Genomic DNA, 56565 nt, shown 5'->3' with positions numbered 1-56565 from the left:
GCTGCCGGCGGTTCAGCCAAGTTCGGCGAGAACGGCCGGCAATGCCGCTTCCAGCTGCTCCATATCGCCGGACGGTCCGGTGGAAATGCGGATGCAGCGATCGAGCGGGGCGATGCCCGGCATGCGGATGAAGACGCCGCGCTTGCCGAGGGCTTCAACGATGGCACGGGCATAGGCGCCATCGCGGCCGCAATCAACCGCGACGAAATTGGTTGCCGAGGGCAGGGCCTCAAACCCGTTTGCGGTGGCGATCCGCCCGATCTCGTCGCGCGATTCGCGGATCCTGCCGATCACGGCCTGCAAATAGGGTTGATCGGCAAGGGCGGCAAGTGCTGCAACAATGCTCAGGCGCGGCATGCCGAAGTGATTGCGGATCTTGTCGAACATGGCGATTGTTTCCGGCGCGCCCATGGCGTAGCCAACGCGTGCGCCGGCCAGGCCATAGGCCTTGGAAAATGTGCGGAAACGAAGCACATTCGGCAGATCGATCAGGCTGTCGCTGTCCGGGAAGGCGGTGAGCGGTCCGCACTCGCAATAGGCCTCGTCCAGGACCAGAAGGCAGGTTTCCGGCAGAGTGCGGGCAAATTCCAGCACATCCGTCGCTTCCCACCAGCTCCCCATCGGATTGTCGGGATTGGCGAAATAGACCATGGTCGCATCTTCGCGGATGGCGGTTTCAAGCAGGCCGGGCAGGTTCTCACGGTCACCATCATAGGCGACGCCAATACGCTCACCGCCGAAACCGTCGACATGGTAGGAGAAGGTCGGATAGCCACCCTTTGAGGTGACGACTTTGGTGCCCTTTTCCACCACCAGCCGGACCGTCAGGCCGAGAAGGCTGTCGACCCCTTCGCCGATGGCGATGTTCTTTGGCGACAGGCCGTGATGCGTGGCGATCGCCTGCTTCAGCGCAAAATGTTCCGGATCCGCATACATCCAGACCGAGCCAGCCTGTTCCTGCATGGCGCGGATCACCGAGGGGGCAGGTCCGAAGCCACTTTCATTGGCGCCAATGCGTGCCTGCATCGGCCTGCCATAGATGCGTTCCAGTGCCTCCGGCCCGACAAAGGGAACGGTTGACGGCAATGCGTTAATCAGCGGGGTGAAACGGCCAAAGGTCGACATGGGCAGGCTTCCAGAATGCTTCTCAGAAAAAGTGCCCCAACATAGGCGGAAATAGCGTCCTGACAAGTGCATTGATCCGGCGATGATGCGCCTGCCGCCCGGGGTCAGAAGGAAATGCATCAATGCACAAAAGAAAACGGCGCCGCAGGGAGGGGCGCCGTTTACTCGTAGGTCATTTCACGTGAGCTTGTCTGCATGTCCGCAAGGTCTTGCCCGCTGGGCGTCTTCTCGCCGACATGCCTGTCGTAAGGCTCATGCAGTCTCAGCGCGGCATTGTCGCCGTGCTGTGCGCAGATCAGCGGAATGCCCGTGAGGCTACGCGGTCGATATCGGAGCTCGTCAGGCCGATATCCTTCAGTTCGTAATCGCTCAGCCGACGCAGCTGGGAACGGGTGCGGCGATAGCTGAGCCATGCGCCAGTCAGTCGAAAGGGGTTCATTGAGTGTTTCCTCGATTTTTCTTGGCTTGTTGCCTTGGCCGTTCATATAGTCGGTATTTTACAAAGATGGTGTGCAAAGCTTGTGCAACTGCCATGCATTTATGCGAAGTGTCGACTATTTCGTAGGCAATCGAGGGTGAATGGCTGAAATTGAGGCTGTTATCGCGCCCGTTTTGGGCTTTCAGCGCCAAAAGGTCCGGCAGAAAGAATTGAAAGGGCTCAGAAGCAGGCCTTGCGGGCAACGGCACGAATATTTGCCGGTGCGATGCCGACATCCGACAGCTTTCTTTCGCTCAGCTGGCTGATCTGCGATACGGCCTGGCGATATTTGAGCCAGTTGTTGAACGAGCGAATCATCATCATGGCGACACCTCTTGCTTTCGTCACCGGCGCATCCCGCGCCCTACCTTTTTGATGGTTTGAATATACGCCTGTCGCGCCGTGAGCGGCAGCGCGCGTTGCTCCTGTCGCCTATGCGTTGAATGCACGGCTTGGGCCGAAGCCTGCCCGGAAAGCGGTCATCAACGCATCTTTGGATGGGGGGGCTGAGAAAAGAAGGAGAGTTCTGCTTTCCCGGCCGGAATCGGCGCATACCGGCAAAAAAATAACGCTCACCGGGGGAGGAGGATCCGGTGAGCGTCATTTGGTGTGGCTGACGACTGGGAGGAGGAGTGTCGTCAACCTGATCGAAGCGCGTTGGGAGGAGGAGTACGCGTCTTCGAAACTTTGTCATCCCGCGAGGCGGGTTTGCGAGGATCTCAGGTCCAAACCGCTTTGGCTTGTAAGGTCTCCGTCGCTTCGTTGATTTTGTTATACCGAGGAATGTGGCAGAATTGGAGTGCCATCTGAACATGGAAGATATGCATTTTGCGCATGCCAATATTGTGAGGTTATAAAAGTGGCTTAAAACTGGCCAAATGACGGGCAATCTGATGTGCAGATTTCCACTGGCATGCTGTTATTTCCCTGATTTTTGTAGGGCTTTACCCGGCCTTGCATGCCTGTCTCACCGCTTGCAACGGCGTGGCAACTGCCCTATGAAGGGCGACCTTGCGCGTGTGGCGGAATTGGTAGACGCAGCAGGTTTAGGTCCTGCCGCCGAGAGGTGTGGGGGTTCGAGTCCCTTCACGCGCACCATGTATATCTGCATTTATCTGCGCCTTGCCGCCTGCCAGACCCGGGGCATGCGCCGGGCATTTCCCATCCCTGCAGCTGCAAAATGCCCTGGCTTCGAACTGAGTGCCATAGCCGCTTGCAGCCCGGTGGCCGTAATCGCCTTTTCAGCGTGGAGGAAGGCCTGGTGGGTGGCCGTGCGCTTGCCCCTGGTGACAATGCATTTTGGGCCTCGGTGCTTGCGGGTGGCCACGAAGCATCGGCTGTTATCGGGTCAGAAAAACATCCTGGCGTTCGGGGGGCTTTGCCGTCAATATTGACGAGATCGCCGCGCCGGAGCTGAGCGGAAAGAGCGATTTCCAGAGGTTCTCCCGGCGCAAGGTGAAGCGCAGGGCGTTCAACAGTTTCATCGGTGTCGTTGGCGACAAGCCGAGCTATTACCCTCAGGATGCAACGAAATTTTATGGTTTTTGGCTGGCGCGCATTGCGCCGGAGACCGGCCGGGCGACGCACACGGCGTCCTCAGAAAACCGCGATATCGGAAGCCTGCGAAAGCTTTCTGGCGATTGCCTCTCCGATGCCCTTGCTGCTTTTGGTCACCAGCACGGTCTTCTCGTGCAGTTGCGGTTCCACCCTGAGCACGCCATGTTGATTGCGAGATGCAGACGATTGGACGAGATGATGGACCAAGCAAGTACGCCCCTGAATGGGCCTGTCACGGCAGAGCATCGGGCCGCCTGCCTGGGGCCGGATGGCGCGGCCGAACATGTGATCCGCGTGATCAGGATGATCCAGGGCCGCTGGAAGCTCCCCATTCTGCTCCGTCTGTTTGCGGATCCAGCCATGCGATCATCGCAGCTCTTGCGCGACATTCCGGGCATTTCGCAGAAAATGCTGACTCAGCATCTTCGGGAACTGGAAGCGGACCACCTCATCGAAAGGATCGATTTCGAGGAAAAACCGCTGCGCGTCGAATATCGATTGTCGAGGGAAGGGCGAAAGCTGATGCCCTTCATTTTCGAAGCCGCTCGCTTTTCGGTGGGCCATCCGCAGTGACCTGTCTCAGTTCATGGCCATAAGTTTATCGAGAGTGTGGCCGGGGGCGCTGCAAATCGGACGGCAGCGGGTGCGATGGTCTGACACTGGGCAAGCACGGTCAGCCCCGGTTCCGCCGGCATGGATGCAAGCGTTTGAAAGGTCTCGTCTACGCGCCGTTACACCGGCCCGGGGCAGATGGCCTGAAACGCGGCATGGTCGGCTTCCCGGACCACACACGTCCTTCACAAAGGCTGCGTCATGCGGAAGGCCGCAAAGGGGCCGTTTAGGATCTTCCGATATTGGCGGTAGAAGGATGACACCAAAGAGCCTTTCGCCGTAACCGGTGTTCGGCCTGAACCGGCCGTCCAGTCTTACCGCAATCCCGCCACTCCGTTTGACCGCAATCGCTCCGCGCGGGTTCGGTCTTCAGCCGGCGCGCCACCGAAAGTCTCTTCCGCTGCGAGATACCCTGATCGCGAAAATTGCCTGAAAGGTGCCCCCCGAACAGGACCGCATCGTTGTCGGCCGCTCGCTTGAGTACCAGCAGTCGCGACAGACGCGCCTGTTCGGCGTCGGCGTCGAACACCGAATTGACATCCGGCCGAAGGACTAAGTGGGTTTGCGGTCCGCCGGCAGCGGCGACACATAGGGCTTTCCGCCTGTCTTCTCGCGCCATTCGTTGCGGGCTCTTTCCAAAAGGGCGGGATCCGTTGCCGCTTGCAGCCCGGTGGCCGCAATCGCCTTGGCCGCGTGAACGAAGGCCTTGTGGGCGGCCGCGCTCTTGCCCTGGGCGACAACCTGCCAGGTATGCGGGTTCGTTCCGATTGCCCAGGCCGGTGCCCAGCATTGTGCCGTTGGCGTCACCCAGCTGACATCGCCGACATCGGTTGAGCCAGCGCGGAAATGCGACTGTCCCTCGAAGGCCCTGAGCCCGCGATGCAGCGCCTGGCTGCTGTCGACCGGCTGGTTTGCCAGCGCATCGCCCCTGATCTGATACAGCCTGATACTGCTATCGATCGCTTCCTGCGAAAAGGTTGACTGGATCTTCTCGGCAAAGGCCTGATCCGCCTCATCGAATGGCACGGGGCCGAGCGTCACCAGATTCTCATGCATGGCGGTTTCGAGCGCGATGTTCGGCAACAGGCTGTTGGTGGCGGTGTCGACGTCGATGTCAACGGTGGTTTCGCTCATCATGGCGGCACCTTCGGCAACCTTCTTCACCCGTTCGCCGAGCCGCATGGCGCCTGCCATATCCGGGGCGCGAACCAGATAGCGCGCCGCCGCCCGGGCCTGCACCACATTTGCGGCAACGCCACCGGTATCGGTGATGGCATAGTGGATGCGGTTATCGGAGGGCATGTGTTCACGCAGGAAATTCACGCCGATATTCATCAGTTCAAGGCCATCCAGCGCTGAGCGTCCGAGATGGGCGGCGTTGGAGGCATGGGCGGCGACGCCCGAGAAACGCACATGATATTCGATGATCGCCAGATTGTTGGTGGAGCGTACGCCGTTGAACGGCGCGGGATGCCAGGTCAGTGCCAGATCGACATCATCGAAGGCGCCGTCGCGAACCATGAAGGTCTTGCCTGCGCCGCCTTCTTCGCCCGGGCAGCCGTAATAGCGCACCGTGGCCGGGATCTGCTTCTGCTCGAGATAGCGGGACAGCGCGATGGCGGCGAGCAGCGAGCCGCTGCCAAGCAGGTTGTGGCCGCAGCCATGTCCGCTTTCACCCTCCCGGATGGCTTCGGCCCGGGCGATGCCGGGAACCTGGCTCATGCCGGCCAGGGCGTCAAACTCGCCCATGATGGCGATCACCGGTCCGCCCTGACCGCGCTCGCCGATGAAGGCTGTCGCAATCCCTGCGACGTTGCGGCGAAGCGAGAAGCCGGCGCGTTCGAGCATGGCGATCTGCAGGGCCGCGGAGGCCTGTTCCTCGAATTTCAGTTCGGCCAGATCAAAGACCTTGTCTGAAAGGGCGATGAAATCGCCCTTGAGTTCTTCAATCAGGCTTGCGAGTTCAAGCACCTCTTGCTGTGCCATGCGAAAATTCCTTGTCAGGCGGCAAACGAAAACGCCCGCGCGCGAAACGCGCGGTGCAGGATTTGAGATGAAACAGATGAGGCCGCGCCCCGGGGAAGGGCGCGGCGGGGCGCTTCAGGGAAGCGAAACTTCCCAGACACGGGCATTGCCCTGCCAGACGGGGTCGCCTTCAAGACCGGCCGTCGCTGCCCAGATGTCAACCATGTCGTACATGAACAGACCCGGCATGTCCTCGAGCATCAATGTTTGGAATTCGTCGAAGATGGCCTGCCGTTTTGCCTGATCGGTTTCACGATAGGCGGCATCCAGAAGGGCGATTGCCTTCGGATTGTCCCACATCAGCGAACTGTTCTTGTCCTTGTCGCCGACGTAGAAGCTCATCATCAGCGCCGGGTCCAGACGCGGCGAGACCGACTGTGAAATCACCTGGTAATTGCCCGAGCGGCGGCGCTCGACCTGGGTGGCATAGTCGAGGACCTCGATCTCGACGTTGAGCCCGACCTGCTGCATCATCGCCTGGGCAATGATCGCTGCCGGATAGCTTGGAACATTGCCGCGCTTGTTGGCGATGATGCTGATCTTCTCGCCGTTGTAGCCGGCCTGCTTCAGCAGGGCTTTTGCGGCTTCCGGATCATAGGGCAGGCATTTCTGCTGCGTTTCGCTGTAATAGATCGAATTGCTGGCGACCATGGAGCAATTGGCCTTGCCCGTGCCGTTCGAGGCGGCAGCGACCAGCTGCGGCAGATCGAGCGCCATGGCCATGGCGCGGCGCACTTCCGGCTTTGAAAGCACGGGATCGCGGGTCTGCATGTAGAAGAGGTTCTTGCCGTTATTGGCAGCCACAATCAGCTTTGCATCCTTGGAATCCTTGAATTCCGGCACCAGATCGGGCGAGATTTCGGCCAGATCGAGCGCGCCGGACTGGATTCCGGCCTTGACCGTGGAGGCATCGGGCACGACCATGAATTTCACACCGTCGACCAGCGCGTCCTTGGCGCCGACCATGCCGTCGGGCTTGCCATCATTGGGCGGAGAGACATAGGCATCGTTCTTCAGCAGATGAACATATTCGCCCTTCTTCCACGCATCCCATTTGAACGGGCCGGTTCCGATCGGTGCAATGAAGCTGCCGTCGGCGGCAACCGATTTCGGCGAGATGATGCCGGTGAAGCCGCATTCCGGGCGGGCCATCAAACCGAGGAAAACGGCGGACGGTTCGGCAAGCGTCATTGACACCGTCTCGTCATCGATCTTTTCGACATCCGTCAGCTTGACCACCCGGCTGCCATCGAAATCGGGCAGGCAGGTCCATTTGGTGGCCGGATCCATGTAACGCTTCATGTTCCAGATCACGTCGTCGGCGGTGAGCTTGTCACCATTGTGAAAGACGACGTCGTCACGCAGATCGAAGGTGTAGGTCAGTCCGTCATCGGACATCGAAACCGACTTGGCCAGAAGCGGCTTGACGGCGCCGTTGTCGGTGTAGCCGACGAGACCTTCCAGCACATGCATCATGATCGTGTCGGTATTGCCGTCACGGTTGACGCCCGGGACATTGGATCTGAGATCGGAGCTCTGTGCCACGATGATGTCGCGCGCCATGGCCACCTGGCCAAGTGCTACCAGCATGGTGCTGGCAAGAATGAGTTTCTTCATGTCTGTTCCCTTGTGCTTGTTGTCATGCGGTTTTCAGAGGCCTGTAAAGCAGGCGCGGGCGAGTTTTCCGATGGTTTCCAGCGCCACCGTGTAGCCGGGCAAGCCATCGGCCATTTCCATCGGCACGTTGTCGGTATAGGCGGCAAGAATGAAGAGCGGGGCGCCATCGCGGTAGACGATGCCAGCGTCCATGCGACCGCGCTTGCCACGGCCGCCCTTGCTGGCAATCATTGTTCCGAAGGGCAGGCGCGAGTGGATGCCATAGCGCAGCACCTGGCCCTTCAGCGTTTTCAGGGCAAAGGCGGCAAGCGGCGTGGAGACCTTCAGCCGCGCGGCGGCGGCAGCATCGGTCTGCGCGGCAAGGATCGTGTCCAGCAGCATCACCTGATCCTCGGCCGTTGTGGTCGTCACCGTGTCGAGCGGGTGATCGTGCGGCAGAGCCAGCGGCGGAATGAGGAACCGGTGATGCGTGCCCGCCATGCCGATCTCGGCGCAGTAATCTGCGACTTCGCGCAGCGACAGGCGCTCGAAGACCATGCGGGTGCAGACATTGTCCGACAGGACGATCATGCCGGTGACGGCATCGCGAAGCGACAGGCGGATGCCCGGTGTCAGGTGCCGGAAAATGCCGCTCGCCACCTCTTCGGCAAGCCGGGCCTCATAGACGATCTCTTCATCAAGATCGAGCCGGCCGGCTTCGACGGCGGCCAGAACCGCCATCATGATCGAGATCTTGCGGGTCGAGGCGGAGGGGGTTTCAATGTCAGCCTGCCGCTCAATGGTTTCACCGGTCAGCATGTTCTTGACCTTGAAACGGATATCAAAGGTTTCCTGGGCGCAGATTTCGGCCAGCGCATCGCTGGTTGCCATCGTTCTGGCGGTGTTGATCATTCTTCGTTCTCCAGCCGCCACTTCAGCGCCACGCCACCGCTCTCGTTGTAATCGAGGGCAGGAATGGCGCGGAGCAGCCGGCGGGTATAGGCATGTTGCGGATTGTCGAAAATGGCGTCGCGCGGCCCTTCCTCCACGATCCGGCCCTCGCTCATCACGATCACCCGGTCGGCGATCTGTTCGACGACGGAAAGATCATGCGAGATGAACAGGCAGGAAAAGCCGTGCCGTTTCTGCAGTTCGGCGAAGAGATCGAGAACCTGCGACCTGACGGTCACGTCCAGCGCCGAAACGGGTTCGTCGGCGATCAGCAATTTCGGCTTGCGGACAACGGCGCGGGCAATCGCGACCCGCTGGCGCTGACCGCCGGACAGTTCATGCGGCAGCCGGCCGGCAAATTCATCGTCGAGCCCCACTTCCGCAAGGGCGGCAAGCGCGCGCGCCTTTCGGACGGCGCGTGACAGCCCGGCAATGCCGCGCAGCGCCTCGGCGACGAGATCGAGGATCGTCATGCGCGGATCAAGTGAGGAAAACGGATCCTGAAACACCATCTGGCAATTCTGGCGGTAGTTCTTCCAGTTGGCTTCACGCGGCTTGCCGTTGAAGACGATCGTGCCGTCCGTCTGATCGACCAGCCCGGCAATGGTGCGGCCAAGGGTCGTCTTTCCCGAACCCGAACCGCCAACCAGTGCCACGACTTCGCCCGGATGAATTTCCACCGAGACGCCGTTGAGTGCGCGTTTGGCCTGACCTTTGCGGAAAAGACCGCCCGCGGCGCCGTAATCCACCACCAGATCGTTGACCTGCAAGAGCGGGCCTTGATGCGGATCGAAGACCCGGTTTTCGCCGCGCAGCGGCAATGATGACAGTAGTTTGCGCGTATAGGCGTGTTCGGGGCGGGTCAGAATATCATCGGTCGCGCCACTTTCGACGACGACGCCCTTTTCCATCACCGCGATCCGGCTGGTGTAGCGCGCCACCATCGGCAGGTCGTGGCTGATCAGCAGCACGGCGGTGTTTTCGGCCCGTGTCAGCTCCACCATCAATTCCATCACGTCGCGCTGGATCACGGCGTCAAGAGCCGTGGTCGGCTCGTCGGCGATCAGCAATCTGGGCTTCAGCAACATGACCGAGGCCAGCATGATGCGCTGACGCATGCCGCCGGAAAACTCGTGCGGATAGGCGGTGAGCGCGCGCTCCGGTGCGGCAATGCCGACACGCGTCAGCATGGCCAGAATGGCCGCGCGGCGGTCTGCAGCTGATTGCCTTGTGTGCAGCTTCAGGCCTTCCTCGAGCTGCCGTCCGATGGTCATGGACGGGTTGAGCGAGGTCATCGGCTCCTGAAACACCATGCCGATCGATGCACCACGCAGTCGGCGAAGGTCACGCAGCGGCATGGTCAGCGTGTCCGTTCCCGCAAACAGCGTCTCGCCCGTCGCAACCTCGATCCCTGCCGGCAGCAGGCCGGTCAGCGCCCGGGTCGCCAGGGTTTTGCCCGAGCCGCTTTCGCCGACAATGCCGAAGATCTCGCCGCGCTTCAGCGTGAAACTGACCTGATTGACCAGGGCCTTGCCGTCACCGCGCACCAGTGTCAGGTCGCGCACATCAAGAAGGATGTCGTCCATCAGCTGATCCCCCTCATGCGCGGGTCGAGCCTGTCGCGCAATGCGTCACCCAGAAGATTGATGCCCAGCAGTGTCAGGGCGATGCAAAGGCCGGGGAAAATGCCGAGCCAGACGGCCTGCTCGATGAACGGGCGGCCAGCGGCCAGCATGTTGCCCCAGGTAGGGGCTGGCGGCGGCACGCCGAGGCCGAGGAAGGACAGCGCGCTTTCGGACAGAATGGCCCAGCCGAACATGGTTGTCGCCAGTACCGACATCGGCGCCAGGCAATTGGGCAGGACATGGCGCAGGACCGTGTAGATCTCGGAATTGCCCATCAGCTTGGAGGCTTCGATGAATTCGCGCTCGCGCAGGGTCAGAACAACACCGCGCACCAGCCGCGCCATGGATGGCGTGTAGGCAATGCCGAGCGCGAAGATGATGCCATACTGGTTGGCGCCGAACACGGCCAGCAGGCCGAGCGCCAGAAGAATGCCCGGAAAGGCCAGCAGCGCATTGTTGACAGCCATGATCAGACCATCGGTCACGCCGCGGGCATAACCGCTGACAAGCCCGATCAGTGTGCCGGCGATAACGGTGAGCGAGACGGTCAGCGTGCCGATCCAGACGCTGGCACCGGCGCCGACCATGATCCGGCTCAAGACATCACGGCCGAATTCGTCGGTTCCCATCCAGTGCGCGGCGCTTGGCGGCGCAAGCCGGGTCACGAAATCCAGCTGCAGCGGATTATAGGGGGTCCAGAATACGCCGAGAAGCGCCGTTGCCAGAAGCACGGCAATGATGAAGCCGCCAATGATGGCATTGTAGGAAAGATGTCTCATTTTGCCGTCACCCGCGGGTCAAAGATCGGATAGAGCAGATCGACGATCAGGTTGACCGCAACATAGGAAAGCGCGACGAACAGCAGGCAGCCCTGGATCACCGGATAATCCCGCTGGAAAATGCTGTCGACCATCAGCCGTCCGAGGCCGGGAATCGAGAACACCGTCTCGATGACGGCTATGCCGCCGAGCAGATTGCCGAGCACCAGGCCGATCATCGTCCAGGTGGGGCCGAATGCGTTCTTGAAGGCATGACGCCAGAGCACGGCCATTTCCGAAAGCCCTTTGGCGCGGGCGTGGGTGATGTAGTCAAGACGCAGCACCTCCAGCGTCGATGCGCGCGACATGCGCAGCAAGACGCCCATCTCGTGCATGACAAGCGTCGCCACCGGCATGATGATGTAGATCAGCCCCTCGAGAAAGTTCTGCCGCATCGAGACATAGCCAAGCACCGGGAGCCATCCGAGTTTCAAACCGAACAGCAACAGCAGCAGCAGGCCGAGCCAGAAGGTCGGGATGGACAGCAGCAGGGTCGCGGTGCCGACAAAGGCAAGGTCGGTCAGGGAGTTCTGCTTCCAGGCGGCGATCACACCCGCGGGAACCGCAAAGACCGCTGCGAGAATGACCGCGATCAGCACGATCTCGCCGCTGATGACAAAGCGCGAGGCGACCAGCGGCAGCACGGGTTCGTCGTTGACGATCGATCTGCCGAGATCGCCGGACAGCGCATTCTTCGCCCAGATGACGAATTGCTGCGGCATCGGCTTGTCGAGGCCGAGATCTGCCTGAAGTTCGGCAATCTGCTGCGGATCGGCCATGTCTCCGAGCATCAGTGCCGCCGGATCGCCCGGGATCAGGCGGATCAGCGCGAACACTGCAATCGATACAATGATGACCGTCGGAACCGCCATGAGCAGGCGGTTCAGAAAGAATCTGAGCATTTATACCCCTCTTGCAACGGCACCTCTTTGGTGAGGTTTGGTTTCCGTTTGCCTGATTTTGAAAAGATTATGACGATAGGAATTTGATGCCGCAATATTATGAAAAAATTCATAGATATATGCGGCCGTGACGCTGGATAACGGTCCTGGCAGGGGACGGTTGTGTTTTTCAGATAATCATTCCAAACGATTGAATATAAACATTTTTCATGAATTCTGGAAGGATCAGTTTCCGCCCTGCGAGCGGATAATCTGCCGTTTCAGTGCCTCGCGGAGACCATTGGCAGCCAGAGAAAGCGGCATGCCCACGGCCGTCGCAATGCCGAATTCCTGCTTCAGGCTCGGCTGAAACGGGCGCTGCACGATCGGCAGGTGACGATAGAGATTGGCGTAGAAACTGCTGGCGATGGCAATGCCGAGCCCTTCGGCGACATAGGCGCAGGCGGAGGAATTGGAATGGGTCTCGATATGGACATCGGGGCGCACGGCGGCTGCGGAAAAGATCCGGTCGAGAATCCCCCTATGCTCGCGCTGCCGTCCGAGCATGACGAGCGGTTCACCGCGCAGATCATCGGGCGTGATGCGTTCATATCCGGCCAGACGATGTGCTTGCGGAATGACACAGACGCTTTCGCCGCGGGCGACGATTTCAAGCCCGATGCCCGGCGAGATTTCGCCTTCGTGCCGAAGAAAGCCGAAATCGATCGCCCGCTGCTCGATCATGCGCTGAATGGTTGTCGTGGTTTCGAAAAAGGTCTCGACCCGAACGCCCGGAAATTCACGCGCATAATCCTTCAGCATCAGCGGGGCGAAGTTCTCCCACATGCTGTTGGGTAGACCGATCCGGACGAACTCCGTCTGCGAGGTTCCCGTGCGGATATCTTCCGCGAGCTGGGAAAAGCGTTCGACGTTCAGAAGCACCGTTCGCGCCTCGGCCTCCAGTGTCCGTGCTTCCGGGGTGGGCAGAAGCCGGCCTTTCTCCCGCAAGAACAGGGTGAGCTGCAATTCGTCTTCCAGCTGCTGCACGATGCGGCTCACGCCGGACTGGCTGAGGCCGGTATTCTTCGCTGCCGCAATGGTCGAACCGGTGGAAAGTACCGCTCGGAACACTTCCAGCTGTTTGATGTTCATTGTCGTTTCCCGTTTGCATGCGCCGCGCGACCACTGGTCCGGCAAGAGCGGGTCCTGCGATACCAGATCGGTGTTTCGGCCGCCTGGGGCGGATCGCCGATGCGCGGGGCAGGCGTGATTCTTGAGACCGCCAGGGTGCAGGCGCTGACGCTGACAATGGCCGAGATCTGCCGCATTGGCCACCCCCGATGATGCCGGTGGGGGTGGCGGTCGCAGGTCCCGGCGGCGCGTTTCCGACCGGTGGCGAAAGCCTGTCGGTGCCCTTGTCGGGGTCGATTAAAAAAGTCAAAGGGAAACCCTATTGCCATTTAAAGGGAAAACGAGTATCCCTTTTGTCGTCGTCAACATAAAACCAAGGGGAACGACCTATGACCCGCTCCAAAACCACAGCCTTTCTGAGTGCCGCGCTCTGCGGTGTCGCCTTTGCCTGCCTGGCAGAGACTGCCGCAGCACAATCGCTTGAGGTGACGCCGAAGATGGCCGCCGAAACGGGATGGACAGAGATGCTGCCGTCCGATGTCAAGGAAAAGGGCACGCTTGCAGCGGCCACCACGGATGGCAATGCGCCATGGTCTTTCGTCGATGAGGCGACCGGCAAAGCTGTCGGCGTGGACGTCGATGTCATGAACGAGGCGGCAAAGCGTCTCGGCCTCACCATTGACTGGAGTGTTATTCAGTTCACGGCCGGCATTCCCGGTGTTCAGTCGGGCCGCTACGATTTCTATGTCAGTGCCATGGCGGACACCAAGGCCCGCGAAGAGGTTGTGAACTTCATCGACTATTCGCAGGAAGGTTCCGGCGTCATCGTCAAGAAGGGCAACCCTCTGGATATCAAGACGATGGAGGATCTCTGCGGCAAGAAGGTCGCAATCGTCACCGGATCGCTGTTTCCTGCCATCATCGATGATCTGAACAAGAAGTGCGAAATGCCTGTCGCTTTGACGGAGACGGCTGATCAGTCCGGTCCGTATCTGGCCGTTGCCAGCGGCCAGGCCGATGCGACCATGAACACCTATGGTGTCTCGAACTACACGCTTCACACCGCGACCGAAGGTATCCAGACCCAGCTTGAACTGTCACCTGTTCCACGCTTTGCCCCCGCCAATCAGGGCATTGCCTTTGCCAAGGACAAGACGGACATGATGGCGGCGCTTGCCGGAGCCATGCAGGCGATGGCCGAAGACGGCAGCTACCAGAAGATCATGGACAAGTGGAGCGTCGGCGACGGCGGGCTTGATCCGATCACGCTGAATGATGCGCTGTTCTGATCGGCGGGCATGTTCGCATGACACATGAGATCATATCTCATCCCACACTGGACGCCGGCCTGCGCATTCATCGCAGGTCGGGGCCTCTGATCCGCAACATCGTCTTCGCCCTGATTGCCGTTGCCGTCGTATGTGTTGCGGCCTGGATCGTCCTTGGCAGTGGCCAGATCCGCTGGAATGTGGTGGCCGACTATTTGTTTTCGGACGTGGTTCTGAAGGGCGTTCGCACGACCCTGGTCCTGACCGTCGTGTCCTTCGTCGGTTCGCTCGTCCTCGGCACTTTGCTGGCCGCCATGCGGATCTCGCGCAATCCGGTGCTTGAGGCGATTGCCTCGGTCTATATCTGGTTCTTCCGCGGGACGCCGCTGCTGGTGCAGATCGTTTTCTGGTTCAATCTCGGGCTCTTCCTGCCCAAGATCGAGATCGCCGGTCACGCGATTGCCACCAACAGTCTGATCAATCCGACGACGGCGGCGCTGCTTGGCCTGTTTCTGAATGTCTCGGCCTTCATGTGCGAGATCATTCGTGGCGGCCTGATCTCTGTCGATCCGGGACAGACCGAGGCCGCGCTTTCGATCGGCATGACGCCGGGGCATGCGCTGATGAAGATCGTCCTGCCGCAGGCCGTTCGGGTGATTATTCCAACGGCGGGAAATCTCGCCATCGACCTCTTGAAGTCAACCTCGCTCGTCTATGTCATCGGCACGCGGGAAATCCTCGGAACGACGCAAAGCATCGCCGCTCAGACCTTCTATGTGATCGAAATGCTGATGGTGGCTTCCATCTGGTACCTGATCCTCGTGTCGATCGCCTCACTCGGTCAGGCCTGGCTGGAGAAGCGTCTGGCGCGCAGTGCCAGCACGAAGCGCCGGACCGTGACGACAGAGAAATAGGAGATGAACATGGTTCACGATATGCCCGCTTCCGGGCCGGCGGACGATGTCATCCGCATTCACGACCTGAAGAAAAATTACGGTCATCTCGAAGTGCTCAAGGGCATTGACCTGACGGTCAAGCGCGCTCAGGCGGCCTTTGTCATCGGCCCGTCCGGCTCCGGCAAGAGCACGCTTCTTCGCTGCGTCAACAGCCTCGAAAGCTATGAGGGCGGTCAGCTCTGGGTCGAGGATTATCTCGTCGGCGCGGAACGGCGTGGCAACCGATTCGTCGAGGCCCATCCGAAAACCACGGCCCGCCGGCGCGGCAGCATCGGCATGGTGTTCCAGCGCTTCAATCTGTTTCCCAACATGACTGCGCTTGAAAATGTCACCGCCGGCCTGCGCATGGTCTTGAAGATGAATCGCGACGAGGCGTTTGAACGCGGCAAGCTGCTGCTGGACCGCGTCGGTCTTGCCAATCGCGCCGATGCCTTTCCGGCGCAATTGTCCGGTGGTCAGCAGCAGCGCGTGGCCATCGCCCGGGCGATTGCTGCCAATCCTTCACTTGTCCTGTTCGACGAGCCGACGTCGGCCCTCGATCCGGAACTTGTTGGTGAGGTTCTGGCCGTGATGCGGGATCTGATCCGCGACGGCATGACCATGATGGTCGTTACCCACGAAATCACCTTCGCCGAGGAAGTCGGCGACATGCTCTATTTCATTGATCACGGCCGTGTTGCCGAAGCCGGTTTGCCATCGGACGTGATCCGCAATTCCAAGCATCCGCGCACGGCAGAATTCCTGTCGCGGATCCGTCAGTAAAGAAGATTGCCGATGCCCAGCCCCTATATTTACGTCAACGCCGAATTGCCGAAGCGTTTCACGCCGCCGAAGATCGAGAAGAAGACGGTCGCAAATGCCGAAGCGCTCAATGCCCTGCTGCTTGGCAATGATATCATCGTCACGGCAGCCAGTAACGGCACGACGCAGGAGCGTATCCTGTCGATCTTCGAAGATCCGGAGGTGCTGTTTGGCGATCCGTCCTTCATTCCGGCCAATCGCGCGGCCTGGCTGAAGAAGATCAGCCACTTTGTCGAAGCCGGCAAGCCGCTCGAATTCGTGTCGATGGCCTTTCCCTACAAGTCGCCCAATCCGCTGAAGACGGACCGCAAGGCGCCCGATCTCGGAGAGGCTCTGATGCTGCGCCGGTTCCAGGCGGTCCTTGACGCCGTTGGCGCTGTCTACGCGCCGGGCGCCCGCCTGACGATCCTTGAGGAAGGCATTCTCGGCCGCTGCCAGGGCGTGCCGCCTGAGGATATTGCCGCCTATCGCGCCGGCATTGCCGCGAGTGTCGCTGTAGCCGGTGTCGATCCGCAGCGGGTGACGTTTCACAGCCTGGATACGATGGTCAGCGATATTCCCAATTTTGAGGCGCGCTGGATCCATGAGCAGGAGCGCCTGCGCGAGCTGCATGCCCAGGGCGAGGCCGGGATCGTCGATGCCTATGCGACGACGGTGAAGGCGTCGCGCACATCGGTTCCGACACAGGATTACGAGCCGGAGCTTTTGGCCGCCGCCTATGATCCGGATCAGACGGAATCGGCGCTGCGTTATGTCCGGGACTATATCGAGAAGGTTGCGCACCGGCAGGTCTTTGCCTATCGCGCCATCATCAATCTCAGGGATTCGACGGGCTATCTGCATAATCTCAGACCCAACGCACTGAAGCTGACTGTCTCGCCGAAACCCGAAAATCTGGCGGTGACGCCGGTCAATACCTGGTCGAAGATCCTGCCTTATCATGGTGTGCCGGTGCTCGGCGCCGACGGGCGATGGACGATCCGCTATCTCGGCGGCATGGAGAACATGGTTCTGGAAGCGCTTCATCTTGACGGCGAAGCCGATCCGGCGCCGATCGGCTATCGGGTGCTTGGATGACGGTGGATTTCTGTGTGGATATTGGTGGCACCAAGATCCAGTACTGTCTCATTGACGAAGATAATCATGTCCTGCCGCTCGGACGCACGCCAACGGCGCTGATGCGGCGCGGCACCAAGGCTTTTGCTGCAGATCTGGCGTCGCTGATCGAAGCTGTCTGTCCGCCGGGTGTCGCAAGGGTCGGGGTTTCCCTCAACGGAATTCTCGACCGGGGTCATGTGGTCTATTCCTCGCTGATGGGCGGCCTTGTCGACTTTCCGCTGCAGGCCTATCTGGCCGAGCGACTGAAGAAGACAGTTCACGCCGATGATGATCTTCATGCCATGGGTATCGCCGAAGCGCGTCTCGTTGAGGCATCGCGCGACAGGCCTGTGGCATTGCTCAACATTGGTACGGGAATCGGGATCGGCTTTTACGATGGGGCGGTGCTGCGTGGCAGCTATGCCGCAGGCCTGATTTCCGAGCAGCCGGTCTATGTCGAGGAGCTGGGCGAGTACCGCTCGCTGGATCGCACGGTGTGCGGACGCGGCATGCGGGAAATATACGAAAAACTTTGTGAAGATCGTGCGGAAGCCGTAACAATCTTTGCGCGTGCGCGGCTAGGAGAGGCGGCAGCACAGAAAACGGTGCGCATCTTTGCGCGCTATCTCGGGGAAACCATGCAGATGATCTCGCGATTCTACCATCCGGAGAGAATTGCCATCAACGGTTCGATCAAGCATGCGGCGGCGGATTTTCTCGGCCCGGCAAGCGATGTCTACCATGATGGCCTTTCAAAGCCGTTTGTCGCCGAGATCGCGATTTCACCACTCGATCATGCCGCAGAGCGCGGTGTGATCCTGGGGCTTAAGGAGAGGGAAGAGGCGTTTTGATGCGACCCAGTCAGTCGGGAGCCAAACCGTTCGGAAAAGACAGTTCCGGCGCGTTTAAGCCCATCACCGTACACCGGACATTCCAGACCATCATCGAGCGCATTGTCGATGCCATCGATGCTGAAGGTCTGGTGCAGGGCGATCGCCTGCCGAATGAAAAGGACATGGCCGAGAAGCTGCAGGTCTCGCGGCCGACGCTGCGCCAGGCGCTGCGGGTTCTCGAAAATTCCGGCGTGCTGCTGATCCGTCCGGGGCAGGCCGGCGGCATTTTCGTTGCCTCGGAAATGATCCCTGCGGAAGTGCTGGGACAGAAGATTGCACTGGAGGCCGATCACGTTGCCGAACTGATCACGGCGCGGCGGATGATCGAGCCGATCGTCTATCATATGGCCGCGGAAAATGCCTCCGATCGCGAGCTGGACCAGATCGCCGATACGATCGTGCTGATGCAGAAGCATATTGATCAGCCGAATATCGTGCTGCAGGCCGATGGCATGTTTCACCGCCGTATCGCCCATGCAACGGGCAATCAGGTGCTGCGGCGGACGATGAACGGTATCTATCGCGAGCTCAATCCGCTTCGCGGCGCGCTCAGTCAGACCGAGGATCGGGCGCAGCATATGATCGAAGTGCATACACGGCAGCTGCAGGCGATCCGGCAGAAGGACCATTTCCTCATCGACCGTTTTCTCGAGGAGACCTTCGTCGACCTCGAAATCGAATTCAACGTGACCTTTCCCTTCGGCGTTCGCTATGCGCCGAGGGAAGAGCGGAGCTGAGGCTTCGCCAGAGCATAATCCGGCCGCAATGAAATGAGGGTCGATAAGATTATGCTCGAAACAACATCCAGATAGGGCGCCGATCTGAACCATTGGGAGCAAAAGGCGCTTTAGCCCGACACTGAAGGACAAGCCTTCACGCAATTCAGCCGGCGGTGATGCCGCTGGCTGAAAAGGACCGGTCGTGTCTTTTCGGCGACCAGGAATGACCACAGAAAGGAAGAAAAATGGAACATCTGAAATATGGAGAGCTGGAAGTTCTGGTCGGTGCCAGCGATCAGGAACAGGGCGAAGCCGCAGCCGAAGCGCTGGCCACCACCATCAAGGCCGAACTCGCCAAGAAGGACGAGATCTGCATCATCATGGCGCTCGGCGCTGCCCAGCCGCAATTCTTCACCGCCATCAAGGCGCGCAATGATATCGAATGGAGCAAGATCACCGTTCTGCATGTCGATACCTATATGGGTGTCCATGAAAGCCAGGAGGAAAGCGGTGCATCCCGCATGCGCAAGCATCTGCTGAATGAGGTGAAGCCGAAGGCTTTCTACCCGATGAACGGTGCCGCTGAATCCCTGGAAGACGAACTCGCCCGCTACACGAAGATCTACAACGATCATCAGCCTGTGCTCTGCGTTGTCGGCATCGGCGAAAGCGGCCATCTGGCCTTCAATGATCCGCCGGCCGATTTCGACACCAAGGATGTGATCCGCGTTGTCGCTCTTGATCCGACGACCCGTGGTCAGGTCTTCAAGAACGGTATCTTCAAGACCATGGATGCCGTTCCGAAATATGGCCTGTCATTGACCATGCACGCCCTGCTGAAGCCGGGCCGCGTGCTGGCACTAGTGCATGAAAAGGACAAGGCGCCCGTGATCAAGACGGCGCTTGAAGGCCCGGTCACATTCATGTGCCCGGCTTCGCTGCTGAAGAAGACGCCGCAGGCAACGCTCTACCTCAATCAGGATGCGGCTTCGCTCCTCGATCGCTGAGACCTCTTCGGCTCCCGCCGGAGCCTGGAATAAAGATGAAAGCGCAGGCTGTTCGGCCTGCGCTTTCATCGCATTGAAGCACCCCGGACGGTGATTTGCCCGACGCAGGCGGGAGAGGGATGCGCCGCGTGCCTTGCTCCAGCATATCGGGAGACGACCGCTTTGCCGGTGTCGCACGTCCGGAGACCGTCTTCGAATTTTTAACAGATAAACTTGCAAGTTTACCTGTTAAATTATATCGTGCCCTTCATGGCAAATTCCATCGAGAATGAAACGTCCGCCGAAGCCGCAGTCACCGATCTGTCATTGGCGATTGGTCAGCTTCTGCGCCGCTTGCGCTCTGCCACCAATCCGGATGGGCTGAGCTGGTCACAGACCAGCGTGCTGGCGCGCCTTGACCGAGCGGGCGCCATGACGACGGCCGATCTGGCGCGTGCCGAAGCGGTGAAGCCGCAGTCCATGGGCATGACACTGAGCGAGCTGGAGCGCGAAGGGCTTGTTGCGCGACGCCCGCATCCGCGCGACCGCCGACAGGTTCTGTTCGTGCTGACCCCAAAGGGAGCGGACGCCCGCGACAGGAGAAGCGCTGCGAAGCAGCAATGGCTTCTGGAGGCGATGGCCGCATTTTCGGACGACGAAAGGCAATTGCTGGTGGCGGCAACGCGGCTGATCCGGCGATTGGGGGATGCGTCCTCGCCGCAATGACCCCGGGCGATCCCCGTAACGCAGCGGCGGGCAGCCCGGCATCGCCCCTCATTTTCTGAAAGGACTTTATCGTGTCCATATCGCCCCTCGACAGGGACTGCGGTCTCATCGTCATTGATCTTCAAAAAGGCATCGTGTCGATGCCAACGGTTCATCCGATCAGCGCTGTGGTGGACAATGTCGTGGCGTTGGTGACAGCCTTTCGCACACTTGATTTGCCCGTCGTGCTGGTCAATGTGGCCGGCGGCCCGTCAGGCCGGACAGAGCTGCCGCGCCCCTTGCGGGAGGTGCCGGACGACTGGGCAGAGCTGATCCCGGACCTGAACCGACAGGCCGGGGATCACCTGGTGACAAAGATGACGCCCGGCGCGTTCACCCACACCGATCTTGAAGCCCATCTGCGATCTGCCGGCGTGACGCAGGTTGTGATCGCTGGTGTTTCCACGAGCAACGGCGTCGAAATGACCGCGCGTCAGGCCCACGAACTCGGCTTCCATGTGGCGCTGGCAACGGATGCCATGACCGACATGCGCGAGGATGCGCACAGATGGAGTACCGAACGGGTTTTTCCCCGGATCGGAGAAACAGCTACAACGCAGGACATTCTCGATTGTCTTGAAACGAGGAGCGCATGCGCATGAGCTGGCTTCACGATTTATCCTATCTTGTCGGCGGCATGTTCCTCGCAAACGCCATTCCTCATTTCGTCTCGGGCATGATGGGGCGTTCCTTCCAGAGCCCATTTGCCAGGCCGCATGGCGAGGGCCTGTCATCCTCGACAGTCAATGTGCTGTGGGGCTGTGCGAATATCATCCTCGCCTATGTGTTTCTGGTTCTGGTGGGAGATTTCGATATCCGCGCCGTCGACCAGGCCTCGTCGGCCGGTATCGGCGTGTTGCTGATCGCCATGTTCTCCGCCCGCGCCTTCGGACGCTTCAATGGCGGCAATGCCCCTCAGGATCATTGAGCGGATGTCAGTTCCGCCAACATCGGGAAACGGCCTTTCCCAACAGTGTCATCAGCAAGACCGGCTCGACCGGTCTGTCTGGAAAATCGCCGCTGTCGCGCTTTTCGGTGGCCTGCTTGCACAGCTCGACGCGACCATTGTCAATGTCTCGCTATCGACGCTCGCCACAGAGCTCCATTCAACCCTTCAAACCATCCAGTGGGTTATGAGCGGCTATCTTCTGGCGCTGGCGCTGGCCCTGCCGCTGAGCGGATGGCTGGTTGGCCGGATCGGCGCAAAGCGGCTCTATCTCTGGTGCTTTGCAAGCTTCACGCTGCTGTCGGCCGTCTGCGGGCTCGCCTGGTCGGCGCACACACTGATCGCATTTCGGCTCCTTCAGGGGGTCAGCGGTGGCCTGCTCGCGCCCATGGCGCAGATGATGATCGCAAGGGCCGCCGGCCGGCAGATGGCGCGGGTTGCGGGCTATATGGCGCTTCCGGTTCTGCTTGCGCCGGTGCTCGGGCCGGTCATTGCCGGCACGATCCTGCAATATGCCTCGTGGCGCTGGCTGTTCCTGATCAATCTTCCCATCGGGGTTCTCGCGCTGGTGCTGGCGATCCTGTTTCTGCCAGACGAGCGGGACGCGGTGACCGCGAAAAGATTGGACTGGGTCGGTCTGGCGCTGCTTTCTCCCGGCCTGGGCCTGTTTCTCTATGGCGCCGACAAGATCGGCGAGAGCATGGGGCGGGTCCTTTTCGTTGCCGGCATCGTGATGATGGTCGCCTTTCTTGCGGATGCCAGACGCAAGCGCGGCGATGCGCTGATCGACCTCCGGCTGTTCAGGCGCAGGGCCTTTTCGATCGGTGCCCTCACACAGTTCCTGTCGAATGGGGCGCAGTTCGCCGGCCAGTTCCTGATCCCGGCCTTTCTCATCGGTGCCTGCGGCCGCAGCTCGGCCGAAATGGGCTGGATGCTCGCGCCGATGGGGGGCGGGATGCTGGTCACCTATTCGTTGATGGGGAAGCTGACCGACCGGTTTGGCCTTCGGCAAGTCGCGGCCGGCGGTGCCTTGCTGACGCTGCTGGCGACGATACCGTTTGTCTATATGGCATTCCATGGTCTTGATCTGGTCATGCTTGAACTGGCACTGTTTCTGCGGGGCATGGGGATGAGCGCGATCGGATTGCCGACGATGACGGCAGCCTACATGTCCGTCTCGAAACCGGACCTTCCGATGGCCACGACCTCCATGAACATCGTCCAGCGGCTGGGCGGTCCGACCTTCACCACACTTTGCGCGAGCTTTCTTGCCCTAAATCTCGACGGGCATGCGCCGCACCCGTCGGTATCGACCCCTTACGCTCTGGCGTTTCTGGCCCTTTGCCTCATCCACGTCCTGACACTTCTGGCTTCGGTCGGGCTGCCGGGCAGACATGCCGGTGTTTCCAGCGATCGGCAGGACTAGCGCATCGGCGCTAAAATCGGAATCGATTTTCGAAAAACAATTTGTAGATTCAATAAGATAGAGCGCCAATGGTCGCGCCATCGCAGACTGGTTTTCAGAAGGACTGTTCGATGCAGCTGCGCAGATCAGTTTCATTCCAGCAGTGATTGCGCTCGGAGATCCATTCCTGCTGCACGCTGCGCAGTTCGTCTTCAGCCTGGCGCGCGCCATCATCAAGCGATTGCACGACATGCATGGCTGCGTCATAGCGCGCCGCCAGACGCTGATCCAGCGTGGCAAGTACCGGATCAGCGCAGATCATCGGGCCTTCATTGTTGCCGCAATCAAGGCCCGTGGCCTGACGGGCGGCAACATGCACCGGAAGCGGTGCGACAAGCGCCAGAAGAAAGGCGAGTTTGAGCATCGCGCGGATCCTTTTTGTTGAGGCTATGGCGTCGAAAGCAGCGCAACCTCCACCAGAGCGGTATGGGCACTGGAGCCCTGGCCGAGGCGCGATGTGCCGACGTCCATGGTCAGGACATTGGGGTTGCCGTCGGGGTCCAGATTGTCGGACGGATCGCCATACCAGGCGCCGGTCGGCAGTGCGATCACCTGCGGATGGATATCATCGGAGACGAGTGCCCGGGCCCGGCAGGCGCCGCGTGCGTTGAAGACGCGCACCAGATCGTGGTTCTTGATGCCGCGCATGTCGGCGTCCTGCGGGTGGATGATCAGCGTTGCCGGCCGCGCGCCAGCCCGGTCGGCCAGAGCGCATTCCAGCTGGCTGTGCAGCTTGTCGCCCGGCTGTGGCGAGACCAGATGGAGCGGGGCTTGCGCTGTTGCCGCGCCCAGCCATTCCGATGGCGGCAGCCAGACCGGATGGCCAGGGCAGTCATCATAGCCGAAACCATCGATCCGCTCCGAAAAGATCTCGATCCGGCCCGATGGTGTGCCAAGCGGGGCCGCTTCCGGGTCTTCGCGGAAAGGCGCAAAAAGCGTGCGGTTGGGGCCATCGTCTTTGATCGGCAGATGCACCCAGTTGCAGGCGCGCAGACCATCGAGATCCGGCAGGACGATATCCTGCCCGGCGGCAAGGCTGCGAAATTCCTCATAAAGAAATTCAATCCATTCCCCGGCACTCTTGCCGCCAGTGAAGGTGTCGCCGGCATTCAGCCGTTCGGCCAGACCTGTGAAAATGTCGTAGTCATCGCGCGCCTCTGCCACCGGCGGGATCAGCTTCGGCATGTGGAACAGATAATCATCGAGATTGGAGCGGCCGATATCCTCGCGCTCATAGGGCGTGGTCGCCGGGAAGACGATGTCGGCGCGCTTGGCGGTTGCCGTCCACCATGGCTCGTTGACGATGATGGTTTCAGGGCGCTGCCAGGCGTCATGCAGGGCGTTGAGATCCTGATGGTGGTGATAGGGATTGCCGCCGGCCCAGTAGATCAGGCGGATATCGGGATAGGGCTCGCGCCTGCCGTTGAAATCATAATGCGCGCCGGGATGGCGCAGCATGTCGCCGACGCGGGCGACAGGAATGACCTTCTTCACCGGATTTTCGAACTGGGAAAATGTCATGCCGCGCATGCCGATCAGCGATTTGCCGACGCCGCCAATGGCGCCGTAACCATAGCCGACGCCACCGCCGGGCAGGCCGATCTGGCCCAGCATGGCCGCCAGAACCGCCGACATCCAGTAGGGCTGCTCGCCATGTTCGCCGCGCTGAAGTGACCAGGCAACAGTGATCAGTGTGCGGGTCGAAGCCATGCGGCGGGCCAGTGCGCGGATGGTGTGCGGTGCAACGCCGCAAAGGGGGGCGGCCCATTCCGGGCTTTTCGGCTGGCCATCGCTTTTCCCCATCAGATAGGGGCGGAAGCGTTCAAATCCCTCGGTATAGCGATCCAGGAAGACGGTGTCGGTCAGCCGCTCGCTTTCCAGTGTATGCGCGAGCGCCAGCATCAAAGCGGTATCGGCGGCGGGACGAACCGCGATCCATTCGCTGCCGGGCGGGGCATCGCCGCGCTGCGGCGCGATATTGATCAGCCGCATGCCGCGGGCATGGAAGCGGTCAAACCAGCTGGCCGTCTCATGTTCGGTGATGCCGCCCATGCTGACCTGGGAATTCTTCGGGTTTATCCCGCCGAACATCACCAGGGTCTCGGTATGATCATGGATCGTCTGCCAGCCGTCCTGGTGTTCATAGAGCAGCTTGAGAAAGTTCACCCCGAAGACATGCGGCATGATCGACTGGGCGCAGCCGGTGGAATAGCTGCCGAACGAGGCGACATAGCCGCCAATGCTGTTGAGGAAGCGGTGGACCTGACTTTGGGCGTGGTGGAACCGTCCGGCCGAACTCCAGCCATAGGAGCCGCCATAGATTGCTTCATTGCCGTGTTCGCGCAGGATCCGGCCGATCTCCGTCGCAGCGATATCAAGCGCTTCGTCCCAGGGGAGGGCCACGAAGTCGTCGCTGCCGCGGCCGCTGCGTTCGCGCCTCTCCAGCCAGCCGCGCCGGATTGCCGGCCGGGCAATGCGGCTTTTGTGATGCACCGCGGCCGGGATTGCCTCCGGAATGGAGGAAGGGTTCGGGTCCCGCCTGAAGGGCCGGGTGGCGACGATCCTGTCTCCCTCGACATCCACTTCAAAGGCGCCCCAATGGCTCGATGTCACCCTGGTCCGTCTGGTCTGGTCATCGGCCATCAGCGTGTCTCCTGTTCCGCTCTGGTTGTTCTTATCGTGTCAAGATAGCCCGTCAATGCCGTTTCGGAAACGCATCATTGCGCGCAGCGCGGGAGGCGTACCGCCTTTGCGAAGCGCAGCGATGTCGATTGGAGCCTGGTCAATCTGCGCATCGTGCTCTCCGAAAATCGATTCCGATCTTCCGGGCCGATGCGCCTGATGGCTGAGGCGGGGTCAGGGGTGGTGCGGCGGCGGTGCGACCGCCGTGGTCTGCCGCTCGATCCGTTCGACGCCAAGCGTCATGCGCCGGGCCGATGCAAAGCCGCCTGCGGCCTGGCCGACCAAAAGCTCGATGGCAACCCGCGCCATCTCGCGGCGGTCCATCTGCATCGTCGTCAGCGGCGGGTTGGAATGGGCGCCGAGCGACAGGCCGTCAAAGCCGATGACCGACAGGTCCTTCGGTACTTCAAGCCCTATAGCGGCGGCGGCCTTCAGCACGCCCAGCGCCACCATGTCATTGGCGCAGAAAACGGCCGTGGGCCTTGGCGTGCGGGCCTTCAGCCATTTTGCGACGATATCGGCGCAGGACAGGGTCAGCATGTCGGGCGAGCCGACATCCAGGACGTGGCGTTCCGGGGCGAAGGCAATGCCGGCTTCCTCCAGGGCGTCGCGAAAGCCAAGCAGGCGGCGCTTCAGCGATTCGCGGTAGATATGGGTGGCGTGAACGATCTCGCGATGGCCAAGGTCCAGCAGGTGGCGGGTTGCCGCCCAGCCGCCGAAATTATAATCCGGCGAAACGCTGGAAAGCTGCATCTTGCGGTCCATGCCGTTGACGAGAACCGCAGGCCGTCCGGCCTGGCGCACGGCTTCGATGACCGGCTCCTCGTCCAGTCCGACGAGAATGGTTGCATCGCCTTCCGTCTCACGCAGCGCCCTGAAATCGGCACTCAGCGGATCATTGGAGGTGACAATGGCAAGGCGGATGGCAATCCCTTCGTCACGGGCGCTTTCAAAAAGCCCGTCGAGGATCTCGCCGTAGAAAACATCCTTGGTGACATATTTGTCGAGTGTCACCAGTACCGCCGATTCGATCCGGCGGATGGCGGGCAGGCGGCCGCTGCGGCCCTTATAGCCAAGCTCGCGGGCAATGCGGGTCACCAGTTCGCGCTTGGCGTTGCTGACACCTTCCCGGTTGTTCAGAACCTTGGAAACGGCCGCCACTGAAAGCCCTGAGGCTTCGGCAACATCCTTCAAGGTCGGTTCCGGCAGGCTAGAGCCCGTGTCCTGATTGGCCGACATGTCCGCACGTCTCCCGAAGCACTGGCGCTGCTTTCTGTCCCGGCATGATCATGCGGGGTGCGCAGACGGCGCCTGATGGCGATTGCACCGATCTGGAAGGCTCGGCGTTAACATGGAGGCGGTTATACGAAATTTCGCGAAACTTTCCTAACGCTTTTTCTGATTACCAGAAAAAGCTGTTATGGCCGAGCGAGCGCATCAGTGCTTCCATGAAATAATAGTCGCCATAGGGCAGCATCGCGTCATGGCGCCCGGCTGGTACATGGGCGGCGCCATGGGCGAGAAAGCCCTGCGCGCCTTCGGTTGCCGTCAGGTCGCAGGTCGCGATCAACCCGTCGAGCAGCCTGTCGGCAAAGGCGCGCCAGCGCAGCCGGTCCGCCGGATCAGCGCATTGCCCGGCAAGAAGATAGAGGCCGGCTGCCATGACCGCGCCTGCCGAACTGTCGATGTGATCGGGTTTGGCCGGATCATCGGCGAAATCCCAGACCGGTACGGCCTGAGAGCCGACCAGTGTTTCCGCCCGCGCGGCGAGACGGCTTGCGATAGCAAGGAAGGCCGCGTTGCGGGTGTAGGCATGGCATTGGGCAAAGCCGTGGATGAGCCATGCCTGTCCGCGTGACCAGCACGATCCGTCGGCAAAGCCCTGATGGGTTTCACCGCGCAGGGGCGTGCCGTCTGCGGGGTCGAACAGGAAGGTGTGAAAGCTGGTGTCGTCGTCGCGCACCAGCAAGCGCGCGGCCGTTTCTGCATGAATATCAGCAACATCGCGGTAGTCGTCAATGCCTGTTTGGCGGTTTGCCCAATAGAGCAGGGCGAGGTTCTGCATCGTGTCGGCGATCATCCGGCCATTGGCAAAGCGTGCCTGGGCGCGGTCATCGGGGCCGCGCGCTGTCCATGCCTGGATATAGCCGCCCTCGGGCCGGAAGCGGCCAAGCAGCGCATCGGCTGCCGCCAGCCCCATGCGCCTCGCCTCCCGATCGCCGGTCATCTGCCATTCGGCGACAGAAGAGAGCGAGAACTGAAAGCCGAGATCGTGATCCCGATAGCGCCGGTTCTCCAGGACCATGCGAAAGCCCGGGCGTCGCGCGGTTGCCGCCCGGGCGAAATCTGAGCGTCCGGTCAGCTGATAGGCAAGCCAGAGCGTGCCCGACAGGAAGCCCATGACCCAGTCCGGCCCGTCGCAATAGATCCAGCGGTTCTGCGCGGTGCCGATCTTCGGATTGCGCAGGCCGATCACCGGCATTTGTTCCGCCAGCCGGGCAATGCAGCGTTCAAGCGCTTCCTGATGCCGTTTGGAAGGCGATGCCGCCTGTTCCTGCGCAAAATAGCTGTTTGCGACCTTGTTCATGTCTGCCTCCCGGAGTTGATTGCCTGTTTTTCAGATATTTTCGTATTTTCGTCAATAGAGAAAGTTTATCTTGACTTTCGTTGATGCCGGTCGCATGAATCCGGTCATCCGCTTGTCCCGTTTGCCAGACTGGTGTTCGGGCTGGCGTCATTGGCAGGAGGGCGGCTGGCGGGGCTGCTGTCAGTTGTTTTCCGTTCTGCATCGGGACGGCGGGGTCGATCGGCCCTGCCGGACGCGCAAAATTCCTAGGGAGGAATCAATGCATTATTCAGTCAAGATTTTGGGTGTTGCCTGCGTGCTGGCTTTGGCCGCGACGGGGGCCGAGGCCAGGACCTACAAGATCGCCACCAATGTTCAGGCCGACAGCACGGCAGGCGAAATGATTGCCGAATTCGCCGACACCGTTGCGGAAAAGACCGATGGCCGGGTCAAGTTCAAGGTGTTTGCCAATGGCGTGCTTGGAGATCAGCTCGACTATTTCCAGCAGATCCAGAAGGGGGTGATCGATCTCGGCCTGGTCAATTCGGCAGCGCTTGAGAATGTCATTCCGGCCTATGGCGTCGTCAATCTGCCCTATATCTTCCGCACCTCGGACGAGTATGGGCAGGTGATGGCTGATCCCGGCGTGCGGGCGGCGCTTTTCGACACGGCGGCCAAGCATAATTTCGCCCCGCTCGGCTATCTCTCCAGCGGTTTCCGTTCGCTTTATGTGACCGAGCCGGTCGATGATGTTGCCGGTATCGATGGCAAGAAGCTCAGAACCATGTCGAGCGAGACCTATATCGAGATGCTGAAGCGCTTCGGCGCGGTGCCGACGCCGCTTGCCTTCGGTGAACTCTATTCCGCCATGCAGCAGGGCGTCGTTGACGGCGCAGAGGGCGGCCTTGCGGGACTGTGGTCGGCGAAATTCGGCGAGGTTGCCAAATATGCGCTCAAGACCGAGCAGACCCGGCTGACGGATTTCGTCCTCACCAGCATGAAGTTTCAGGACGAGGTGTCGCCCGAGGACATGAAGACGGTGGAATCGGTGTTCGCCGACATTTCGCTGCGATCAATCGAGAAGGCCGATAGCGATGACACGCGGGACCTGCAGAAGGCCGTTGACGAGATGGGTGTCAAGGTCATTGAAGTCGACAAGGCGCCACTGATGGCTGCCGTGGTGCCCATGTATCGGGAAGCCGCCGAAGATCCCGACAAGGCATCGCTGTTGAAGGCGATCTTCGCCATTGAAGGCCGCAACGATCTCGAACAGTAGTCCTTCACCGATCCGGGGGCGCCTCAGGCGCCCCTTTCACACTTTGAGCGCCAGCGGTTCGTGGCTCCGGCGCCAGGCAGATGATCATGGATATGGTTCCAAACGCGCCCAGCGGCGTCGCAATGCGTCTATACGATAATTTTACCCGCTCCGTCGGCGTTATCCTCGCCGTCATTCTCGGCGTCATGTCCGTGCTGATCTCCTATCAGGTGATCGCACGCTATTTCTTCAATGCGCCCTCCAGCCTGACGGAGGAACTGCTGCGCTATCTGCTGATCTGGCTTGGCGTGCTGGGGGCTGCCTATTGCTTCATGCTGAACCGGCATCTCAACCTGCCGCTGCTGATTGATGCGCTGGGGCCGCACGGGGCCGGGCGGCTGAACCTGTTCAACGCCTGCCTGACATTGCTTTTCGGTGCCTTGCTGGCCTGGGGCGGCTATCACTCGATGATCGGCAATGCGGCCATGAAAACACCGATGCTGCATGTCTCCGTCGGAGCCTTGCAAAGCGTGCTGCTGTTGTCGGGACTGCTGATCTGCCTGTCACAATGTGTTCTCATTGGCGAACTCCTGCGCAGCAGGGCGGCAAGGGTCTACGATCTTGCCGGCATTGTCCTGATCGTCGTGGTTCTGATCGCGCTTGGCGGGCTGTTTCGCGGCACGCTGACCTATCAGAACTGGGTTGACGACCATATCGAACTGTTCTCGATCCTGATCCTGTTCGGCACGCTGTTTGCCCTTCTGATCCTCGGAACCTCGATCGCCGTCGGGCTTGCCTTTTCCGGTCTGCTGACGCTGAGCCTGCAGATCGATATGGGGTCGCTGTTTTCCACCATGGGCGAGAAACTGTTCAACGGGCTCGACAGTTTCGGCTTTCTGGCACTTCCCTTCTTCGTGCTGGCCGGCAACATCATGAACCAGGCCGGCATTGCCCGGCGTCTCATTGATTTCGCCATGCTGCTTGGCAGGCGCATTCCCGGTTCCCTGTGGCAGACCAATACGATTGCCAATATGCTGTTCGGGTCTCTTTCCGGCTCCGGCATTGCTGCTGCTACCGCCATTGGCGGCATCGTCACCCCGATTGCGCGGGAGGAAAAATATGACATGCCGATCACGACGGCGGTCAATGCGGCCTCCGCGCCAGCCGGCATGCTGATCCCGCCATCCGGTGCGCTGATTGTCTATTCGCTGATTACCGGCGGTTCCGCCTCCATCGTCGCGCTGTTTCTGGCCGGCTATGTTCCGGGCATCATCATGGGCGTTTCGGTGATGGCGGTTGCCTGGTTTTATGCGAAGAAGCGGCGGATGGCATCCGACAGGACGCCCTATCGGATGGATGAGGTCGCCGGCGCCTTCATGCGGGCGTTTCCGAGCCTGCTTCTCGTCATCATCGTCATTGGCGGCATCATTCTCGGTGTCTTCACCGCAACCGAGGGATCAGGGATCGCCGTTCTCTACAGCGTCATTCTGGCGCTCTTCTATCGCAGCCTTTCGCCGCGCGCCTTGTTGCGGGTGCTGGTGGAGACGGCTGCGGCGACAGGCGTGATCCTGTTTCTCATTGCCTGTTCCAACCTGATGAGCTGGTCAATGACATTCGCCAGCATTCCCGACACGATCGGCGAGATGCTGACGTCGCTCTCCAGCAATAAATATGTCATTCTGCTGCTGATCAATGCAGCGCTGCTGGTGGTGGGCGTGTTCATGGACATGTCGCCGGCGCAGCTGATTTTCACGCCGATCTTCTATCCGGTGGTCACAGCGCTCGGGGTTGATCCGGTCCATTTCGGTGTGGTCATGGTCTATAATCTCGCCATGGGCGTCGTCACGCCGCCGGTCGGGACCGTGCTGTTCGTGTCCTGCAGCGTTTCGGGAGAAAAGATCACCAAGGTCGTCAGGCCGTTGCTGCCGATCTTTGCCGTGCAGATCATCGGCCTTCTGCTGATCACGTTCATTCCGGCGCTGTCGCTGACATTGCCGCGCCTGTTCGGGGTCTGAGAATACCGCGCCGGGCAGGGGCAGCCGGGCCGGCGCGGACTGCATTCAGTTGCCCGTTCCACCACAATAATTGGTGTGAACCGTGCAGCTCGGGTGCTTGCCATCATTGATGCACTGGTTCAGCGCTTCGACCACAGTGTCCTGGATCGTGTCTTCCATGCCAATGCCGACACTCAAACCCGCTTCGTCGCGTGAGATCGCCAGGCATCCACCCTCGCGGGCAAAGACCGTGCTGCAGCTCTTGCCGCCCGCGCTCATGCATTGCTGCTTGGCCGTATCTTCGGCCTGCTGCTGGCTCGCCTGGTCGGATGCCATGCCAACATTCAGCGTGTCATCATCCAGTGCCATCGCATTCCAGTCATCGGCGGCCTGAACCCCGATGGCCGATGCGCACAGCAGGATTGCAACGCCCAAAACTCGTTTCATCGCTCTCTCCTCTATATCAGTCGTGTGTCTCCCTGACGCAGGACCGAAGGGAAAGATTAAATGGATTCCGTGCTTTGTCCATCAGATAGATGGTAAGCCGCCATCTACGATTTGCCGAACACACAGGCTTCTTGTGGTCTGTGACCGCGTTGCGAAGCAGGCCGAGACCATCCGTGCGGTCTTTCCGGCCGTCGCCCTTATAGCCATCCGCCGCCATTGCACCATTGTGTTCGAAAGCGGCGGGTCTTATTGAGTGATATACCAAACTGCCTGCATGCGGTCTCCGACAGGCAGAGTTTACGTTTTTGTAAATTATCAGGACTTGCGTTTCTTCACGCGAACGTGGGAGCTTAGGCTTTGTTGAGTTGGGCATGACTGTTCAGGCCCATTGGCAGGAAACGGCTGTTTTGTGTAATTCCGGGAAAATGCGACGCCATGTCGATTACCGCTGAACTCAGCACCTATATCATGTCAACGATCGATTCCGCCGGCTACTGGGCGGTGGGTATCCTGATGGCCTTGGAATCGGCCTGTCTGCCTATTCCCTCCGAAGTCGTGATGCCCTTTGCCGGCTATCTGGCTTCCATCGGGCATATGAACCTGATCCTCGCCGCGACGATCGGGGCGATCGGCTGCAATGTCGGTTCGACACTTGCCTATCTTGCCGGGTATTATGGCGGGCGGCCCTTTATCGAGCGCTGGGGCCGCTATATCCTGATCAACCATGCCGAGATTGAGAAAGTGGTTCGCTTTTTCGATCGCTATGGAGCGGCAGCTGTTTTCATTGCCCGGCTTTTGCCGATTGTGCGCAGTTTCATCTCGCTTCCAGCGGGCATATCGAAAATGCCGCAATGGAAATTTCAGCTCTACTCCTTCCTTGGCTCATGGCCCTGGTGTTTTGTCCTTGCCTTCATCGGTTTCCACCTTGGCAAGGCCTGGCAGAACAGTCCGTGGCTGCGCGACACGATGCATTCGTTCCATCTGGCGATCGCCGTTATGATCGCCTTCAGTATTTTGTTTTATCTGTTTCACAAATTCCGCAAATCCCAGGACGATATTTAGGACTCTAAAATGGATTATCTGAACGCTGCCATTTTGGGCATCATTGAAGGCATTACCGAATTTCTTCCCATTTCCAGCACTGGTCATCTGATCATTGCTGAACAATGGCTCGGCGAACGTTCAGACACGTTCAATATCGTCATTCAGGCCGGCGCCATTCTTGCCGTCACCTTCATTTACTGGAAGCGCCTGATGTCGCTTCTGTTCGGCTGGCGGGACCCGGATAATCGCGATTATCTGGCAAAGCTGCTGGCCGCCTTCCTCGTCACGGCTGTTCTTGGCCTGATCGCAAAGAAGCTCGGTTTCACGTTGCCCGATGCGATCAAGCCGATCGCCTGGGCGCTGATCATCGGCGGTTTCTGGATGATGGCGGCGGAAAAACTCACCGAGGGCAAGCCCAACCGGTCCAAGATTACCTGGACGGTCGCGATCATCGTCGGCATTGCTCAGATCGTCGCCGGTATCTTCCCCGGAACCTCACGTTCGGCCGCCACCATTTTCGCGGCGATGCTGGCGGGAACCAGCAACCGTTCAGCGGCAACGGAGTTTTCCTTCCTCGTTGGCATTCCAACCATGTATGCAGCCAGCGCCGTCGAGCTCTATGGCTCGCTGAGCTCCGGTACGACCCATGAAGACTGGGGTGCACTCGGCATTGCCTTCGTCGTCTCGCTGATAACCGCCTTCATCGCCGTCAAATGGCTGCTTGGCTATATCCGTACCCACCGTTTCACGGCCTTTGCGATCTACCGTATCGTCTTCGGCCTCGGCTTGCTGGTTCTGCTCTGATCGGCGATCCGGTTTTCTGAGATCACTTGGCGGCGCGGGGGCCTCTCCGCGCCGTTGCCATGTCTGGGCGTGCGGCAGGCGCGAAAACGCTTTGAGGTGAGCACGGGGCGCAGGTCAGGCCGGGGCAGGGCAGGCGCTGAGGATTGCCCGTCACCGTCATCGGCTCAGCGCTTCTGCCATGCCTTTTCTGCGATATAGGTCGTGAAGGCCTCGCGAGACATGGCGCGGGCGAAAGCGTGGCCCTGCAGCTTGCTGCAGCCGAGGTCGCGCAGCATTTCGGCATGCGCCATGCTCTCGACACCCTCGGCGACGACATCGATGCCGAGCGAACGGCCAATGCCAATGATTGTCTGCACCACGCGCCTGCGTTCTTCCGACACCAGGATCGGCTGGACAAGCTGGCGCGCGATCTTGAGCCGGTTGGGACGAACGTTGAGCAAGCCGACCAGCGAGGCATAGCCGGAGCCAAAATCATCGATGTCGATCGCGGTGCCGAGGGCGCGAAGCGCATTCAGCGTTTCGGTCAGTTCATCATCTTCCTGATCGAAGGGAATCGATTCCAGCAGTTCGAAATGCAGTTCCGCCTTAGGCTTCGGCCGCCGGGAAAGCTCAACCATCAGCTCCGGGTCGGAAAGACGCTGGGCCGAAATATTGACCGAAATTGCCGGAACCTGAATTTCATTCGCGTTCCATTCGGCAACGTCTTCCAGCGCCCGTTCGAAAATGCACAGATCGACCTTCTTGATCGTGCCAATCCGCTCTGCGGTCTCCAGGAAGCGGTCGGGCATCAGCAGGCCATGCACCGGGTGCTCCCAGCGCGCCAGCGCCTCGACGCCGGCCAGAGCGCCTGTCTCGGCATCAAAGAGCGGCTGGTAATAGGGGACGATCTGGCCGTTTTCGAGGGCCTCGAGCAGTTCATCCGCGACCAGCTTTGTTTCGACGGTTTCCCGCATCAGCGCTTCGGAATAGTGGGCGATCTGGCCGCGTCCGCGACGCTTGGCCTCGTAAAGCGCCAGATCGGCCTTGATCAGCAGCTGACCGGCCGTGTCTTCACCGTCACGCGCCCGCGCAATGCCGATGCTGGCGCCGATCCGGCAGGCGCGGCGACCGATCGTGACCGGCATGTTGAAACGGGTTATGATCTGGTTTGCCAGCGTGTTGGCGTGGCCGTCATGCTGCATCAGGATGACGAATTCATCGCCGCCGGTTCGGGCAAGGAAATCAGTCGGCTCGATCGCCTGAGCGAATACGTCTGCAGCATATTTCAAAACCTCGTCGCCGAAGAAATGCCCCATCGTGTCGTTGATCGTCTTGAAGCCGTCGAGGTCGATCAGCATGATTGTCGCATCACGCGGCAGCGGCCCGGCTTTCTGCAGCTCGTCGAGACGTCGCTCGAAGTGGCTGCGATTGGCGATGCCGGTCAGTGCGTCGTGAAGGGCAATATCCTCCATCTCGCGCCGTGCCCGCTCCAGTTCGGCATTGCGCGCCTCCGCTGTCGCCTTGGAGCTGGCCAGTTCCTGCTGCAGCATGAAATCGGCGGTAACGTCCCAGTTTATGCCGACAATCTTCAGCTTGCCGTCGGCATCGTGGAAGCTGTTGCTGGCCGAACGCATGACCTTGATCTTGCCGTCCGGCGTGATGATGCGGAACTGCCGTTGATAACCGTTCTGCTTCGAGCTGCCGCGAAAGCCGACATCTTCGTAGAGCTTGCGGTCCTCCGGGTGAATGCGCGACAGCCAGTCGGCATAACTGTGCCGCGCGCCGCTGCCCTTGAGGCCATAGATCTCCTGCAACCGGTCGTCCCAGATCTGGTCGCCGGTATCCATGTCCTGTTCCCACATGCCGATATTCGATGCCTCGAGCGCTACGGCAAGCCTTTGCGACAAGGCATTGATCTCACGCCGGTTCGTCTCGATCTCCCGGCGACCGCGCGCGCGCGATCGCAACAGCAGGAACAGAAGTGCAACCGGTACCAGATAGGATAGAGCCACCAGAATCATGGCGATCCGGATCGTTTCGCGCCAGTCGTTGGCTCTCGCCCACCCGGTCTTCGGGCTGGCCGAAAGGGTCCAATGATTTCCGGCAATGTCGATATCATTGATGACGGCACTGCCATCATCAATGCCACTGCGGCTGATCAGCAGGTGTTTGTTGCTGGCCTTGAGAAGATCGGCCTGAATGGCAAAATTGAAGTCGCTCTCGAATTCAATCAGGCCGACCTCGCCAAGCAGTTCCTGAAGGTCGGTGACAAGATCGGTCTCCACCAGACCGTCGCGAAAGTGAAACACCAGCACCTTGCGCCCGTCATTGAGCGTGATCGGACCCGAAATGGCGCGATCCTCACCGCTGACGACGGCAGAGGGAAGCTGTCCGGCGGGATCGGGCTGCCGGTCGCTGACGACGATGGTCTGTCCGGCGGCATCATGAAGGATTGCCGTCTCGAGCCAGTCCAGCCGGGTAAGGTAGGCTCGGGCCGCCACCTTGGCTGTCGATGGACTGATGGCCAGCGTCTGGTTGATGACCGATCCCATCCGGTCGATGTTTTCGACGGTGCTTTTCAGTGCCGTTGAAAAGCCCTTCAGCCGCATCAGGGTCTGCTGACGGTATGTGTGTTCAATGGTCGAGCGAATGAAGCTGTCAGCAAAATAGATGCCTGTTCCCAGTGCGGCGAAAAAGAACACCGCGACAAGGATAAAGGCTTTGATATTGACTGCGTGCCTTGGCAAATCTTTGCTTTGTTCCGCCATTCATGCTCCCGAAGGCGATCTGTCGGTCGAGGCTCGAGAAGCGGGTCCTGCTCACCGGTTTAACATTTATTGCCCGGCAACGGTGACGAGGCGTGGGCTAACTCGAAATGGAGCTGGTTCTCGCGCCGTGCCTCAATGGCCCTGCAAGCGGAAACCCACTGTAACGTTCTATGCCAAAGTCCAAAATTATCGCGAATTCATAGATTTGCGACGTTATCACCTGTGGATCAGGTTGTGCAAGGCCAGTGCCTGTTCTGTTACATGGTAAAAACTTCGCATGGTCCGTTGATCCCGGCGGTCGATCGCGATCAGGGCCGGTTCCTGCTCCAGCGTCACGAGACTGCGCAAGATGAGGGCATGGCCCGTCTCGAGCTTTCGCGCTGCCGTGCGGCTGTCGCGGGCGTCATCAAGAAGTGCAAGGGCCAGAATGCAGGCCGCCAGGGGATCGTTGACGAAGCGCTCCTGCGGCATCAGTTCGGTGGCCAGTGCCAGCCAATCGGCAGCGGTTTCCGTCGCACTCATGCCGCAGACTGCGCAATCCGCCGGTTCAGCGTTACCGGAATGGATTTGGAGGTTGGCGTCTCGCTCAGTTCCCCGACGCTTGCGAGTGGCACCAGCACATTCAGCTCGGGAAAATAGCCTGCAATGCAGCCGCGTGGAATATCATAGCTGATCAGCCTGAAGCCTTCGGCAATCCGCCTCACCCCGTCCTCCTCGGGACCGACGATATCAATGAGGTCGCCGGACGATGCGCCAAGGCGGCTGATATCATCCGGATTGATGAAAATGACTTTGCGCTCGCCATAGACGCCGCGATAGCGGTCGTCCATGCCATAGATGGTCGTGTTGTACTGGTCGTGGCTGCGCATGGTCTGGAGCACGAAACGGTTATGACCGTTTCTGCGGGCCTGAAAAACGGTTTCGTCAGGAAGCGGCCGGTCATTGAAATTGGCCTTGCCGGTGGTGGTCTCGAAACGGCGTTCACCGGCGGCATTGCCGAGATAGAAGCCGCGCGGCTTGCGGACCCTTGCATTGAATCCATCAAAGCCCGGAATGGTCTTTTCGATCAGGTCACGAATCCGGTCATAATCCTGTGCCAGCGCCGGAAAGTCGACGACATGACTGCCGATGGTGGCTTCGGCAATGCCGGCGATGATTGCGACTTCGGAGCGCAATTCGGGTGATGCCGGCTTGTTGATTCCTGCCGATCCGTGCACCATGCTCATCGAATCCTCCACCGTCACCAGTTGCGAACGGCCCTCGGCATTCTCGTCGATCTCCGTGCGCCCGAGGCAGGGCAGAATATAGGCATGGCGGCCCGGCATGGTGTGGCTGGCATTGAGTTTGGTTGCGATATGGACGGTCAGATCAAGGCCGCGCAAGGCGTCTGCGATCAGGCCGCTGTCCGGAACGGCGCGGGCGAAATTGCCGCCAAGACCGATAAAGGCACGCGCTTCGCCCGAAAGCATGGCGCCGATTGCGCCAATCGTGCTGTTGCCGTGCTCGCGCGGCGGGGCAAAGCCAAAGACCCGCTCCAGCGCATCGAGAAAGGCCGCTGGCGGTTTCTCGTTGATGCCCATCGTGCGGTCACCCTGCACATTGGAATGACCACGAACGGGGCAGAGACCCGCGCCGGGTCTGCCGATATTGCCCCTCAGCATCATGAAGGACGCAATTTCGCGGATCGTGATCACCGAATGCTGATGCTGGGTGATGCCCATGGCCCAGGTGCAGATCACCCGTTCGGATGCCATGTAGATTTCCGCAGCCTGTTCGATCTCTGTCCGCGACAAGCCGGCCTGATCTTCGATATCATGCCATTCCGTCGCATCGACCATGGCGATGTAGGGATCAAGGCCGGCCGTGTGTTCGGCGATGAAGGCGTCATCGAGAATGGGGGGGCTGCCGGCAGCGCGTGCCTGGCGGTCTTTCGCAAGGACAGCCTTTGCCATGCCGCGGAACACGGCCATGTCGCCGCCAAGGTTCGGCTGGTAATAGTCGCTGGCAATCGGGGCCGAGCCGTTGCGGATCATCTCCATTTTGCGTTGCGGATCGGCAAAGCGCTCGAGCCCGCGTTCGCGCAGCGTGTTGAAGACGACGATCCGGGCGCCGCGATCGGCCGCGCGCCGCAGGTCTCCGAGCATGCGCGGGTGATTGGTGCCGGGGTTCTGACCGACGACGAAAATCGCATCCGCTTGCTCGAAATCTTCCAGCCGGACGGTGCCCTTGCCAATGCCGATGGCCTGTTTCAGGCCGACGCCGCTCGCCTCATGGCACATATTGGAACAGTCCGGCATATTGTTGGTGCCGAAGATGCGGGCAAACAGCTGATAGACGAAAGCCGCTTCATTGCTGGCACGGCCGGAGGTGTAGAATTCTGCCTGATCGGGGCTTTCAAGGGCGTTCAGCCGCTCGGCAATGCCGGCGAAAGCGTCCTCCCAGCTGACCGGCTCATAGCGGTCACGCTCGGCATTGTAGCGCATGGGTTTTGTCAGGCGGCCATGATTTTCGAGATCATAGTCGCTCCAGCCGGACAGTTCAGCCACGCTGTGCTGTTCGAACAGGGAAGGGCCGCTGCGCCGTTCGGTTGCCTCCCAGGAGACCGCCTTGACGCCGTTTTCGCAGAATTCGAAGGACGACCCGTGTTCGGGGTCACCCCAGGCGCAGCCCGGACAATCAAACCCGTCAGCCTGATTGGCCTTGGAAAGGGCGTGAATGCCGGCCAGTGGCGCTCCGCTTGCAACAAGGTGTTTGCCGGAGGCCAATAAAGCGGGCCAGCCGCCAGCTGCCTTCGATCCCTTATGTGCTTTTGTGCTGTTTGCCATTGTCTTCTTCCGGGCTGAATTCCTTTTATGGGTCCGGTTTGCGCCTTCAGTTGCTGTTTTTCAATATGAAACTGTCGGAAATCAATTTTGCCGAAGCTGAGCGGAATAACGTCGCAGGCGCCAGAATTGCCGTGCGGACGCGCTGGACCTGAGCCATCTATTGCGCTAGCTAGTCACGCAGTTCGCCGGGCTTGCTCAAAAGAGCCCGATTGGCGCGCGAGGGTAACGACGATCACAACCTAAAGAGCCGGCGTCCGCCGTGCTCCAATAAGATTGAGGGCTTCGGCATGACAGAGCTCGGCAATGATCCGTTCAGCCAGACCGAACAGCGCGAACCGTTGGTCGACATTTACAATGACGAAGGTGTGGTACGCTCCGATTTCCTCGAAGAGATCGAGCATGCCATTGAGACGCAGAATGTCGAATTTCTGCGCCTGAATGTTGCCCGGCTGCACGAGTCGGAACTTGGCGACCTGCTGGAATCACTCGATTCAGACCTGCGTCCGGGACTGGTCAGCCTTCTCGGTGACGATTTCGACATGACGGCGCTGACCGAGGTCGACGAGGCAATCCGCCTCGAGATCATCGAAGCCTTGCCGAACGACAAGATCGCCACCGCGCTTGGTACGCTGGATTCGGACGACGCCGTCTATATTCTCGAGGACCTCGAGGATGCTGATCGCGACGAGATTCTGGCGCGGCTGCCCTTTACCGAGCGGATCCGGCTGACCCGGTCCCTGGATTATCCCGAAAGTTCCGCCGGTCGGCGCATGCAGACCGAGTTTGTCGCCGTTCCGCCTTTCTGGACGGTCGGTCAGACCATCGACTACATGCGCGAAGATGATGATCTGCCGCACAGCTTCTCGCAGATCTTTGTCGTTGATCCGACCTTTCGGCTTCTCGGTGCGGTCGATCTCGACCGGATTCTGCGCACCAAGCGGAATGTCAAGATCGAGACCATCATGCGGGAAACCAACCATCCGGTGCCCGCCGAAATGGACCAGGAAGAGGCCGCGCAGGTCTTTGAGCAATATGACCTTCTCTCTGCCGCTGTGGTTGACGACAATGGCCGTCTTGTCGGTGTGCTGACCATTGACGACGTCGTTGACGTTATCCATGAGGAAGCGGATGAAGATATCAAGCGTCTGGCCGGTGTCGGTGACGAAGAGCTGTCGGACAATATTCGTGCCGCCGTGCGCTCGCGCTTCGGCTGGTTGCTGATCAATCTTGCGACCGCCTTTCTCTCGGCCAGTGTCATCGGCCTGTTTGACGATTCCATTGCGCAGATGATCGCATTGGCGGTGCTGATGCCGATCGTCGCCTCCATGGGCGGCAATGCCGGAACCCAGACCATGACCGTAGCCGTGCGGGCGCTGGCGACGCGCGATCTCGACATCTACAATGCAGGGCGCATCATCCGTCGTGAGGCGGGCGTCGGATTGTTCAACGGCTTCGCATTCGCGATCCTGATTGCAATTGCGGCCGGCTTCTGGTTCAACAGTCCACAACTGGGGGGCGTCGTGGCGGCGGCCATGATTATCAATATGTTCGCGGCTGCAATGGCCGGCATATTGGTGCCGCTTGTACTCGATCGGTTCGGCGCAGATCCGGCGACATCATCGGCGGTCTTCGTGACCACGATCACCGATGTCTGCGGATTTTTTTCCTTCCTCGGAATCGCGACGTGGTGGTTTCATATTTGATTTGTTTTGCGAGTCATTTATTATATTGATTATATTAGATTTTTCATGACTTTTGGATGGGGTTCAGGTGAACAAGAAGTATTACTCGATCACGGAGCTGACGCGCGAATTTGATGTCTCCACGCGCACGCTCCGGTTTTACGAGGATGAGGGATTGCTGCAGCCGGAGCGGCGGGGACGCACCCGTCTATACGGCGAGAACGAGCGGCGCCTGATCAAGGACATCCTGAGAAGCCGGCGTATCGGTCTGACCATTGCCGAAATCCGCGAAGTTCTTGACCTCCTGAAGCAGCCGCCAAGCGAAATGGACCAGCTTAAGGCGAGCCTCAAGATGATCGAGACGCGCCGCAACGATCTCAGGCAGAAGCGCCGTGACATTGATGACATTCTCCAGGAACTCGATAATGCCGAGGAGACCTTCCTTACCCGGCTCGCCGAAATCGGCGTCGGCACCTGACAAGGCCCGGCCTAGACCGTGATCCGGTCAGATCGGCAGAGGCATCCTGTCACCGGTCAGGAGACCGGTCCCGACCGCCATCCTTGGCATAGTCATAGCGGGTAGGCGACAATCCCGCCAATGGCCCTTTGCAGCCGCCGCCGGGTGCTTAGCGCATCAGTTGACACTGCACATCATTGCGATCTGGTTCAGGCGGATGGCATCGCCATCGGTCGTCTCGTCGCGCATCAGCGGGGTCAGGAGCTTGGCCTCTTCCAGTTTGTCGCGTGTGCAGCTGCAGTAGGAGGTGCAGAAGGCGGCGCTGTCGCTAGCTTCGCAGGCGGTCTGGCAGCCGGAAAGATAGGCCGGGCCGAGGTCCGGCTGCACGAACAGCGTGGCAATATAGACCAGCCCGAAAAGCACTGGCTGATGCAGCAGGTAGAAAATCAGGCTGTGCCGGCCGAGAAAGGTGAAGCCGTTTTCGCGCTGTGGCCAGAGCGAGGCTGTCTTCAGCCATGGCAGCGTGACACGGCTTGCGGCAATGCCGATCAGGAAGGGGCCGATCCAGGGCAGAAGCGGAACATAATCATTCGAGACCGGGGGGTGGGCCGGCATCGTGATCCAGGCCAGATAGCGTGGATCGAAGAATTCAGGCCGCGTGATGAAGGGCAGGGCGATCGCCGCAATGCCGGCGACAAGGGTGATCGGGGCTGGCAGCCTTACAAAGGCAAGGCCGATGATGCTGGAAACGGCAATGGCCTGCAGAATGCCGAAATAGATAATGGCGTTGGGCGTGGTGATGATCGACACCACGGTGATGGCGGCCCCGGCGACAATCAGAATGGCGAGGCGTTTGAGGAAGGAGCGCATCCGCCATTCCCGGCCATGCGCCATATAGAGGCTGTAGCCGGCGATGAACAGGAAGCTCGCCGCAATGGCATGGGCAAAGATCGCAAAGCCGCCACGGGTCGAAAGGCCCGGTTCAACATAGCCGAAATGATCGAGATCCCAGGTGAAATGGTAGATCGCCATGGCGATCAGGGCGATGCCGCGGACCGCATCCAGAATATGGATGCGCGGACGCTGGGTCTTTTTCGTCGATAGCGCGTTCGGGGCGTTCAAAATTGTCATTCGCTGGTCCAGGTTGAGGGAGATATGGCCTCGACGATTGCCGCGCGCGCCGGTGAGAAATACTGCCGCCGCGTCAGGATCGCAAAAACAAAGGCGGTCATGGCGATGAAGAGATAGGGGCTGAGGAACCAGCCGAGATATCCGATGGACAGAAAGATCGCGCGAAGTCCGGCATTAAAATGGCGCGCGGCGAGAATATTCACCTCGGCCACCTTTTCGGCGGCGGCTTCTGCCTGTCGGCGGTCCATTTCCGTGTCACGCATCATCGGCAGCGCGCCAAAGAGGATGGTATTGTAGTTGAACAGCCGGTAGGACCAGCCGAACTTGAAAAAGGAATAGCCGAAGATCGCTGCCAGCCCGCCGGCCTTGATTTCAAAGGCAAGCCGCGAGCCCTGAAGCCAGCCTGGCAGATCGGAAAACAGGCTCTGGGCGCGGTCGGCATCCCCCATCAGCGCAAAACAGCCGCCGATCGCAAAGATCGATGTCGAGGCGAAAAATGCGGTGCCGTTCTGCAGGCCGGACAGAATCTGGGTATCGATCATCTTCAGGTCGCGGGACAGCGACGTGATCATCCAGCGCTTGCGATGAACCATCATCGCCTCGCTCAGGCTCATGCGCCGTGTCAGCCGCCATGTGCCGGAAACCACGCGGTCGAACGCCATCCAGGTCAGGAGAAAGAACAGAAGTGCCAGGGCATCGATATTGGTCATTTGCGGCTCCGGGCCCTGTGTCGCGGCCGAATCAGTGAGGTTTGATCTCTGATTAACCAGTATGGCCTTTTGAGGGAGATTTGCCCGGCAGAACAGTCTATTGCAAGCCGTGCCCCGCCACTGACACACAATTTCGCCTTTTTATGATTGCGAAATGTTACAGATTTTAATAAAGGGGTAACCATCATCGCGGCAACCTCCCACTGCCCGATGGGAAAGTGACAAACGGAGTTATCATGGAAGACACCGTACAGAGGTCCTGCTGGGGCATCACCATTCGCGCCGTGGTCGGTATTGGCGCCATCCTCGGACTTGTATATCTCTTTGTCGCTGTCTGAACAGCAGACTTGAGCAGATAAAAGGCAACGGCGTGATCCCTTCGGATCCGCCGTTGTTTTCGTTCTGCCTGACAGGCCGTGAATGCCGCCGGTGCCGGCGGGTGTCGTCCCTGGCCGAGGCAGTGTCGGTTGCAGGCGCTTGTCTTGCCGCAATCCATCGCTACCTTTGAAAAACGTGGCATTTGGAGCAGGGAGCAGCACGATGTTTCTATCGGTTTTCGAGGTGTTCAAGATTGGTATCGGCCCGTCCAGCTCCCATACGATGGGGCCGATGTCGGCAGGCGCGCGTTTTCTTGAGCTGATTGCCTCGACAGACTGGCCGCGCCCGGCTGGTGCGCGGGTGGCGCGGCTCTCGGTCAGCCTGCATGGCTCGCTCGCCTTTACCGGTGTCGGCCATGCCACGGACCGCGCGGTGATCCTCGGCCTTTCCGGTGAGCGGCCGGATACGGTCGATCCGGATCTGATGGATGACATCATTGCCAGCGTCCGCGAGAACCGGCGGCTGATGCCGCCAGGGCATGAACCCTACCTCTTCGACATCAACGAGGATCTTGTCTTTGACCGCAAGACCGCCCTGCCGGGCCATGCCAATGGCATGGTTTTCTCGGCGCTGGACCAGAACGGGGCGGTGCTGCTGCGGCGAACCTATTATTCGATCGGCGGTGGCTTCGTGCTCAGCGAGACCGAGCTGGAGGCCCTGCGGAATAACGGCCCCGATCCGGCGTCGGGTTCACCGGTGCCGGATATCCCCTTTCCGTTTCGTTCCGCGCGGGAAATGCTGGAGATGGCCACCAGATCCGGGCTGACGATTGCCGGCATGAAGCGGGCCAATGAGGAAGCCCGCATGTCCCGGGCAGACCTCAATGATGGGCTCGACCGGCTCTGTCAGACCATGAGCGACTGTATCAACCGGGGGCTGAAGGGCGAGGGCGTGCTGCCTGGCGGTCTCAGGGTGAAGCGCCGCGCCGGTACGCTCTATCAGCGGCTGCTCAATGACCGTCAGCATAACCAGTTCGATCCGATGATGGCCAATGACTGGCTGTCGGTCTTTGCCATGGCCGTGAATGAGGAAAACGCGGCGGGCGGGCGTGTCGTGACGGCGCCCACCAATGGCGCCGCTGGCGTCATCCCGGCCACGTTGCGCTATTTTCGCGAGTTTCACGATCCGATGGGGCGGGAAACGATCCGCGATTTCCTGCTGACCGCCGCTGCCATCGGCGGCATCATCAAGACCAATGCTTCCATTTCGGGTGCCGAGGTCGGCTGTCAGGGGGAGGTGGGCTCAGCCTCGGCCATGGCGGCTGCCGGACTTGCCGCGGCCATGGGCGGCACGCCCGAGCAGATCGAGAATGCCGCCGAGATTGCGCTGGAACACCATCTCGGCATGACCTGTGATCCCGTTGCCGGCCTGGTTCAGGTCCCCTGCATCGAGCGCAATGCGCTGGGCGCGGTGAAGGCGGTGACGGCGGCCTCGCTGGCACTGAAGGGCGATGGCAGCCATTTTGTGCCCCTCGACAACTGTATCGAGACCATGCGCCAGACCGGCGGCGACATGGATGCGCGCTACAAGGAAACCTCGCTTGCCGGCCTTGCCGTCAATGTGGTGGATTGCTGAGGTGGCCATGAATTGGGGCTTGACCATGATCGCCATCAGCGGTTCAAGAGGACTATGAGCCTTCACATCCTTAAACTCTGCGTCGGCGCGACCGGTATCGAGGACCTACGCGAATGGGTCGCCGAGCGCGCCATGGCGGCGATTGCCGCCGGGCTGGAGCCGCACAGCGTCCACACCACGCGCATGACGCCAAAGCGGCGTGACGAGCTGTTGGAGGGCGGTTCGCTCTACTGGGTCATTGGCGGGCAGGTCCGCGCCCGTCAGACGCTTCTCGATATCGCCAACCACACGGACGCGCAGGGGATCGAGCGCTGTGACCTCATTCTTGCGCCGCAGGTGATCGAGACCGTACCGGTGCCCCGCCGGCCATTTCAGGGATGGCGTTATCTCAAGGGTGAGGAAGCCCCGCGCGACCTTGATATCGGCGAAGGCGGTGAGGAACTGCCGGAGGCGCTGCGCGCCGAACTGGCTGAGCTCGGCCTGCTCTGATCAAGAAAAACGGACCGTATCCGGCCCGTCCGACTGCTGACAAAGTCGCTCAGATTGCCGGCTCGTAGTGGTGGAATGGCTGCCCCTTCCGTCGTCATCCCATGCTTGTCACGGGGATCCAGCTTCATAAGGCACTGAATAAAAGGTCCTTATCGCCGCGCAGACGCGCGTCGGCATCATGCCTGTGACAAGCACAGCCATGATGCCAGAAAAGAGGGGCGAGGTTTTTCAGCAGCCTGACGGGCCGTTTCCGGCCCGTCTCCATGTTCGCATCCGAACAGTCTCAGTGCAGGATCTGGCTCAGGAAAAGCTTGGTACGCTCATGCTGCGGATTGTCGAAGAATTCCGCCGGGGAATTCTGCTCGACGATCTGGCCCTGGTCCATGAAGATGACCCGGTTGGCAACCTGGCGGGCGAAGCCCATTTCATGGGTGACGCACAGCATGGTCATGCCTTCTTCGGCAAGGGAGACCATGGTGTCGAGCACTTCCTTGATCATTTCCGGGTCGAGCGCCGAGGTCGGCTCGTCAAACAGCATGATCTTCGGGTTCATGCACAGCGAACGGGCAATGGCCACACGCTGCTGCTGACCGCCGGAAAGCTGGCCGGGATATTTGTTGGCCTGATCCGGGATCTTCACCCGCGTCAGATAGTGCATCGCAATCTCTTCGGCTTCCTTTTTCGGCATCTTGCGCACCCAGATCGGCGCCAGGGTGCAGTTTTCCAGAATCGTCAGATGCGGAAACAGGTTGAAGTGCTGGAACACCATGCCGACCTCGCGGCGCACTTCGTCGATCTTCTTCAGATCGTCGGTGAGCTCGACATTGTCGACGATGATATCGCCCTGCTGATGTTCCTCGAGGCGGTTGATGCAGCGGATCATCGTCGACTTGCCCGAGCCCGACGGGCCGGCAATGACGATACGCTCGCCATTCATCACTTTGAGGTTGATATCGCGCAGCACGTGGAAGTCGCCATACCACTTGTTAACATGGATAAGTTCGACCGCGACATCGGTGTCCGAAACGGTCATCTTCTTTTCATGGGACGTGTCAGCCATGATTTTCCCCTTCAATTCTTATCGTTTGTGTCCGGTGTCGAGATGGCGTTCCATGAAGTCGGAATAACGCGACATGCCGAAGCAGAACAGCCAGAAGACAAAACCGGCAAAGACGAGACCGGTGAGCGGTGTCATGGGCGAAGCCCAGCTGGCATCAGAGAAGTTGAACTTGATGATGCCGAGCAGATCGAACATGCCGATGATCGAGACCAACGACGTGTCCTTGAAGATCGAGATGAAGATGTTCACGATCGACGGAATGACCAGCTTGATTGCCTGCGGCAGGATGATGAGCCGCATGGTCTGCCAGTAGGAGAGCCCGAGCGAGGCAGCGCCTTCGAACTGGCCCTTTGGCATGGCCTGCAATCCACCGCGGATGACCTCGGCCATATAGGCTGAGGTGAACAGCGACACGCCGATAACGGCGCGCAGGAACTTGTCGAAGGTCCAGCCCTGAGGCAGGAACAGCGGCAGCATGACACTGGCCATGAACAGAACGGTGATCAGCGGCACCCCGCGCACGACCTCGATGAAGATCACCGAGAGCATCCTGATCACCGGCATCTTCGACCGGCGCCCGAGCGCCAGCAGAATGCCGAGCGGAAGCGATACGGCGATGCCGAAGAAGGACAGGATCAAGGTGATCATCAGCCCGCCCCAGTCGGCGGTTTCCACGCGCGGCAGGCCGAAATAGCCACCATAGATCAGCACGAAGGAAACGATCGGCAGAACGAAGAACAGCAGAACGGCGTTCAGGCCCTTTTTCGGCGCCGAGGGCATCAGCATCGGGATCAGCAGGATCGTGAACAGCACGAAGACCAGTATCGGCCGCCAGAACTGCGCATCGGGATAGCGTCCGAACAGGATCTGGTCGAACTTGGCGCCGACAAAGGCCCAGCACGCGCCGCTCCAGCCTTCAGGCCGGATGCCGCCCTGGGCAACCGTGGCACAGGCCTCGCGGCCGGTTCCGGTCCAGGCGGCATTGATGAACAGCCAGTCGACAAGCGGCGGCAAAGCCCAGACCAGAAGCGCGATCGCGATGATGGTCAGGACGATATCCTTGGGCGTCGCCAGAAGATTGGCGCGGGTCCAGGATGCGATCGAATGGGTGTTTTCGGGCGCTGCGGACTGGCCGAGCATTTCCGTTCGGACAAATTTGACGTCATGCACCATCTTATCTCTCCACCAGCGCCATTTTGGCATTGAACCAGTTCATGAACACCGACGTGAGCACGCTGAGCGAAAGATAGACCACCATCCAGATCGTCACGACTTCAACGGCCTGACCGGTCTGGTTCAGGATCGTCTTGCCGACGGCGACGATATCGGCATAGCCGATGGCGATAGCGAGCGAAGAGTTTTTCGTCAGGCTCAGATATTCCGAAGTCAGCGGCGGAATGATGATGCGCATCGCCTGCGGTACGACCACGAGGCGGGTGACGAGATTGGGGTGCAGGCCGAGCGCGTTGGCCGCTTCGGTCTGTCCCTTGGCAACGCCATTGATGCCGCCGCGAATGATCTCAGCCATAAAGGCGGCCGTATAAAGTGACAGCGCCAGATAGAGCGACATGAATTCCGGGCGCAGTGAAGCGCCGCCTGACAGATTGAAGCGTCCAAGCGTCGGCATGTCAAAGGTGACCGGCATGCCGGTGACAAAGAACGCCAGCAGCGGCAGCCCGACAATCAGCGCCAGGCCGGTCCAGAACACCGGAAACTGCTGACCGGTCGCCATCTGGCGCTTCTTGGCCCAGATCGAAATGCCGATCGTTGCGACAATGCCGATGACGAAGGCGATCAGCATCGCGATCGAGCCGGGACCAAACACCGGCATCGGCACGGTGAGGCCACGATTGTTCAGATACATATCCAGCGGCAGCTTCAGCGATTCGCGCGGAGACGGCAGAATCGACAGCACGCCGGTATAAAAGAAGAAGATGACAAGCAGCGGGGGAATATTGCGGAAGATTTCCACATAGACCTGGCAGAGCTTGGCGACCAGCCAGTTGCGCGACAGGCGCCCGACACCGACAATGAAGCCGATGATTGTTGCTGTGATGATGGCCGTGATCGATACGGCGATCGTATTGATGAGGCCGACCACAAAAGCCCGGCCATAGGTCATGTCGTTATTATAGGGGATCAGCGACTGCGAAATATCGAAGCCGGCGCGATTGCCCAGAAAGCCGAAACCGGAGGCAATGCCGGCCCGGTTCAAATTGTCGATCGTGTTGTCTACCACCCACCAGATCGCTGCAAGAAACAGGATCAACGTTATGAATTGATAGAAGAAACCACGCACGGCAGGATTGTAAAGCATTGCCGTTATGCTGGATTCCCGCAAGGGAGGATTATTTGTCTGCTCAGCCATATTGTCCCCGAAAGCCCTTTGTCTGGTTTATTTTTGTAAGGGCAAGACGGGGAAACCCCGCCTTGCCGTCTTCATGACCATAAAGGGTAGTGTACCGGTCTCAGCGTACCGGCGGGCCGTACTGCAGGCCGCCCTTTGTCCACAGGGCGTTGAGGCCGCGTTCGATCTTCAGCGGGCTGCCGGTGCCGACATCCTTGTCGAAGACTTCGCCGTAGTTACCAACATACTTGATGATGTTGTAAGCCCACTTTTCATCAAGGCCGAGGTCGGTGCCGAGCTTGCTGTCAGCTTCGCCGCCGAGGAGACGCTTGATGTTGGGGTTATCGGAAGAAACCATGTCGTCGACATTGGCCATGGTGATGCCCATTTCTTCCGCATTGACCATCGCATACTGAACCCAGGAAACGATGTCGAACCACTGATCGTCGCCCTGACGGACGGCCGGGCCAAGCGGTTCCTTGGAAATGATTTCCGGAAGAATGACATAGTCATCCGGGTTGGACAGCGTCAGACGGATCGCATAGAGGCCCGACTGGTCGGTGGTGTACACGTCGCAACGGCCCTGATCGAAGGCGTTGTTAACGTCTTCAAGCGCTTCGAATACAACCGGGTTGTATTCCATGCCGTTGGCCTTGAAATAGTCAGCCAGGTTCAGCTCGGTGGTGGTGCCGGACTGAACGCAGACAGCGGCGCCGGAAAGCTGCAGGGCAGAATCAACACCCAGGCTCTTCGGAACCATGAAGCCCTGGCCATCGTAATAGTTGACGGCGCGGAAGTTGAAGCCGAGCGAAGTATCGCGGCTCAGCGTCCAGGTCGTGTTACGTGTCAGAACATCGACTTCACCGGACTGCAGAGCCGGGAAGCGATCGGTGCCGGTGGTCGGCACAAACTTTACAGCCGTCGGATCGGCGAAGATCGCTGCGGCGATACCGCGGCAATAGTCAACGTCCAGCCCCGACCATTCTCCCTTGTCGTCGGCTGCAGAGAAGCCAAGAAGACCGGTGCTGACGCCGCAGGTGACGTAGCCCTTTGCCTTGACGTCATCGAGCGTCGTGGCCGACGCGCCATGAGCGCCGAGGCCAAAGACCACTGCGCCAAGAGCGGCTGACAGAAGCGTCTTTTTCATTTTCCCAACCTTTGTTTATCATTGAAAATAGCAACCGGTCCCCTCGATCGCGAAATATAATTTAAGGCACCAGCCGCTGCTCGGCGAACCCCTCGGTGCGAGCCAGCACATCTCAGTCGCAATTTTCCAGATGGTCAAGACTTGCTAAAAAAAAACGGACTGAATTTACCAAAAACGTCCATTTATGAGAATTTTTTAGGCAGAAATCGATTTTTTAAGCACATATCTGGTCACAAATTTAGCGCTAACACATGAATTAATTGTTCAGTCTTTTGCGTTGTTTAACCAACTGACTTGACCAGTGGGCATTCGCGATTCAAAACAGTGCCAAAGACCTTCCCACGCGATCAGAGTAAACTTGTCCAATGTCAAAAAAACATGCCGCCGCCGCTTTCGAGGGCGATAACACCAGGCTTGCACATATCGGCTATGCACCGCTTGACTTTCATGGCTTCGTAAACCCGCCGGTTGTTCATGCGTCCACGGTGTTGTTTCCTGACGCGGGTGCGACCGAGCGGCGCGAGCAGAAATATACCTATGGCACGCATGGCACGCCGACCACCGATGCGCTCTGCGCTGCGGTCGACACGCTGGAGCATTCTGCCGGGACGCTTATCTATCCGTCGGGTCTTGCCTCGATCACATTGCCCTGGCTGGCTTTCGTGTCACCGGGCGATCACGTGCTGATCGTCGATTCCGTTTATGATCCGGCGCGCCGCTTTGCCGATAATTTCCTGACCCGCATGGGCGTTGAGGTCGACTATTATCATCCGGAGGAGGGCGCTGATTTCGAGCGCCTGATCAAGCCCAATACCAGCCTTGTTCACACTGAAGCGCCCGGCTCCAACACGTTTGAAATACAGGATATCCGCCTGATCAGCGAGATTGCGCATGCCCATGACGCCATCGTTTCGATGGACAATACCTGGGCGACGCCGCTTTATTTCAAGCCGCTCGACTTCGGTGTCGATCTGTCGCTGACGGCGGCGACGAAGTATTTCTCCGGTCATTCCGATGTGCTGATGGGAACGGCCTCGGCCAATGAGAAATGTTTCCAGCGCCTTTATGACAACTATACCTGGATGGGCGTCTGCGGCGCGCCGGATGACAGCTACCAGATCCTCAGGGGCCTGCGGACCATGGGCGTCCGGCTGGCGCATCAGGAAAAGAGTGCGCTTCAGGTCGCCCGTTTCCTCGAAACCTGCCCGGATGTTGCCCGTGTCCTGCATCCGGGACTGGAAAGCTTTCCGACCCATGCGCTGTGGAAGCGTGACTTCAAGGGCGCGAGCGGTCTCTTTTCCTTCGTGCTGAAGGCCGAAAAGGGTGCCTTCAAGGCTCGCCAGCATGCCTTCCTTGATGCGCTGGAGCTGTTCGGGATCGGCTATTCCTGGGGCGGTTATGAATCGCTTGCCGTGCCGGTCAATCTGTCATCGCGAACCGTTGCGCTTGCGCCTGAGGAAGGGCCGGTGATCCGGCTCCAGATCGGACTTGAAGATGTTGCAGACATCATTGCCGATCTGGAGCGCGGTTTTGCCGCCGCGGCGACGGCTGACTGAACAGCTGGAGGGATTGCTCCTCAGTCGTTGCAGACGGCTGAAAGCCGCTGCATGAGCCGGCCGCTGGGAACGCGGGCGGCGGCAAGCTGATCGGGGGTGAGAACGGCCTTGAGATTTGCTGTCGCTGCTGCCAACGCGTCTCCTTCGGCGCCGCGCGCCTGCAGCCGCGCTGCAACGGCAGATGCGACCTGCAGGCCGTTCCATCCCGCCTGCGACATGCCCTCATGTGCCATGTCGCGGAATTCCGAGATCTGTGTATCGGTCGGTATCAGTGCGATCACGGCATCCGAAAAGGCGTTCCATGCGTCCTTCTGGGCTGTCGTGATGCCGATGGCCCGCTCTTCGGAGGCGAGAAAAGCGCCGAAGAGCAGACGCAGCCGTGCCGGATCAAATCCGGCTGCGGGATTTTTCAGGGACCGGCACAGGCGTGACGGCTGCATGTCCTGCGCCCGGGCCTCGGCTGCCAAGAGCGGCAGACTGGCGGCGAGAATTCCGGCGAAGGCAAGTGCAGCCCTTCTCTTTTTCTTCATGCGCTCCTACGTCCTTTTCATCGTTGTCGGTGAAGGGCCGAGATTGCCGGATGGACTTTGCAGCGGTTGGTCGCTTTGTATCGAATTGTTTCAGACACGCGGCAGGCTCACGGCGACGCGCAATCCGGTCGCCGGCGCCTTGTCGAGGGTGATTGCCCCTCCGGCGGCATCAACGATCTGTTTGGCAATGGTGAGGCCCAGTCCCGTGCCACCGGTTCCGCGATTGCGCGACTGCTCGACCCGGTAGAAGGGTTCAAACACCTTGCTCCGTTCTTCTGGCGCAATGCCCGGACCGTCGTCATCGATGACGAGATGAGCATGTCCCTGATCAGCCCAGATCTCGATATCGAAATGCGTACTGTAGCGTTCGGCATTGCCGATGAGATTGGAGACAACACGCATCAGACCGATCTCACTCAGGGCGACATGGATTTCCGCATCGGGGGCTGAAAGGGCGTAGCGCTCCGGATCAATGCCGGACAGTTGCGCGCGGATCGCGGCAACCAGCGGTGTGCCGGAACCATCATGTTCCGCCGTTGAGGCCGCCGCAAAATCAAGCGTCTGAGACAGAAGGGCCCGCATGGTCTCCAGATCGGCGATCGCGGCATCCCGCTTTTGCCCCTCCGGCATCATTTCAATTCGCAGGCGCAGCCGGGTCAGGTAGGTGCCCATGTCGTGCGAGATGGCGCCGAGCAGCATGGTCCGTCCGGAGACCAGCGTGTCGATTCGCGTCTGCATCCGGTTGATAGCGGCAATCAGCTGCCTTATTTCCGCGGCTCCTGTTTCCGGTATCTGATTTTGCGGGGCCGCCGTTCCGAAACGTTCGACGGCACGCGACAGCGCCACAAGCGGCCGCATCTGTCTGGCAATGGCGATCAGTGCGACGATCGCAATGACCAGCCCCGTGAGGCCGGCGAAGAATCCGATCGGAATGCCGAGCAATCTGATCGTTACGTTGTCATGCAGTTTGAGCGCCAGAAAATCGCCGGTCGCAAGCTCGACATAGACCTCGAATGTTCCGTCCGCGCCAAACAGGCTGTCGCTGATGTTGCGGGCGGCGACAATGCGGCCGTCGATGCCGCGCGCCATGAGCGCATTTTCAAGCACTTCGCGAATGCTGGGCATGCCGAAGCGTGGACCGCTCTCCTTAGGCGGTTCTGCGACGATCGCCATCGACCGGTCTGCTCCGGCACCGGCCTCCAGAAGCAGGGCCCGGGTCTCAGGATCCGAGCGGTCCAGAAGCTCCACCAGCGAGGCGATCCGGTCCGGCATCCGCATCAGCGTCTCGACCGGCCCGGTGACCCTGATCGACAGGTAGAGGATGAGAGCGACGAACTGAATGGCCAGAAAAGCAGCGGCGATGATCAGTATCAGCCGGGTGACAAGGCCGATCCGTTTCATGCTCAGCCCTTGATAACATTGGCGGAGAACAGATATCCGGCATTGCGCACGGTCGTGATCACATTGATTCCGTCGCCGAGATGCGGCTGCAGCTTGGCTCTCAGCCGTGAGACGGTGACATCGATGGTGCGATCGAACGGATCCATGTAGGATCGTCCGCGGGTCAGATCGAGCAGCTGCTCGCGTGACAATACGCGCTGCGGGCGTTCCAGTAGATTGGCCAGCAGGTCAAATTCGGCGGTGGTGAGATCAATGATCTGACCATCGGGATCGGTCACGCTGCGGGCATCGAGATCGACGGCGATTTCTTCGAAGCGGCGAATCCGGCGCGGGCTTTCAACCTCATCACTGTCGCCGCCAGTGCGACGCAATATGGCGCGGATGCGCGCCAGCAATTCCCGCGGGTTGAAGGGTTTCACGAGATAGTCGTCTGCGCCGAGCTCAAGGCCGACAATGCGATCGATATCATCCCGCTTGGCCGTCAGCATCAGGACGGGAACGTTTGAATGTCCGCGCAGACGCCGGCATATGGAGAAGCCGTCCTCGCCGGGCAGCATGATATCAAGCACGACAAGATCCGGCATGCCGGCGGCGACCAGCCGGTCAAACCCGGTGCCATTCTCGGTGACGTGAACCTCATACTCCTCCGCACCGAGGAATTCGGCCAGCAGTGCGCGAATCTCCGGGTCGTCCTCGACGATGATCAGTTTCTTTGCAGACATGAAAAAAAGATGGCGCGCGGATGGCGCTTTGGCAAGCATTGCCGGGCTTTGGATACAAAACGTAACAAAGCGCACCGGCTTTGCAAACACGGCGTAACGAACCCGGCGCAGATCATCATGCATCAACGACCAGTCATTGGAGAATGATGCATGTTTCGTGTTCTCACCCTCGCCAGCCTTGTGATCGGTTTTTCGGCCGGCGCCAGTCTTGCTGCAACCTCCCTTGCTGATCTGCGGTCCGTCTGCCGGGCGGACGTCAAGGCCTATTGCGCCAATGTTGCGCGGGGCGATGGCAAGCTTCAGGCCTGCATCGCCGACAATATCACCTCCTTCAGTCCTGAATGCCGGGCTGCTCTCGACAAGGCGCGTTCCGAGCGTGCGGACATCAGCGGAGAATGACGGCATTGCAAAAACCTGATCGGCGCAGGCGACGCATTTCGCCCATCTTGCTCGTCTCGGTGATCTGTACCGCGACCGCCATCGGATTTGTCGGCTATCGCTATTTCTACCCGAAGGCGGTCGAGGCGGGTGTGGTGTCGGTCGTGCCGCTGGTCACCGAGGCTGTCGGACCGGCAACACTCGACGCGCTCACCATGACATCGGTTGCCAGCCGGGTCGCGGGGCGTATCACCGAGATCAATGTCGATGAAGGCGATCATGTGCGTGCCGGTGAAGTGCTGGTGCGTCTTGTCGACAGTGATACCAGGGCGGCGGTGCTCGAAGCCGCAGCGCAGCTGCGTGCCGGGCAGAATGCAGTCAATGCGGCCAAGGCGGATCTGGTCAGTGTCCGTGCCGTCAGCGACAATGCCGCGCGGCTCTATAAGCGTCAGCAGCAGCTAATGACGACGGGAGCGACAACGCAGACCGCGCTCGATAATGCCGAGGCCGATGCCAGCCAGGCTGCGGCAGAACTGGACAAGGCGACGGCAGCGATCGCCCAGGCGGAGGGCAATGTCGACGCCTACAGGGCAGCGCTTGATGTTGCCAATGCCAATCTGTCGGAAACGGTGATCCGGGCGCCTTTTGACGGTGTGGTGGTTTCAAGGGATCAGAGCGTCGGTGCGGTGGTGACGGCCGGTGTCGGCATAATCCAGATCGTGGATCCTGCGTCTCTGGTGCTTTCCGCGCGGTTTGACGAAAGCCTGATCGCCAGGCTCGATCCGGGCATGACGGTTACGGCAGACTTCAACGGAGAGCATGTTTCCGGCTCCGTGCTCAGGATCAACCGCTTCGTTGATACGGAAACCCGTGAGTTCTCCGCCGATGTGAAGCTCGATTCCCTGCCGAAAAACTGGGCGATCGATCAACGCGCCCGCGTTCACATCGCCATGTCGGAACAGACCACGCTGAAAAGCGTCGACAAGGAACTGATCGACCGCCGGCGCGATACGGCTGGTCTCTGGCTGGTGGAACATGGCCGCATCCATTTCACGCCGATCACCTTTGCCGGCGGCTCGCTGACCCGCGCGGTGCTGATCACCCCGGTTGCCGACGGCACGCTTGCGGTCAAGCCGGACCGGCGGCTCTTTGCCTATATGCCGGTGAAGCCGAAGGAGAGCGTGCAGTGAAACTCGCCATCCGCGACATTCTAAACGCGCCGGCCCGCTTCTTGCTGACGGCGGTCGGCGTTGGTTTTCTGCTGATGGCCGTGGTCGGCATGACCGGCCTTTATCGCGGCATTGTTGACGACGCGACCTTGCTGATCAACGCGATCTCGGCCGATCTGTGGGTGGTGCAGGGCGATCGTGAGGGCCCCTTTGCCGAAAGCTCCTCGGTGCCCGCCAATATGGACCGGCGGGTGGAAGGTGTGCCGGGCGTTGCGTCGACGCGGCGTTTCGTTCAGTTCAGCTATCAGTTTGAAGATGATGGCAGGCCATTGCGCGTCGCCGTCACCAGCCTTGATACGCCGACGGATACCGGATCATGGATCCCGCTCATTGCGGGCCGGCATCTGGGCGCCAGTCGCTTTGAGGCAATCGCCAACGAGAATACCGGATTGACGCTGGGCGAAAAGGTGAAGCTCGACAAGGAGGTCATCACGGTCGTCGGCATTGCCAAGAGCATGGTCGATATGAGCGGTGACGGCATGCTGTTCATGTCGACCGCCGACGCGATGGAGCTTGCCCAGCGGCGCACATCCGAGGAAGTGCTTCTCGCCCGTGCCGCTGCTGCCGACAGCACGTCGGCGACCGCCGTAGCGCCCAATGCGGGCAAAATCGCTGCCGTCCTGGTGACGCTTGATCCGGCAGCGGATGAGCAGACGGTGGTCAACCGGATATCCTCCTGGGGCGATGCGGAGGTGGTCACCAACAGTCAGCAG

Annotated in this window: 51 protein-coding genes and 1 tRNA gene (1 of these 52 only partly in view); 25 read left to right on the top strand and 27 right to left on the bottom strand. The window is 60.0% G+C overall.

Going from position 1 to position 56565, the window contains the following annotated elements; translation table 11 throughout:
* Positions 1-12: 12 nt before the first annotated feature.
* From HCK86_RS05145 to HCK86_RS05135, 3 genes are all read right to left on the bottom strand, one after another.
* A complete protein-coding gene (locus HCK86_RS05145; protein WP_176083383.1) occupies positions 13-1125 on the bottom strand; it encodes a pyridoxal phosphate-dependent aminotransferase in 1113 nt (370 codons plus the stop codon).
* Between the two features lie 295 nt (positions 1126-1420).
* Positions 1421-1564 carry a DUF1127 domain-containing protein gene (locus HCK86_RS05140; RefSeq protein ID WP_176083382.1) on the bottom strand — a complete coding sequence of 48 codons (144 nt, stop codon included), beginning with the start codon at positions 1562-1564 and terminating at the stop codon, positions 1421-1423.
* A 219-nt stretch (positions 1565-1783) separates the two neighbouring features.
* Entirely contained in the window at positions 1784-1927 is a 144-nt protein-coding gene (locus HCK86_RS05135; RefSeq protein WP_176083512.1) for a DUF1127 domain-containing protein, read from the bottom strand.
* 689 nt (positions 1928-2616) lie between these two features.
* On the opposite strand from HCK86_RS05135, the gene HCK86_RS05130 reads away from it, so the two are divergent.
* Both HCK86_RS05130 and HCK86_RS05125 read left to right on the top strand, forming a co-directional pair.
* A tRNA-Leu gene (locus HCK86_RS05130) sits at positions 2617-2701 on the top strand.
* A 657-nt stretch (positions 2702-3358) separates the two neighbouring features.
* A complete protein-coding gene (locus tag HCK86_RS05125; protein ID WP_176083511.1) occupies positions 3359-3733 on the top strand; it encodes a helix-turn-helix domain-containing protein in 375 nt (124 codons plus the stop codon).
* A gap of 591 nt (positions 3734-4324) precedes the next feature.
* Here HCK86_RS05125 and HCK86_RS05120 read toward each other — a convergent pair.
* The 7 genes from HCK86_RS05120 to HCK86_RS05090 form a co-directional block, all read right to left on the bottom strand.
* On the bottom strand, positions 4325-5758 hold the full coding sequence (locus tag HCK86_RS05120) for a M20 family metallopeptidase (RefSeq protein WP_176083381.1): 1434 nt from the start codon (positions 5756-5758) through the stop codon (positions 4325-4327).
* A gap of 114 nt (positions 5759-5872) precedes the next feature.
* Positions 5873-7414, bottom strand: coding sequence for an ABC transporter substrate-binding protein (locus HCK86_RS05115; RefSeq protein WP_176083380.1), 1542 nt, complete (start codon positions 7412-7414; stop codon positions 5873-5875).
* Positions 7415-7447: 33 nt separating this feature from the next.
* Positions 7448-8305: a serine hydrolase gene (locus HCK86_RS05110; RefSeq protein ID WP_176083379.1), complete on the bottom strand. Its 858-nt coding sequence runs from the start codon at positions 8303-8305 to the stop codon at positions 7448-7450.
* The gene (locus HCK86_RS05105) at positions 8302-9933 is read right to left on the bottom strand and encodes an ABC transporter ATP-binding protein (RefSeq protein ID WP_176083510.1); all 1632 of its coding nucleotides are present in this window, start codon (positions 9931-9933) and stop codon (positions 8302-8304) included. The genes HCK86_RS05110 and HCK86_RS05105 overlap by 4 nt, the downstream gene beginning before the upstream one ends.
* A complete protein-coding gene (locus HCK86_RS05100) occupies positions 9930-10748 on the bottom strand; it encodes an ABC transporter permease (protein WP_176083378.1) in 819 nt (272 codons plus the stop codon). Before HCK86_RS05100 ends, HCK86_RS05105 begins: the two co-directional genes overlap by 4 nt.
* The gene (locus tag HCK86_RS05095) at positions 10745-11689 is read right to left on the bottom strand and encodes an ABC transporter permease (RefSeq protein ID WP_176083377.1); all 945 of its coding nucleotides are present in this window, start codon (positions 11687-11689) and stop codon (positions 10745-10747) included. The genes HCK86_RS05100 and HCK86_RS05095 overlap by 4 nt, the downstream gene beginning before the upstream one ends.
* A gap of 225 nt (positions 11690-11914) precedes the next feature.
* On the bottom strand, positions 11915-12820 hold the full coding sequence (locus HCK86_RS05090; RefSeq protein ID WP_176083376.1) for a LysR family transcriptional regulator: 906 nt from the start codon (positions 12818-12820) through the stop codon (positions 11915-11917).
* 368 nt (positions 12821-13188) lie between these two features.
* Here HCK86_RS05090 and HCK86_RS05085 point away from each other — a divergent pair, with 368 nt between their 5' ends.
* From HCK86_RS05085 to HCK86_RS05035, 11 genes are all read left to right on the top strand, one after another.
* A complete protein-coding gene (locus HCK86_RS05085) occupies positions 13189-14088 on the top strand; it encodes an ABC transporter substrate-binding protein (RefSeq protein WP_176083375.1) in 900 nt (299 codons plus the stop codon).
* A gap of 17 nt (positions 14089-14105) precedes the next feature.
* Positions 14106-14981, top strand: a complete 876-nt coding sequence (locus HCK86_RS05080; protein WP_176083374.1) for an amino acid ABC transporter permease — start codon at positions 14106-14108, stop codon at positions 14979-14981.
* 9 nt (positions 14982-14990) lie between these two features.
* A complete protein-coding gene (locus HCK86_RS05075; protein ID WP_246739453.1) occupies positions 14991-15785 on the top strand; it encodes an amino acid ABC transporter ATP-binding protein in 795 nt (264 codons plus the stop codon).
* Between the two features lie 12 nt (positions 15786-15797).
* Entirely contained in the window at positions 15798-16901 is a 1104-nt protein-coding gene (locus tag HCK86_RS05070; protein ID WP_176083372.1) for an L-tyrosine/L-tryptophan isonitrile synthase family protein, read from the top strand.
* Positions 16898-17773 (top strand): ROK family protein, encoded by an 876-nt coding sequence (locus HCK86_RS05065; protein ID WP_176083371.1) that lies wholly within the window; start codon positions 16898-16900, stop codon positions 17771-17773. Before HCK86_RS05070 ends, HCK86_RS05065 begins: the two co-directional genes overlap by 4 nt.
* The gene (locus tag HCK86_RS05060; protein ID WP_176083370.1) at positions 17773-18552 is read left to right on the top strand and encodes an FCD domain-containing protein; all 780 of its coding nucleotides are present in this window, start codon (positions 17773-17775) and stop codon (positions 18550-18552) included. The genes HCK86_RS05065 and HCK86_RS05060 overlap by 1 nt, the downstream gene beginning before the upstream one ends.
* Positions 18553-18779: 227 nt before the next feature.
* A complete protein-coding gene (locus HCK86_RS05055; RefSeq protein WP_176083369.1) occupies positions 18780-19541 on the top strand; it encodes a 6-phosphogluconolactonase in 762 nt (253 codons plus the stop codon).
* Between the two features lie 249 nt (positions 19542-19790).
* Positions 19791-20246: a MarR family transcriptional regulator gene (locus HCK86_RS05050; protein WP_176083368.1), complete on the top strand. Its 456-nt coding sequence runs from the start codon at positions 19791-19793 to the stop codon at positions 20244-20246.
* Positions 20247-20317: 71 nt separating this feature from the next.
* Positions 20318-20887: an isochorismatase family cysteine hydrolase gene (locus tag HCK86_RS05045; RefSeq protein ID WP_176083367.1), complete on the top strand. Its 570-nt coding sequence runs from the start codon at positions 20318-20320 to the stop codon at positions 20885-20887.
* Positions 20884-21213: a hypothetical protein gene (locus HCK86_RS05040; protein ID WP_176083366.1), complete on the top strand. Its 330-nt coding sequence runs from the start codon at positions 20884-20886 to the stop codon at positions 21211-21213. Before HCK86_RS05045 ends, HCK86_RS05040 begins: the two co-directional genes overlap by 4 nt.
* 4 nt (positions 21214-21217) lie before the next feature.
* Entirely contained in the window at positions 21218-22657 is a 1440-nt protein-coding gene (locus tag HCK86_RS05035) for a DHA2 family efflux MFS transporter permease subunit (protein WP_176083365.1), read from the top strand.
* 94 nt (positions 22658-22751) lie between these two features.
* Here HCK86_RS05035 and HCK86_RS05030 read toward each other — a convergent pair whose 3' ends face one another.
* From HCK86_RS05030 to HCK86_RS05015, 4 genes are all read right to left on the bottom strand, one after another.
* Positions 22752-23060 carry a lysozyme inhibitor LprI family protein gene (locus HCK86_RS05030; RefSeq protein WP_176083364.1) on the bottom strand — a complete coding sequence of 103 codons (309 nt, stop codon included), beginning with the start codon at positions 23058-23060 and terminating at the stop codon, positions 22752-22754.
* A 23-nt stretch (positions 23061-23083) separates the two neighbouring features.
* The gene (locus tag HCK86_RS05025; protein ID WP_176083363.1) at positions 23084-25339 is read right to left on the bottom strand and encodes a molybdopterin-dependent oxidoreductase; all 2256 of its coding nucleotides are present in this window, start codon (positions 25337-25339) and stop codon (positions 23084-23086) included.
* Positions 25340-25552: 213 nt separating this feature from the next.
* The gene (locus HCK86_RS05020; RefSeq protein WP_176083362.1) at positions 25553-26617 is read right to left on the bottom strand and encodes a LacI family DNA-binding transcriptional regulator; all 1065 of its coding nucleotides are present in this window, start codon (positions 26615-26617) and stop codon (positions 25553-25555) included.
* A 163-nt stretch (positions 26618-26780) separates the two neighbouring features.
* The gene (locus HCK86_RS05015) at positions 26781-27965 is read right to left on the bottom strand and encodes a glycoside hydrolase family 88 protein (RefSeq protein ID WP_176083361.1); all 1185 of its coding nucleotides are present in this window, start codon (positions 27963-27965) and stop codon (positions 26781-26783) included.
* 259 nt (positions 27966-28224) lie between these two features.
* Between HCK86_RS05015 and dctP the strand changes: the two genes are divergently transcribed.
* Both dctP and HCK86_RS05005 read left to right on the top strand, forming a co-directional pair.
* Positions 28225-29220, top strand: coding sequence for a TRAP transporter substrate-binding protein DctP (gene dctP / locus HCK86_RS05010; protein ID WP_176083360.1), 996 nt, complete (start codon positions 28225-28227; stop codon positions 29218-29220).
* An 86-nt stretch (positions 29221-29306) separates the two neighbouring features.
* Positions 29307-31214, top strand: coding sequence for a TRAP transporter large permease subunit (locus HCK86_RS05005; RefSeq protein WP_210259814.1), 1908 nt, complete (start codon positions 29307-29309; stop codon positions 31212-31214).
* 45 nt (positions 31215-31259) lie between these two features.
* On the opposite strand, the gene HCK86_RS05000 is transcribed toward HCK86_RS05005, so the two are convergent.
* Positions 31260-31640: a DUF4189 domain-containing protein gene (locus tag HCK86_RS05000; protein ID WP_176083359.1), complete on the bottom strand. Its 381-nt coding sequence runs from the start codon at positions 31638-31640 to the stop codon at positions 31260-31262.
* 435 nt (positions 31641-32075) lie between these two features.
* On the opposite strand from HCK86_RS05000, the gene HCK86_RS04995 reads away from it, so the two are divergent.
* Positions 32076-32702: a DedA family protein gene (locus tag HCK86_RS04995; protein WP_176083358.1), complete on the top strand. Its 627-nt coding sequence runs from the start codon at positions 32076-32078 to the stop codon at positions 32700-32702.
* Between the two features lie 9 nt (positions 32703-32711).
* Positions 32712-33488 (top strand): undecaprenyl-diphosphate phosphatase, encoded by a 777-nt coding sequence (locus HCK86_RS04990; protein ID WP_176083357.1) that lies wholly within the window; start codon positions 32712-32714, stop codon positions 33486-33488.
* Positions 33489-33652: 164 nt separating this feature from the next.
* Here HCK86_RS04990 and HCK86_RS04985 read toward each other — a convergent pair whose 3' ends face one another.
* The 3 genes from HCK86_RS04985 to HCK86_RS04975 form a co-directional block, all read right to left on the bottom strand.
* Positions 33653-36235 (bottom strand): GGDEF domain-containing phosphodiesterase, encoded by a 2583-nt coding sequence (locus tag HCK86_RS04985; protein ID WP_176083356.1) that lies wholly within the window; start codon positions 36233-36235, stop codon positions 33653-33655.
* 216 nt (positions 36236-36451) lie between these two features.
* Entirely contained in the window at positions 36452-36757 is a 306-nt protein-coding gene (locus HCK86_RS04980; RefSeq protein ID WP_176083355.1) for a hypothetical protein, read from the bottom strand.
* On the bottom strand, positions 36754-39060 hold the full coding sequence (locus HCK86_RS04975) for an FdhF/YdeP family oxidoreductase (RefSeq protein ID WP_176083354.1): 2307 nt from the start codon (positions 39058-39060) through the stop codon (positions 36754-36756). Before HCK86_RS04975 ends, HCK86_RS04980 begins: the two co-directional genes overlap by 4 nt.
* A 287-nt stretch (positions 39061-39347) precedes the next feature.
* Between HCK86_RS04975 and mgtE the strand changes: the two genes are divergently transcribed.
* Both mgtE and HCK86_RS04965 read left to right on the top strand, forming a co-directional pair.
* Positions 39348-40763: a magnesium transporter gene (gene mgtE, locus HCK86_RS04970; protein WP_176083353.1), complete on the top strand. Its 1416-nt coding sequence runs from the start codon at positions 39348-39350 to the stop codon at positions 40761-40763.
* A gap of 67 nt (positions 40764-40830) precedes the next feature.
* Entirely contained in the window at positions 40831-41220 is a 390-nt protein-coding gene (locus tag HCK86_RS04965; protein WP_176083352.1) for a MerR family DNA-binding transcriptional regulator, read from the top strand.
* A 156-nt stretch (positions 41221-41376) separates the two neighbouring features.
* Here the strand turns inward: HCK86_RS04965 and HCK86_RS04960 are convergent, their stop codons facing one another.
* Both HCK86_RS04960 and HCK86_RS04955 read right to left on the bottom strand, forming a co-directional pair.
* Positions 41377-42330: a heparan-alpha-glucosaminide N-acetyltransferase gene (locus HCK86_RS04960; protein WP_176083351.1), complete on the bottom strand. Its 954-nt coding sequence runs from the start codon at positions 42328-42330 to the stop codon at positions 41377-41379.
* Positions 42327-43040: a DUF599 family protein gene (locus HCK86_RS04955; RefSeq protein WP_176083350.1), complete on the bottom strand. Its 714-nt coding sequence runs from the start codon at positions 43038-43040 to the stop codon at positions 42327-42329. Before HCK86_RS04955 ends, HCK86_RS04960 begins: the two co-directional genes overlap by 4 nt.
* A 540-nt stretch (positions 43041-43580) precedes the next feature.
* Between HCK86_RS04955 and HCK86_RS04950 the strand changes: the two genes are divergently transcribed.
* Together HCK86_RS04950 and HCK86_RS04945 are read left to right on the top strand one after the other, a co-directional pair.
* Positions 43581-44993, top strand: a complete 1413-nt coding sequence (locus HCK86_RS04950; protein ID WP_176083349.1) for an L-serine ammonia-lyase — start codon at positions 43581-43583, stop codon at positions 44991-44993.
* 54 nt (positions 44994-45047) lie between these two features.
* On the top strand, positions 45048-45482 hold the full coding sequence (locus HCK86_RS04945) for a DUF1489 family protein (protein WP_176083348.1): 435 nt from the start codon (positions 45048-45050) through the stop codon (positions 45480-45482).
* Between the two features lie 283 nt (positions 45483-45765).
* Here HCK86_RS04945 and HCK86_RS04940 read toward each other — a convergent pair whose 3' ends face one another.
* The 4 genes from HCK86_RS04940 to HCK86_RS04925 form a co-directional block, all read right to left on the bottom strand.
* A complete protein-coding gene (locus HCK86_RS04940; RefSeq protein WP_176083347.1) occupies positions 45766-46542 on the bottom strand; it encodes an amino acid ABC transporter ATP-binding protein in 777 nt (258 codons plus the stop codon).
* Positions 46543-46560: 18 nt separating this feature from the next.
* A complete protein-coding gene (locus HCK86_RS04935; protein ID WP_246739472.1) occupies positions 46561-47682 on the bottom strand; it encodes an amino acid ABC transporter permease in 1122 nt (373 codons plus the stop codon).
* Positions 47683-47716: 34 nt separating this feature from the next.
* Positions 47717-48910: an amino acid ABC transporter permease gene (locus HCK86_RS04930; RefSeq protein ID WP_246739452.1), complete on the bottom strand. Its 1194-nt coding sequence runs from the start codon at positions 48908-48910 to the stop codon at positions 47717-47719.
* A 100-nt stretch (positions 48911-49010) separates the two neighbouring features.
* A complete protein-coding gene (locus tag HCK86_RS04925; protein ID WP_141149592.1) occupies positions 49011-50036 on the bottom strand; it encodes an amino acid ABC transporter substrate-binding protein in 1026 nt (341 codons plus the stop codon).
* 365 nt (positions 50037-50401) lie between these two features.
* On the opposite strand from HCK86_RS04925, the gene HCK86_RS04920 reads away from it, so the two are divergent.
* Complete coding sequence (locus HCK86_RS04920; protein ID WP_176083345.1) at positions 50402-51592, top strand: cystathionine beta-lyase; 1191 nt, start codon at positions 50402-50404, stop codon at positions 51590-51592.
* A gap of 20 nt (positions 51593-51612) precedes the next feature.
* Here the strand turns inward: HCK86_RS04920 and HCK86_RS04915 are convergent, their stop codons facing one another.
* The 3 genes from HCK86_RS04915 to HCK86_RS04905 all read right to left on the bottom strand — a co-directional run bounded on the left by HCK86_RS04915 (position 51613) and on the right by HCK86_RS04905 (position 54245).
* On the bottom strand, positions 51613-52122 hold the full coding sequence (locus HCK86_RS04915; protein WP_176083344.1) for a Spy/CpxP family protein refolding chaperone: 510 nt from the start codon (positions 52120-52122) through the stop codon (positions 51613-51615).
* A 90-nt stretch (positions 52123-52212) separates the two neighbouring features.
* Positions 52213-53523, bottom strand: a complete 1311-nt coding sequence (locus HCK86_RS04910) for an ATP-binding protein (protein ID WP_176083343.1) — start codon at positions 53521-53523, stop codon at positions 52213-52215.
* Between the two features lie 2 nt (positions 53524-53525).
* Positions 53526-54245, bottom strand: coding sequence for a response regulator transcription factor (locus HCK86_RS04905; protein ID WP_176083342.1), 720 nt, complete (start codon positions 54243-54245; stop codon positions 53526-53528).
* Between the two features lie 150 nt (positions 54246-54395).
* On the opposite strand from HCK86_RS04905, the gene HCK86_RS04900 reads away from it, so the two are divergent.
* The 3 genes in view from HCK86_RS04900 to HCK86_RS04890 are tightly spaced (at most 5 nt apart) and all read left to right on the top strand, a layout consistent with a single transcriptional unit that may run on beyond the window.
* A complete protein-coding gene (locus HCK86_RS04900; RefSeq protein WP_176083341.1) occupies positions 54396-54644 on the top strand; it encodes a cysteine rich repeat-containing protein in 249 nt (82 codons plus the stop codon).
* Positions 54645-54649: 5 nt separating this feature from the next.
* On the top strand, positions 54650-55813 hold the full coding sequence (locus tag HCK86_RS04895; protein ID WP_176083340.1) for an efflux RND transporter periplasmic adaptor subunit: 1164 nt from the start codon (positions 54650-54652) through the stop codon (positions 55811-55813).
* Positions 55810-56565, top strand: partial view of an ABC transporter permease gene (locus tag HCK86_RS04890; RefSeq protein WP_176083339.1) — the 5' portion only. The gene runs 399 nt beyond the window's last position; only the first 756 of its 1155 coding nucleotides appear in the window; it begins with the start codon at positions 55810-55812; its stop codon lies off the right edge, out of view. The genes HCK86_RS04895 and HCK86_RS04890 overlap by 4 nt, the downstream gene beginning before the upstream one ends.

Source organism: Martelella sp. HB161492, assembly GCF_013184775.1.
In the GTDB taxonomy this organism is placed as follows: Bacteria; Pseudomonadota; Alphaproteobacteria; order Rhizobiales; family Rhizobiaceae; genus Martelella.
This window is presented reverse-complemented; position numbering and strand designations above follow the sequence as displayed.

Excerpts from the sequence above, each read along its gene's own strand:
- HCK86_RS05145 (WP_176083383.1), bottom strand. The coding sequence starts at position 1,125 with ATGTCGACCTTTGGCCGTTTCACCCCGCTGATTAACGCATTGCCGTCA.
- HCK86_RS05140 (WP_176083382.1), bottom strand. The coding sequence starts at position 1,564 with ATGAACCCCTTTCGACTGACTGGCGCATGGCTCAGCTATCGCCGCACC.
- HCK86_RS05135 (WP_176083512.1), bottom strand. The coding sequence starts at position 1,927 with ATGATGATGATTCGCTCGTTCAACAACTGGCTCAAATATCGCCAGGCC.
- HCK86_RS05125 (WP_176083511.1), top strand. The coding sequence starts at position 3,359 with ATGGACCAAGCAAGTACGCCCCTGAATGGGCCTGTCACGGCAGAGCAT.
- HCK86_RS05120 (WP_176083381.1), bottom strand. The coding sequence starts at position 5,758 with ATGGCACAGCAAGAGGTGCTTGAACTCGCAAGCCTGATTGAAGAACTC.
- HCK86_RS05115 (WP_176083380.1), bottom strand. The coding sequence starts at position 7,414 with ATGAAGAAACTCATTCTTGCCAGCACCATGCTGGTAGCACTTGGCCAG.
- HCK86_RS05110 (WP_176083379.1), bottom strand. The coding sequence starts at position 8,305 with ATGATCAACACCGCCAGAACGATGGCAACCAGCGATGCGCTGGCCGAA.
- HCK86_RS05100 (WP_176083378.1), bottom strand. The coding sequence starts at position 10,748 with ATGAGACATCTTTCCTACAATGCCATCATTGGCGGCTTCATCATTGCC.
- HCK86_RS05095 (WP_176083377.1), bottom strand. The coding sequence starts at position 11,689 with ATGCTCAGATTCTTTCTGAACCGCCTGCTCATGGCGGTTCCGACGGTC.
- HCK86_RS05090 (WP_176083376.1), bottom strand. The coding sequence starts at position 12,820 with ATGAACATCAAACAGCTGGAAGTGTTCCGAGCGGTACTTTCCACCGGT.
- HCK86_RS05085 (WP_176083375.1), top strand. The coding sequence starts at position 13,189 with ATGACCCGCTCCAAAACCACAGCCTTTCTGAGTGCCGCGCTCTGCGGT.
- HCK86_RS05080 (WP_176083374.1), top strand. The coding sequence starts at position 14,106 with ATGACACATGAGATCATATCTCATCCCACACTGGACGCCGGCCTGCGC.
- HCK86_RS05075 (WP_246739453.1), top strand. The coding sequence starts at position 14,991 with ATGGTTCACGATATGCCCGCTTCCGGGCCGGCGGACGATGTCATCCGC.
- HCK86_RS05070 (WP_176083372.1), top strand. The coding sequence starts at position 15,798 with ATGCCCAGCCCCTATATTTACGTCAACGCCGAATTGCCGAAGCGTTTC.
- HCK86_RS05065 (WP_176083371.1), top strand. The coding sequence starts at position 16,898 with ATGACGGTGGATTTCTGTGTGGATATTGGTGGCACCAAGATCCAGTAC.
- HCK86_RS05060 (WP_176083370.1), top strand. The coding sequence starts at position 17,773 with ATGCGACCCAGTCAGTCGGGAGCCAAACCGTTCGGAAAAGACAGTTCC.
- HCK86_RS05055 (WP_176083369.1), top strand. The coding sequence starts at position 18,780 with ATGGAACATCTGAAATATGGAGAGCTGGAAGTTCTGGTCGGTGCCAGC.
- HCK86_RS05050 (WP_176083368.1), top strand. The coding sequence starts at position 19,791 with ATGGCAAATTCCATCGAGAATGAAACGTCCGCCGAAGCCGCAGTCACC.
- HCK86_RS05040 (WP_176083366.1), top strand. The coding sequence starts at position 20,884 with ATGAGCTGGCTTCACGATTTATCCTATCTTGTCGGCGGCATGTTCCTC.
- HCK86_RS05035 (WP_176083365.1), top strand. The coding sequence starts at position 21,218 with ATGTCAGTTCCGCCAACATCGGGAAACGGCCTTTCCCAACAGTGTCAT.
- HCK86_RS05030 (WP_176083364.1), bottom strand. The coding sequence starts at position 23,060 with ATGCTCAAACTCGCCTTTCTTCTGGCGCTTGTCGCACCGCTTCCGGTG.
- HCK86_RS05025 (WP_176083363.1), bottom strand. The coding sequence starts at position 25,339 with ATGGCCGATGACCAGACCAGACGGACCAGGGTGACATCGAGCCATTGG.
- HCK86_RS05020 (WP_176083362.1), bottom strand. The coding sequence starts at position 26,617 with ATGTCGGCCAATCAGGACACGGGCTCTAGCCTGCCGGAACCGACCTTG.
- HCK86_RS05015 (WP_176083361.1), bottom strand. The coding sequence starts at position 27,965 with ATGAACAAGGTCGCAAACAGCTATTTTGCGCAGGAACAGGCGGCATCG.
- dctP (WP_176083360.1), top strand. The coding sequence starts at position 28,225 with ATGCATTATTCAGTCAAGATTTTGGGTGTTGCCTGCGTGCTGGCTTTG.
- HCK86_RS05005 (WP_210259814.1), top strand. The coding sequence starts at position 29,307 with ATGGATATGGTTCCAAACGCGCCCAGCGGCGTCGCAATGCGTCTATAC.
- HCK86_RS05000 (WP_176083359.1), bottom strand. The coding sequence starts at position 31,640 with ATGAAACGAGTTTTGGGCGTTGCAATCCTGCTGTGCGCATCGGCCATC.
- HCK86_RS04995 (WP_176083358.1), top strand. The coding sequence starts at position 32,076 with ATGTCGATTACCGCTGAACTCAGCACCTATATCATGTCAACGATCGAT.
- HCK86_RS04990 (WP_176083357.1), top strand. The coding sequence starts at position 32,712 with ATGGATTATCTGAACGCTGCCATTTTGGGCATCATTGAAGGCATTACC.
- HCK86_RS04985 (WP_176083356.1), bottom strand. The coding sequence starts at position 36,235 with ATGGCGGAACAAAGCAAAGATTTGCCAAGGCACGCAGTCAATATCAAA.
- HCK86_RS04980 (WP_176083355.1), bottom strand. The coding sequence starts at position 36,757 with ATGAGTGCGACGGAAACCGCTGCCGATTGGCTGGCACTGGCCACCGAA.
- HCK86_RS04975 (WP_176083354.1), bottom strand. The coding sequence starts at position 39,060 with ATGGCAAACAGCACAAAAGCACATAAGGGATCGAAGGCAGCTGGCGGC.
- mgtE (WP_176083353.1), top strand. The coding sequence starts at position 39,348 with ATGACAGAGCTCGGCAATGATCCGTTCAGCCAGACCGAACAGCGCGAA.
- HCK86_RS04960 (WP_176083351.1), bottom strand. The coding sequence starts at position 42,330 with ATGACAATTTTGAACGCCCCGAACGCGCTATCGACGAAAAAGACCCAG.
- HCK86_RS04955 (WP_176083350.1), bottom strand. The coding sequence starts at position 43,040 with ATGACCAATATCGATGCCCTGGCACTTCTGTTCTTTCTCCTGACCTGG.
- HCK86_RS04950 (WP_176083349.1), top strand. The coding sequence starts at position 43,581 with ATGTTTCTATCGGTTTTCGAGGTGTTCAAGATTGGTATCGGCCCGTCC.
- HCK86_RS04945 (WP_176083348.1), top strand. The coding sequence starts at position 45,048 with ATGAGCCTTCACATCCTTAAACTCTGCGTCGGCGCGACCGGTATCGAG.
- HCK86_RS04940 (WP_176083347.1), bottom strand. The coding sequence starts at position 46,542 with ATGGCTGACACGTCCCATGAAAAGAAGATGACCGTTTCGGACACCGAT.
- HCK86_RS04935 (WP_246739472.1), bottom strand. The coding sequence starts at position 47,682 with ATGCTCGGCCAGTCCGCAGCGCCCGAAAACACCCATTCGATCGCATCC.
- HCK86_RS04930 (WP_246739452.1), bottom strand. The coding sequence starts at position 48,910 with ATGGCTGAGCAGACAAATAATCCTCCCTTGCGGGAATCCAGCATAACG.
- HCK86_RS04925 (WP_141149592.1), bottom strand. The coding sequence starts at position 50,036 with ATGAAAAAGACGCTTCTGTCAGCCGCTCTTGGCGCAGTGGTCTTTGGC.
- HCK86_RS04920 (WP_176083345.1), top strand. The coding sequence starts at position 50,402 with ATGTCAAAAAAACATGCCGCCGCCGCTTTCGAGGGCGATAACACCAGG.
- HCK86_RS04915 (WP_176083344.1), bottom strand. The coding sequence starts at position 52,122 with ATGAAGAAAAAGAGAAGGGCTGCACTTGCCTTCGCCGGAATTCTCGCC.
- HCK86_RS04910 (WP_176083343.1), bottom strand. The coding sequence starts at position 53,523 with ATGAAACGGATCGGCCTTGTCACCCGGCTGATACTGATCATCGCCGCT.
- HCK86_RS04905 (WP_176083342.1), bottom strand. The coding sequence starts at position 54,245 with ATGTCTGCAAAGAAACTGATCATCGTCGAGGACGACCCGGAGATTCGC.
- HCK86_RS04900 (WP_176083341.1), top strand. The coding sequence starts at position 54,396 with ATGTTTCGTGTTCTCACCCTCGCCAGCCTTGTGATCGGTTTTTCGGCC.